This window comes from Halomonas sp. I5-271120, assembly GCF_030553075.1.
Lineage (GTDB): Bacteria > Pseudomonadota > Gammaproteobacteria > Pseudomonadales > Halomonadaceae > Onishia > Onishia taeanensis_A.
Window position 1 is genome coordinate 800,991 of record NZ_CP130701.1, and the last position, 57,306, is coordinate 858,296.

Here is a 57,306-nt window from a genome sequence, read left to right on the forward strand (position 1 = left end):
TCCGCGAAAGCAACGCAACAACAGCAAGGACAACTTTTCGCAGGAGACTAGCATGCACGATGACAAGACGATCGGGATGATCGGCACCGGCATCATGGGCGGGCCAATGGCCATGCGCCTGGCGCGGGCCGGATGGCGGGTAAAGGCCTGGAACCGCAGCCGCGAAAAGGCCGCAGCGCTGTGTGAGGCGGGCAACGTCACGCTAGCCGACAACCCGGTGGCAGCGGCCGAGGACACCGCCGCGGTGATCGTCATGCTGAGCTCCGGGCCGGTGTGCAACGAGGTATTGCTCGGCGAAGCCGGAGCCTTGGCAGCCATGCGCCCCGACAGCACGCTGATCGTGATGAGCTCGATTCCGGTCGAAACCGCCCGCACGCAGGCAGAGGCGGCACGGCAGTGCGGCGTCTCCTACCTGGATGCGCCGGTATCAGGCGGCGAGCGCGGCGCCATCGACGGCACTCTGGCGATCATGGCCGGCGGTGAGGCCGCCGCCTTCGAGCAGGCCGAACCGCTTCTCGCTGAGCTGGGGCGCCCGGTGCATGTAGGCCCCGCTGGCAGCGGCCAGCTAGCCAAGCTCGCCAACCAGATGATCGTCGCCAATAGCATCGCCACGGTCTCCGAGGCCCTGCTACTGGCCGAACGCGGCGGCGCAGACCCGGCCCGCGTCCGCGAGGCACTGCAGGGAGGTTTCGCCGACTCGACGATTCTGCGCGTCCACGGCCAGCGCATGCTCGAGGGTAATCATGTCCCGGGCGGTCCGGCAAAGTGGCAGCTCAAGGATACCCAAACCGCCATGGAGCTGGCCGAACAGCTGTCGCTGGAGCTGCCGGTCAGCCAGTTGGTCAACCGGCTATTCCACGATCTCGTCGCGCATGGAGACGGCGAACTGGACCACAGCGCGCTGATCCGCGAACTGCGACGGCTCAATCGGCTGCCGGTGGAATAGTAGGCAAAACGGCCTAGAGCGTTTCCACCCAGCTTAGATAACGCGGCATCACCACCTCGCCGGCCTCGCGAAAGTCGGCCAGACGTTGTCTCACCTTGGTCTCGGCGTTCGCCAAGTGCTCGTCGAGCGCTTGCCCGGCCTGCTTGGGCAAGCGCGCACTCAGCGCCTCGAAGACCCGGCGATGCTCCGTGAAAAGCGGATCCTCTGCGGGCATCTCCACCGCACCGCCAAGCAGGTGTTTGCTGATCAAGAGGATAGGCCGCGTGCGGCGTAGCATGGTGATGATCTCCGGATTACCGCCGCGCATCAGCGCCTCTTGGTGCAGATCATTCTCGAGCGCATCGAGCCTGGCGCCCTCGAGATTCGGATACTGCCGCGCGGCTTCATTCAGCCGAAAGAGATAGCCGTCGAGTTCATGGTCAGATATAGCGCTGCAAGCACGGGAAATCATGAAAGGTTCCAACTGACGACGAGCGTCGTACAGGTGATGAAGGCGCTCATCGTCAAGCGGGATCACGCTCCAGCTGCTGTACTTGGTCTTGTCGACGACCCCTAGCGACTGCAGCGAGGCCAGGATACGTTGCGTCGTCGTGCGGCTGACATCGTAGGTCTTGGCAAGTTGGAGTTCGTTAAGCTCCAAGCGGCCTTTCATCGAGCAAAGCACCAGGTCGCGTTCGACCTTTTCGGCTAGTTCCTGCCATGCTTGCGTACGCTGGATTGATGCCTGTCCACCCGCCGCACGGAAGTCACCGGCACCCAGGGTGCGCCGGATGACCTCCCCGCCTCCCCGACCGACCAGATAGCCGCGGCCGTCGAAGCGACGGATTTTGCCCTCTTCATGAAGCCGGCTCAGGGTCTGGCGCACCGGAGAGCGGCTCATGTCGAAGATAGCGGCAATATTGCCCTCCAGCAGCACCAGCCCAGGCTCGAGATGTCCCCGGTCAATCCCTTGCACAAGGGCCTGATACAACTGCTCTTTCAATGTATTGCTCATGCACACACTCGACCAGGAAAACGCGCCATATCCTCTCGCTAAAACATCTCTCGTACCAGCCTCAACGCTTAGGTGACAGCACCGACCATCCACGGGACGAATTCGTTGTTGCCATAGCCAAGCGTCTCGCTGGCACTAAGCTGCCCGGAGGCCACCGCTATGATGCGTTCGAAAATCTCGCGACCGACGCTATCGACGCTGGCCGCCCCATCGACGATGGTACCGCAGTTGATGTCCATATCTTCGTGCATGGCCTCGAACATGCGAGTGTTGGTCGCGAGCTTGAGGCAAGGCGCTGGCTTGAAGCCTGATACCGAGCCCCGGCCGGTGGTGAAGCAGACCATGTTGGCCCCCGAGGCGATCTGGCCGGTAACCGATGCCGGGTCGTAACCGGGGCTGTCCATGAAGTTGAATCCGGCCCGCCGGCGCGGCTGGGCATATTCGAGTACGTCATTAAGGCTCGACGAACCACCCTTGGCCACCGCTCCCAGCGACTTCTCGAGGATCGTCGACAGTCCCCCCGCCTTGTTGCCCGGCGATGGATTGTTGTTGAGCTCTGCCCCATTGATGCGGGTGTAATGCTTCCACCAGGCAAGACGCTCAAGCAACTTGATCGCTACCTCTTTATCGATGGCGCGATCAAGCAACAGGTGCTCCGCGCCGTAGATCTCCGGCGTCTCGCTGAGAATCACGTTACCGCCATGTCTCACGATAAGATCCGCGGCATGGCCTAGGGCCGGGTTGGCGGAAATCCCCGAATAGCCGTCAGAGCCACCGCACTGCAGCGCCACGGTCAGATGCTCCAGCGCCGCCGGACGCCGCACCGGGCGCTGCTGCTCGCGAGCCATCTCCAGCACCTTTTCGCTGGCCAGCCGGATGCTCGCCCGCGTCCCCCCCGCCTCCTGGATATTGAAATAATAGAGTCGCGAGCTGTCTGCCAGACCTGACTTCTCGACCAGCTGCTTGACCTGGTTCGTCTCGCAGCCCAGGCCGATGATCAGCACGAAGGCAAAGTTTGGGTGGCGTGCATACCCTGCAATCACCCGCTCGAGGAAGGCGAAGCCGTCGGATTCGGTGTTCATGGCACACCCCGATCCATGAGTGACCGGAACAACGCCATCGAACCCCAGCGCCTCGATCTCTCCGCCGGCATTGAGTGATTCCGCCGCCATCTTGGCCACCGTCGCCGAGCAATTCACCGTCGACAGGATGCCGATGTAGTTGCGTGTCCCCACCTGCCCATTGTCGCGATGGTAGCCGTCGAAGGTCCGCTCGTTTGCCATCACCGGCGTCTGCTCGGCCGGAACGAAATTCGTCAACGAAGAGTCGCGCTCGCGCATCGCCAAATTGTGCGTGTGTACGTGTTCGCCGATGCCGATATCGCGGCTGGCAACACCGATGACCTGGCCGTATTTGATGACCTCCTCGCCGTCTGCGATCGCCGCCAATGCCACCTTGTGACCGGCGTCGATGTTCTGGGCGGCAAGGTGCTGGCTGGCATCGACAGGAAACCCTTGAGGAATAGCCCGGGTGGCGACGCCGACATTGTCGACGGCATTCAGCCTCACCACCGCCAGCGAATCATTGATCAGCTCCATACCTGCACCTCGAGAAAGCGATTGTTGGGGTCTTGTATCGCTCATACTTCCATACAATGACTATTGCACACAATAATCAAAAAATAATGGATCACTCCCCCCTGTCATGCTACGCCGAGCTTGTGATGCCAGCCCTGGACGCGCCCCGCGGGGCAGCACGGCATCGACTCACTGATAACCAAAACGAATCGATGGAACTTATTTTCGATTGGATGGAAATCAAAAAGTCGACGTACGCTGCTAGGACGCTTGGCCCGGCCACGACCGGGAGAACGACCTCACAGGAGCCACAAAGATGACCACCATTACCCACCTCGAAGTGCGCGACACCCGCTTCCCGACCTCACGTGATCTGGATGGTTCGGACGCCATGAATGCGGCGCCGGACTACTCGGCCACTTACGTGATTCTCTCGACGGATGCCGGCGACGGGCACGAAGGCCACGGCCTGACGTTCACCATCGGTCGTGGCAACGAGGTGTGCGTAGCCGCGGTGAACTCCCTGGCCTCACGTATTGTGGATCGCGAACTGGAGACGATAACCGCCGACATGGGCCGCTTCTGGCGCGACCTGACCAGCGGAGATAGTCAGCTGCGCTGGCTGGGGCCAGAGAAAGGCGTCATCCACCTCGCCTGTGCCTCCATCGTCAACGCCGTCTGGGATCTCTGGGCGAAGCGCGAGGGCAAGCCCATCTGGAAGCTGCTGGCCGACATGACACCCGAGGAATTGGTGCGCTGCCTGGACTTCCGTTTCGTCAGCGACGCCCTGACTCCTGGCGAGGCGCTGGCGATCCTTAAGCGCAACGAGTCCGGCAAGGCTCAGCGCGAGGCGCACATGCGGGAGGCCGGCTACCCGGGTTACACCACCTCGGCGGGCTGGCTCGGCTATTCCGAAGACAAGATGCGTCACTTGGCGCGCGAGGCGCTGGCAGAAGGCTGGGAGCATTTCAAGCAGAAGGTCGGTGGCGACCTGACCGAGGACCGGCGGCGCGCACAAATCCTGCGCGAAGAAATCGGCTGGCAGCGCACCCTGATGATGGATGCCAACCAGATGTGGGATGTCGACGAGGCGATCGCCAACATGCGCAGCCTGGCCGAGTACGCGCCGCTATGGATCGAAGAGCCTACCAGCCCAGACGACATCCTCGGCCATGCCGAGATTCGCGCCCGCCTGGCCCCGTCGATCGGCGTCGCCACCGGCGAGCACTGTCACAACCGGGTGATGTTCAAGCAGCTTCTCCAGGCCGAGGCGATCGACTTCTGCCAACTCGACGCAGCACGCCTGGGCGGCCTCAATGAAGTGATCGTGGTGCTGCTGCTCGCCGCCAAGTACGACGTGCCGGTCTGTCCGCACGGGGGCGGTGTCGGGCTGTGCGAATACACCCAGCACATCTCACTGTTCGACTACATCGCCGTATCCGGTTCGCTGGAGGGTCGCCTACTCGAGTACGTGGACCACCTGCACGAGCACTTCGTCGACCCGGTTCGCATCGAGAAGGGCCGCTACCTGGTGCCCGAGGCGCCTGGCTACAGCATCACCATGCACGCCGAGTCGCTGGCACGTTTCCAATTCCCCGATGGCGAGGCCTGGCAGGAATGACCGGATCTTCGCCGTCTGCCACAACACTACGACCAATGGCCAAGTCTCATCGAGCGCCTCTCTCATGTAAGTTCAACATATAAAATCATGTGATGAACATAATCAGAGATGACGTGTTCATCCCGGGCCGATACGCAACACATCGCGTTCGGCCTACACGCCGCGTGTTGCAGACACGCCAGCCACACCAAGGAGCCAAGCATGACAACAACCACAATGACGCGTGTGACCTCTCTGATCGGTGCCACACTGCTGGGCTTGACCACCCTGCAGGCCAGTGCCGCACCTGAAATGCCGCCGATCCCCGCCGTCCAAGGCGACGTCGTCCAGGCCGATGGTGATTTCAAGCTCAAGTTCAGTATTGGCACCACCCAGTCCGGTGCCCAGTACCGCGGCCTGGAGTACTTCGAAAAGATCGTCGAACAGCGTAGCGATGGCCACATCCAGGTCGAACTGTTTCCCGGCGCTCAGCTGGGTGATGACCTGCAGGCGGTGAGCGCATTGCAGTCCGGCACCCTGGAGATGACCGCGCCATCGACCTCGCCGCTGGTCAGCATGTTCCCGAAGTTCGCTCTCTTCGACCTCCCCTTCCTGTTCCCCACTCCGGACGTGGCCGACCAGGTATTGGATGGCGAAATCGGCCAACAGATGCTGGATGAAGCCTCGACCAATGGGCTTGTGGCGATCGGCTGGGCCGAGAACGGCTACCGTCAGCTGACCAACAGCCGCCATGAGGTGACAGCACCGGAGGATCTCGAGGGTCTCAAGATCCGCACCATGCAGAACCCCATCCACCTGGATATCTGGCGCACCCTTGGGGCCAACCCGACGCCGATGTCCTTCGCGGAGCTCTTCACCGCCTTGGAACAGGGCGTGGTCGATGGCCAGGAAAATCCGTGGATCACCATCCAGTCCTCGCGCTTCAACGAGGTTCAGGATTACGCCACTGAAACCAACCACGTCTACACCCCGTTCATTACGCTGGTCTCGGAGCGCTTCTGGTCTCGCCTGCCGGCTGACTACCAGCAGCTGCTGCGCGATGCGGCCAAGCAGATGGGCGAATACGAGCGCCACGTTGGTCGCAGCATGAACGACCAGATCAAGCAGGATCTCGCCGACTCCGGCATGGAGATCACCGAGCTGTCTCCGGAACAGGTAAAAGCCTTCCAAGAGAAGGTCGCACCGGTCTACGACAACTGGCGTGACCAGATCGGCGGCGAGCTGATTGACCAAGTCCGCGCTGCCTCGCAGTAACCATCGCAGCCGTCGGGCGGGAGCCTGCTCTCGCCCGACGTGTCATTTCTGGAGGGCTTCATGAACGTATCTACCCCCTCGACGTCCCGCCGCATGCTCACCTTGCTCAAGACCAGCCTGGAGGTCGCCGTCGGCCTGCTGGTGGTAGGTGTGGTGTTCTGTGTAGTGGCCAACGTCTTCGGCCGCTTCGTGCTCAATTACTCCTACGCATGGGCCGAAGAGCTCTCCCGCGTGCTGTTCATTTGGCTAGTCCTGCTGGGCGCCGGCCTCGGCAGCATCGACCGGGAGCACGTCGCCGTCAGCTTCTTCAAGGACAAGGCTCCGGCCCCGCTCAAGAAGCTGTTCTCGCTGCTGTCGATCGCCATCATCTATGTCGTCTGCGTGTGCATCCTGATGGGTTTCTGGGATCAGGTTTCCGGCTTCACTAGCGCCACGCCGATGCTAAAAATCCCCGGGACCGTGCTCTACAGCGCCATGCCCGTGATGGCAGTGCTCACGCTGATCGCCAATAGCCTGGCGCTCTATCATCTGCTCAGGGGGCAGCCGCAATGATTCTGTGGAGTATCCTCATCGGCTTGGCGATCTGCATCGTCATAGGCCTACCCATTTCGTTCGGGCTGGCAGCGATCAGCCTGTTCATCTTTGTATACGCCGACTACTCGCTGTCACCGATCGTCGCTCAGGCGGTCAACGGCCTGAATTCCTTCCCGCTGCTAGCGATTCCGCTGTTCATCCTGGTAGGCGAAGTGATGAGCCAAGGGGGCATCGCTAAGCGCCTGGTGAGACTGGCCAGCGCCTTGGTCGGCTTCATCTCTGGCGGTTTAGGCCAGGTGGCGGTTCTGACCTCGATGTTCTTCGGCGGCATCAGCGGCTCGGCGGTTGCCGATGCCTCCGCCGTAGGCAGCATGATGATCGAGCCAATGAAGCAGCATCGCTACAGCGCCTCAATGGCCACAGCCATCGTGGTTGCGGCCTCGGTGGTAGGCATCATCATTCCGCCATCGATTCCGATGATTCTATTCGGCGTGGTGACCAATACGTCGATATCGGCCCTGTTCATGGCCGGCATTCTGCCCGGCATCCTGATCACCCTGGGGCTGGCGATCACCACCTTCTTCCAGGCCAAGAAGACCGGCAAGGCACAGCCCTTCGATATCCGCGAGCTTTGGCTGGCGCTCAAGGACGCCCTGCTGGCACTTCTGCTGCCGGTGATCATCGTGGGGGGAATTCTCTCCGGCGTATTCACGCCCACCGAAAGTGCCGCCATCGCGCTGATCTATGCCATAGCCGTGTCGATGTTCGTCTATCGCAGCCTCACCCTGCGACTTTTTTTCACACTGTGCATCGCTACCGGCCGACTGACGGGCGTCGTCATGCTACTTCTGGCCTTCGCCAGTGTGCTGGCCTGGTTGCTGACCGCCAACATGATCCCGCAGCAACTGGTCGTTAGCCTCTCGGCGATCACAGATAACCGGCTGCTGCTGCTCCTGCTCCTGTCGTTTTTCCTCCTTGTGGTGGGCTTTTTCATGGACCTCACGCCGGCCATGGTGATCCTGGCGCCACTGATGACGCCGGTCGTGGTCAAGCTCGGCATCGACCCCGTTTATTTCGGCGTGCTGATGTCGTTCATTCTCGGTCTAGGGCTTATCACCCCACCCGTTGGCACCGTGCTCTACGTCGGCTGTGGTGTCGGTCGGGTCGGCATGGAGGAATTGGTCAAGAGCCTGCTGCCCTTCTATCTGACCCTTCTGCTGCTGTTGGCGGCATTCCTGCTCTTTCCCGGCCTGATCCTCTGGCATCAATGACATCGCATTGCGACAGGAGACCTTGCATGAACATTGGCCAGAAAGCGCTAAGAGCCTTCTTGACCGAGTTACTGGGCGAGAGCGGCGTCATCAGCGAAACAGCAGACACCTCTCGCTACACCACCGATTGGAGCGGCGAGCGTCTCGGCGAGCCACTGCTCGTCTCCCGTCCGCGTAGCCCGGAGGAAGTTGCAGCAATCGTCAGTTTTTGTCATCGCCACCAAGTACCGATGGTCGCCCAGGGCGGCCATACCGGGCTGGTCGGTGGCGCACTACCCGATGCCGAACGCCCGGAACTGGTGATTAGCCTCGAGCGATTAAACCGGATCAGAGACATCGATCCCCTCAACTTCACGCTGAGCGTAGACAGCGGCTGCGTGCTCCAGACCATCAAGGACGCTGCCGCAGAGAGCAACTGCGACTTCCCGCTGAGCCTAGGTGCGCAGGGAAGCTGTCAGATCGGCGGCAATATCGCCACCAATGCAGGCGGACTCAACGTGCTGCGTTTCGGCATGATGCGTCAGCTAGTGCTGGGTCTTGAGGTGGTGTTACCTGACGGGCGAATCTGGAACGGCATGCATGCCCTGCACAAGGACAACCGCGGTTACGACCTCAAACAGCTGTTCATCGGCGCCGAGGGCACACTGGGTATCGTGACCGGCGCGATGCTGAAGCTATTCCCCAAACCCGAGACCACTCGCACTGCGCTGGTCGCCGTCCCCGACGTTCCCGCTGCGCTGGCGCTCTATGCTCAAGCACGTCGCAGTTGCTGCGACCTGCTCTGCGCGTTCGAGCTTATCCCTCGTGCCTGTCTGGAGCTCGCCTTTGAGGCGGCTCCTTCTTTATCCGATCCGCTGGAGAGCGCTTACCCGGTCTATGTGCTGCTCGAAGTCGCCGCCAGCGGCCCGGTCGATCTCGATGCCATGATCGAACACCTCTTCGAGAATGGCATGCAGGACGGTCAGGTGCTCGATGGCGTTCTGGCCGCTAACGACACCCAGGCCAACCGCCTCTGGCAGATTCGTGAATACATGGTCGAGGGCCAGCAGCACCGCGGCGAACACCTTCGTACCGATATCTCACTGCCGATCTCATCGCTCAGCGAATTCTACGACGAGGCCAGCCGAGCCATGATCGCTCGCTCGCCGAACACCGAAATCATCGCCTATGGCCATATCGGTGACGGCAACCTGCACTTCAATTTGCTCCCTCCTCCCGACTTGGACCTCGCCGCCAAGCAGGCCCTGCTTCACGAGCTCGAAGGTGAGTTGTTCGCTATTGTCGAGCGCTACCAGGGCAGCATTAGCGCTGAACACGGCATTGGCCGCGTCAAACAGACACCGTTTCTGGCCGGTCTCAGCGATCTCGAACTCGAGTTAATCAGCGGCCTCAAGACCCTTTTCGATCCCGACGACCTGATGGCCGCCGGACGAATTCTGCCCCGCCGGGCATAAGTCGCCAGGCTCTTTCAGCTACAGGAATGACCATGAATCCAATCGATCCTCATCACTGTCTTCCCCAAGACCTCGACCAGGCCCTGCTGATCGGCCGAGTCTGGAGCGATACGCCGCATCCAGGCCCTGCCATTGTGATCGTACGCCGTGGCGAAGTGCTGGATATCTCAGCGCAGATTGCAACCATCGCCGACCTGCTCGACCTGGCAGATCCCGCCGCCTTCGTCCAAGACGTAGAGGGCGAATCGCTGGGCCAGGTCGATGCGCTGCTCGCCGCATCACTCAACGGTGCTGAAAGCGTCCCTCGCCTGCTTGCACCTTGTGATCTACAGACGGTCAAGGCATGCGGCGTGACCTTCGCCGTGAGCCTGCTCGAGCGAGTCATCGAAGAGCAGGCTGGTGGAGACCCGCAACGGGCAAGTGAGCTGCGCCGCGAGATCCAGTCATTGATCGGTGGCGACCTGTCGCGAATCCAACCGGGTTCGCCTCAGGCCCTCGCCCTGAAGGCAGATCTCCAGGCGCGAGGTGCCTGGTCTCAATATATGGAAGTGGGTATCGGCGAAGACGCCGAAGTATTCTCGAAGGCCCAGCCACTCTCCTCGATGGGCTTCGGCGACACCGTCGGCCTTCATCCCGCGTCGCGCTGGAACAACCCTGAACCTGAAATCGTGCTCGCCGTCGATGCCTTCGGTGCTCCGAAAGGCGCCAGCCTGGGCAATGACGTCAACCTGCGTGACATCGAGGGACGCAGCGCCCTGCTGCTGGGTAAAGCCAAGGACAACAACGCGTCTTGTTCCATCGGTCCCTTCATTCGTCTGTTCGACGAGCGCTTCACGATGGATACGGTTCGCCAGGCTCAGGTCTCGCTGCGCATCGAAGGCAGCGACGACAACTTCGTGCTGGAAGACTCAAGCGATATGCGCGAAATCAGCCGCGACCCCATGGATCTGGTGTCACAGACCCAGGGTGCTCACCATCAGTATCCTGACGGCTTCATGCTGTTCCTCGGCACCATGTTCTCCCCCGTTCAGGACCGCGATGGCCCGGGCCAGGGCTTCACCCACCATCTGAATGACCGCGTGACCATCGCCACCCCAAGCCTTGGCGCGCTAGTCAATCACGTCGGCCGCAGTGATCTTTTGCCGCCCTGGACCTTCGGCCTGCGCGCGCTGTTCGCGCATCTTGCCATCCGTCGCCATCACTAGCGTTTGCACCAATGGGCGGGTAGCAACCGATATCGTTCATTTCATTAATGCGTCAGGAGAAAGCCATGACACCGGAAGGCAAGCAACTGATCGGCCAGCGCGCCGTGACCGCCAATGGCAAGGCCATTCACGCCATCAATCCCGCCACCGGCGAGACCCTGTCGCCGGGCTATCCCGCCGGCAGCAAGGCCGAAGTCGTGCAGGCCTGTGAGCTTGCTTGGGAAGCCTTCGAGACCTACCGCGAGACCGGCCTGGAGGCGCGGGCGCGCTTCCTCGAGACCATCGCCGACGAGATCGAGGCCATCGGCGATGAGCTGATCGAGCGCGGTGTGGCCGAATCCGGCCTGCCCCAGGCCCGTCTTCAGGGCGAGCGCGGCCGTACCTGTGGCCAGCTGCGTCTGTTCGCCTCGGTGGTGCGGGCCGGCGAGTGGCTCGACGTGCGCATCGACCCGGCATTGCCCGAACGCGAACCGATGCCGCGGATCGACCTGCGCCAGCGCCATATCGCTCTGGGCCCGGTGGCCGTCTTCGGCGCCTCGAACTTCCCGCTGGCGTTCTCGGTAGCCGGCGGCGACACCGCCTCGGCACTGGCTGCCGGCTGCCCGGTGGTGGTCAAGGCTCACTCGGCCCACCCCGGCACCTCTGAGCTGGTCGGCCGTGCCGTGCAGCGGGCGGTGGCCAAGTGCGAGCTGCCCGAGGGGGTCTTCTCGCTGATCTACGGCTCTGGCAATGACATCGGTCAGGCCCTGGTCCGCGATGCCCGCATCAAGGCGGTCGGCTTTACTGGTTCGCGCAACGGCGGTACGGCGCTGGCCAAGGCGGCGCAAGAGCGCCCGGAGCCGATCCCGGTCTATGCCGAGATGAGCTCGATCAACCCGGTGTTCCTGCTGCCGGAGGCGCTGAACAATCGTGGCAAGGAACTGGGCGAGGCCTTTATCGGCTCGCTGAACATGGGTGCCGGCCAGTTCTGCACCAACCCCGGCCTGGTGATCGCCGTGAAGGGCGAGTCGCTGGATGCCTTTGTGGCGTCCGCCGGCGAGGCGGTGAAGGGCGCTGCCGCCCAGACCATGCTGACGCCGGGCATCTTCGATGCCTACACCCAGGGCGTGGATGGCCTGGTGGCCAGCAGCCATGCCCGCGAAGTGGCGCGTGGCCCGGCCGGCGACGGCCCCAACGCCTGCCAGGTCGGGCTGTTCGTCGCCAAGGCGGCCGACTTCCTGAAGGACGAAGCCCTGCAGGCCGAGGTTTTCGGTGCCACCTCACTGGTGGTCGAGTGCGCCGATCAGGCCGAAGTGAAGCGCGTGGCCGAGCATCTGGAAGGCCAGCTGACCGCCACCTTGCAGATGGATGATGGTGATCTGGACGCTGCCCGCGGCCTGCTGCCGGTGCTCGAGCGTCGTGCCGGTCGCGTGATGGCCAACGGCTGGCCGACCGGCGTCGAAGTCTGCCATGCCATGGTGCACGGCGGTCCCTATCCGGCGACGTCTGACTCACGCACCACCTCGGTGGGCAGTGCCGCGATCCATCGCTTCCTGCGCCCGGTGTGCTATCAGAACCTGCCCCAGGAGCTACTGCCCGAAGCGCTGCGTGACGACAACCCGGCTGGCGTCAGCCGTCTGGTCGACGGTAAGCGCGAGGTCTGAGGCCTTCGACTGGCGGAGACATGTCGTACCCATAAAAAAACGCAGGCCGGGGAATCCCCGGCCTGCGTTTATGCGGCATTCGCGCCTATGCCCTGAGGCTCGGGAGCCTGAAGATTCAGACTCCCGTTTAAGGCGTGCCTAGCTCACAACTTTGAGCTTAGGCCTGCGAGCGGCGACGAACAGGTGCGTCGTCGTTGTTGCGACGGCGCGGTGCGCGCTCCGGCGCGCCGCTGTCTTCGCTAATCTCCAGCGCACGGCCGCCAACCTTGGCGCGAGCCATCTTGCTGAGGATGCTGGCGGGCAGGCTGCTCGGCAGCTCGACCACGGAGAAGGCATTGCGGATATCGATGCGGCCGATGCGGGCGCCTTCGATACCACCTTCGTTGGCCAGCGCGCCGACCAGTTGGCCCGGCTTGACGCCGTCCTTGTGGCCAACGGCAACGCGGTAGCGCGTCATGCCTTCGCGCGGGGCGCTGTCACGACGCTTCGGCTTGCTATCACGAGCGGCGCGATCGTTGTTGCGATCCTTCGGTGCCTGCAGGCGACCGATCGGCGCTTCGTCGGCGCGAGCCATGGCGGCGAAGGCACAGGCCAGCTCAACCGGATCATGCCCTTCGGCGACCATGCGCTCGACCAGCGCACGCTGCTCGTCGCTGCCGGCGGTCAGGGTGCCAACCACACGCTGATGGAAGATCTCGTCGCGATGAGCGCGGATTGCCGCCTCGTCGGGCAGCGCCATGTCGCTCATGTGCTGGCCGGTGGCCTGCTCGATCCAGCGTACTTTGCGGGTCTCGCGGAAGCCGGCGAAGGTGATCGCCACGCCACTACGCCCGGCACGACCGGTACGACCGATGCGGTGGGTATAGGCTTCGGAGTCCTGCGGCAGGTCATAGTTGATGACGTGGGTGATGCGCGGCACGTCGAGGCCACGGGCGGCCACGTCTGTCGCGATCAGCACGTCGACCTTGCCACGCTTGAGGCGCGTGATGGTGCGCTCGCGCAGGCTCTGGTCCAGATCACCGGACAGGCCAGCGGCGTTGACGCCACGAGCGGTCAGCTGCTCGACCAGAGTGGTACAAGCGGCACGGGTACGCACGAAGACGATGGCGCCATCGACCGGCTCGACCTCGAGGATGCGCGACAGCGCCTCGAGCTTGGCGCCACCTTCGGCGCGCACCAAACGCTGGTCGATGCTGTCGGCAGTGCCCTGGGCCGATTCGATAGCGACCTTGACCGGGTCGACCAGATAGCGATTGACGATGCGCTCGATCTCGGTCGGCAGGGTCGCGGAGAAGAACACCCGCTGGGCGTCTTTAGGGGTATCGGCGACGACGCGCTTGACGTCATCGATGAAGCCCATGCGCAGCATTTCGTCGGCTTCGTCGAGCACCAGCGCGGACAGGCCGTCAAGCTTCAGGCTGCCACGATTCAGGTGATCGATGATGCGGCCCGGGGTGCCGACCACGACTTGTGCGCCACGCTTCAGCGCGCCGAGCTGTTCGCGGTATTCCTGGCCACCGCACAGGGTAGCGACCTGCAGGCCCTGCAGATTCTGGCCGTACTTAGTGAAGGACACGGCGACCTGCTGAGCCAGTTCGCGGGTCGGAGCCATCACCAGCACCTGGGGCTCACGGCGGGCGAGGTCGATGCGAGACAGGATCGGCAGCGCGAAAGCCGCGGTCTTGCCGGTACCGGTCTGAGCCTGGCCGATCATGTCACGGCCTTCGAGCAGGGCAGGAATGGTCTGCGCCTGGATCGGAGAGGGAGTTTCATAGCCCAGAGTTTCGAGGGCAGTCAGCACGGCAGGCAGCAGTGCCAGTTCGCCGAAGCTCGGCGAGGCGACAGAAGTCGAGGTCATCAATCACACCTTGGTAGGCCGGTCAGTACCGGCAACAGAGTTTGGTGGCGTCCCCGACCCGGAAAACGCAATAGCACAGGATCCACAAAGGGCCTGTAGGGTCGAATGCGAGCCGGCCCATGGTTGGGCTGGCTCGGGGCGGAGTCTGGGACGCCGGTCGCACCTGGCATTCGGTTCACGTCGTAACACGGGCATGGCCCGGATCAAACGAGCTTCGAACAAGCGCGGGGGCTTGCCGGAAACTCTCGGCGAACCGCTGTGGCGACCTTACGCACCGTACCGAGAGGCAGTGGGTGCTCCATCTACAAATCCAGACGCACTGGGCGAGGCCTTGGGCCTGCCCCGGGCGAACACTTGGCGAGCCCGGTCACAGCGCTTGGTCGCGGATCATCGCGCCTGGCGTCTTGCGAAAGCTTGCCATCCCAACCTAATGAGGCGGGTGCAATTCGTCATGATGGTGGGGGTCAACACATGCGAGGAGAGCGCATGCTATCATCGAGCCCTTTGCCATGCCAGTCTTTTTCGGGAGCCATGAATGCCTAGCCTGTGGGTCGATGCCGACGCCTGCCCGCGTGTCGCACGTGAGATCATCGTGCGCGCCGCCGAGCGCACCCAGACACCGACCTGGTTCGTCGCTAACCATCAGGTGCCGCTGCCGCCCTCGCCCTGGGTCAAGCCGCTGGCGGTGGCAAGCGGCTTCGACGCTGCCGATGACGAGATCGTTCGTCGCCTGGTCCCGGGGGATCTGCTGGTGACCGCCGACCTGCCGCTGGCTCAGGAGGCCATCGACAAGGGCGCGGCGGTGATGACTAATCGCGGCGAGACGCTGGATCACAGCAACATCCGCGCTCGCGTGCAGATGCGGGACTTTATGGAAACGATGCGCTCCAGCGGCGAACACACCGGCGGCCCCAAAGGCTACTCGGATGTCGACCGCCGGGAATTCGCCAACGCCCTGGACCGCTGGCTGGCCAAGAACGCCTGAGCCGCTTTCGGCTGACGCATGCCACTATCTAAGGTGAGCCGCTATCTAAGGCATGTCGCTATCAAAGAAGCCCCCTGCTAGAGGGGGCTTCTTTATCAACGCACGATCTAAGCTTCTTCTTTCTTATGCCGGCTTGCGGCGCTCACGTAGACTTACGACGGATTGCCTGCCCGGGCAGGCGCTCACGGTCGTGGGGCCGCTCGAGGTCAAGCGCGGGGCCCTTGGGCACGATGCGGGTCGGGTTGATGGTGTCGTGGCTGTAATAGTAGTGGCGCTTGATGTGATCCATGTTCACCGTCTCCTTGATGCCCGGCCACTGATATAGCTCGCGGACATAGTTCGAGAGGTTCGGGTAATCCTCGATGCGCCGAATATTGCACTTGAAGTGGCCGTGATAGACGGCGTCAAAGCGGATCAAAGTGGTGAACAGACGGATGTCTGCCTCGGTCAGCCACTCGCCGGCCAGGTAGCGCTGCTCGTTGAGACGCGCCTCCATCCGGTCGAGGGCGTCAAAGAGCGCGGTGACGTGCTTCTCATAGACCGCCTGATCGGTGGCGAAGCCTGACTTGTAGACGCCGTTGTTGATGTTGTCATAGACATCGGCGTTGACCGCATCGATGGTCTCGCGCAGGTCAGCGGGGTAGAAGTCCAGACGGTTGCCGGTGATGTCGTCGAAGGCATCATTGAACATCCGCAGCAGGTCGGCAGACTCGTTGCTGACGATGGTTTCGCCGCGCTTGTCCCACAGTGCAGGCACCGTGACGCGCCCCGTATAGTGCGGGTCGGTCAGGGTGTACAGCTCCCGGTGGTATCTCACGCCGTTGATCGGATCGCCGCTTGAGCCCTCATCCTCGTGATAGCTCCAGCCCTGATCGAGCATCAGCGGGCTGACATTAGAGGTGCCAATCAGGTCATCGAGCCCCTTGAGGTGGCGCATGATCAGGGCACGATGCGCCCAGGGGCAGGCCAGCGACACATAGAGGTGGTAGCGGCCGGACTCCGCGGGCCGACCCGGCTGGCCTTGGGGGCCTTCGCCGCCATCGGCGGTCACCCAGTCGCGCAGTTGGGCGGATTCGCGGACGAACTCGCCGCCGTGCTTCTTGGTGTCATACCACTGGTCGTGCCACTTGCCGTCGATCAACAGGCCCATAAGCCCTCCTCAAGATAGGGTGTAACGTATGGTTGTGAAGCGTACGCCAATTCTTTCGACGCTCAAGCGAGTCTTTTCCGGCATTCCATTCGATGACTTCGAATCATTCCGCCTGCGCCTGCTCCCATTCGCTCACCGACTGCATCAGCGCCGCGGCCATGGCGCGGGTCGCCGGGCCAGCCCGGTCACGATCGCGATGGATCAACTGAAACGGCACCTGACGCACACCGCCGACGAGCAGCGGAAGCGGCAGGAGCTCACCGCTCTCCAGGGCAGGTTCGATCAAAGTCTTCGGCACCCAGGCGAATCCCAGGCCACGCTTAAGCATGTCCACCGAGGTGGCCAAGTGGCTGACCGTCCAGCGCTGCTCGGCCTTCAGCCAGCCGGCATCCATGGCCTCGCGCTGCGCTGAGTCACGCACCACCAGTTGGCGGTGCTGCTCCAGATCGCGCAGATCCAGCGGCCGCCCAAGCCGATGCAGGGCGTGGTCGGGATGGGCCACGGCCAGAAAGGTAACGGTTGCCAGGGGCTCGCCGAGAAACCCCTGCGCCGCCAGCCCCGAGGCGACCAGGTCGGCCCGGCCGTCGTAGAGCATCTCGACCCCGCCGTTGAGCACCGTCTCATGCAGCTGTATCCGCACATGAGGAAAGGCCGCCGAGAAGCGCTCCAACGCCTGGGCCAGCACGTCCGGCGGGAATATCTGATCGATGGCCAGCACCACCTCCGCCTCCAGCCCCTCGGCGAGACTGTCGGCCACGTCCTCAAGGGCCTCGGCACTTTCAATCAGCTGGCGGGCCCGGCGCAGCAGCATCTCGCCGGCTTCGGTGAGCCGCACATTGCGCCCGACCGGCTCCAGCACCTTGACGCCCAGTTGCTCCTCGAGCTTGTGCACGGCGTGGTTGAGCGTCGAGGGGCTCTTGTGCACGACCAGAGAAGCACGGGCAAAGCCACCGTGGTCGACGACCGCCGCCAGCATCTGCCACTGCGAAAGCGTCACTCGAGACATTTCGATTTCCTCGAACCATTTGAGCAAAACTATGCGCTATCGTTGCGCCGGGTTCATGATCAACAATCTATGTCATCGACACCAGACCCCATGGCGGAGGATTTATCATGAGTGCTACCCCTGACACACACGACATCGACACAAACACCGGCAGCATCGACCGTCGCATCGAACGCCGACTCGCCGCTCAGCCAAGCCAGGACGGCGACGGCGTCAAGATCAAGCGCCTGCACGACTTCGGCGGCGGCCTCGATCCTTTCCTGATGCTCGACGAACTGGGGTCGGATCGCCCTGACGATTACATCGGCGGCTTTCCGCCGCACCCGCATCGCGGCATCCAGACCCTCACCTACGTGATTCACGGCGGCCTGACCCATGAAGACCACCTGGGCCACTCAAGCACCATCGAGGCCGGCGACGCCCAGTGGATGCACACCGGTCGCGGCATCATCCACTCGGAAATGCCGCTTACCGACCATCAGGGCTTGCATGCGTTCCAGCTGTGGCTGAACCTCGCGACTCGCGACAAGCTGAGCCCTGCCACCTACCGCGATGTGAAGGCCGCAGAGATGCCACACCTGACGCAGGACGGCGCGAGTCTCACCGCTCTGGGCGGGCACTGGCAGGCCAGCAACGGCGAAGCCATTGACGGCCCATTGGAGGCACTCGCCGGCCAGGGCGCCGTTGCGCACCTGAGCCTTAATGAAGGAGCATCGCTGGCGCTTACCGCCGATGCGCCCACTCTGCTGGCTTACGTCTTCGATGGCGCACTGGCAATTGCCGGCGAGAACGTCACCGCCGGAGAACTGGTGCGCTTGAGCGAGGGCGACCGCCTGTCACTAACAAGCCCCAACGGCGCTCAGGCCCTGCTGTTAGCGGGCGTTCCGCATCGCGAGCCGATCGCTCATTACGGGCCATTCGTGATGAACTCGGAGGCGGAATTGCAGCAGGCACTGCGCGATTACCGTGACGGAACTCTGACTGGCTGACCCCCGGGCATGACCCCGCTTAAAAGAAGTGTCAGGAAATTAATCAGGATTTCTAGGCGAAACAGCGTTAATTTTCTGGCATTCCATCTAGTTTGTGACGACACTTCCCAAACCCTGGGCAAGTGAGTGTGAATTACTGCTTACTGTATACGCGTACAGACTAGGCAGCTAATACGCCATGGGGTAAGGTTCTGATGCCTTTTTATATCCATTTGATCCTTACTGGCCTTTACTGACTATGTTGCGAATCCTTCATTCGCTACCGCGCACGCACAAGTTTCTTTTGTTACCCGTCGCCACGATGGTGGCCGTGCTGGGCGCGCAGCAACTCTACACCACCGTGTCGGCCTCGGAAGACGAGACCGACAACACCGAATTTACCGTCGTCGAGATGCCCATCGGCAGCTCTGACGCGCCACAGATTGTCGAAGCGACAGCGACACAGAAATCGCCCGAGCATGAGCGCCCATCGCTGCACAGCGACGATGAAGGTTATATCCCCCTTAACAGCCTGAAGGCGCAGGAAATTGTCGACATCAATTTCCTGGCCAAGGCTCATGCCGACACGCTGGATGATCCTGACGCACGGGACGCGGCGTCATTCGAAGACCCTCTCCAGACCAGCGAACCAAGCGACAGCGACACGGTTGGGGATACCGCTGGGCTGGTCGCCGGCGAGCCTCCTGCACTGGATGCCGGCGTGCTGCAACTCGCCAGCCACCTGGCCGAGATCAACGTCGATGATGGTGCCGAAGATGGCACCTCCTACGATGACTTCTCCGCCGATCCGCTATGGCTGGTCGATGATAATCCGTCGCTTGAAGCCGAGATCGTCGCTCACCAGACCTTCGTGCCCCAGTGGGAAACCTATACCGTGCAGCCCGGCGACACCTTCGCGGTGCTCGCAGAGCGCACGCTGGGTCTTGGCTACAGCGAAGTCATGCAGCTGCTCGATGCCCTGCCGGACAAGAACGTGTTGACCCGCTGGCGCGTGGGCCAGAACTTCGACTACAAGGTGGATAAAAACGGCGAGCTGATGGCGCTGCGTATCATGAAGAATGCTCGCAGTGGCTACCTGATCGAACGGGCGGAAAGCGATCAGCAAGCTTTCGAGATCGCCGATATCGAGAAAGCCGGCGAAGCGACTCAGCGGCTGTTCTCCGGCACCGTCAGTGGAAGCTTTGGCCAGTCGGCCCAGGCGACCGGCCTGAACTCGGCCGAGGTGGCCGAGCTGACCAACCTGCTATCCAAGAAACTCGACTTCCGTCGCGATACCCGGCGTGGCGATACCTTTCAGGTGCTGGTCGAGTCCGACATCATCGACGGCAAGAGTCTCGACTCGCGCATTCTCGCCGTGCGTTACCAGGGCGCGCGAATGGATCTGACAGTACTGCGCAATAGCGACAATAACCGCTTCTATACCCCGGACGGCCATAGCCTCGATCCAGCTTTCGACCGCTACCCCTTCGAGGGACATTACCGGTTGAGTTCATCGTTCAACCTGCGCCGCAAACACCCGATCACCGGGCGCATCAGCCCTCACTACGGCACCGACTTCGCCATGCCCAGTGGCTCTACGGTGCGCGCGCCGGCAGATGGTCGAGTGGTCAAGTCCGCCTATCACCGCCTGGCAGGCAACTACCTGGTAGTTCGTCACAATAACGGCTACAAGACCCGCTACTTGCATCTGTCCAAGCGCCTGGTCAGCGAAGGTGATCAAGTCAAGATGGGCGAGCGCATTGCACTTTCCGGTAACACCGGTCGCAGCACCGGCGCCCACCTGCACTACGAGGTGATCGTCAACGGTAACCGAGTCGATGCCATGCGCGTCGACCTGCCGGAAAACCAGAGCCTGTCAGGCCCCGCCCTGGTCGCTTTCAAGCGTGAGGCCGAGCCCATGCTGGCCCGCCTGGAAAACGACAACAACAACGCCGCCATCGCACAGACAAACGCCAGCCAGAGCGGCGACGACAGCTGACCCTGAGCGCTGCTGAAGCGCATCAACGAGTCAGCACCCAGCCAATAACCCCGCCATAGCGACGCTATCGCGGGGTTATTGCTTTGTAGGAGCGGGCCCACTGACACAGCCGTCGACGCTTATTCCCAGACGTTAGACACTAGCGTTATCGCTTAAATACCTTTGCATCAGGATGCCAACACTTTCGTTAGCAGCAAAACCATTGCACACATTAGCTGCCTTCGCCATGATGAAGGCATATAGGTTTTGAGTAGAGGGAGTTCACATGAACGATCGTGTCCTGCTGATTACCGGCGCTTCCAGTGGTATCGGTGCAGCCACTGCCCGTGCCGCAGCCCGAGAAGGCTTTCGACTGGTGCTCGCAGCCCGCTCCCGCGACAAGCTCAAAGCACTGGCCCAGGAGCTGGGTCCCGAGAATGTGCTGACCGTCAGCTGCGACGTAACGTCGATGGACGATCAGCAAAGTATGGTCGAGGAGGCCCTGGAGCGTTTCGGGCGCCTCGATGCGGTGTTCGCCAATGCCGGACGCGGCGGCTCGCCGGGCGGTTTCAAGGGCGCCGACCATGAAGCCTGGAAGGACATGATCCTGACCAACATCTACGGGGTGGGTCTCACTCTGCAGGCCTGCCTGCCAGCGCTTCAGAAGACCCGGGGCCATGTGCTGCTGACCGGCTCGGCGGCTGGACGAGCCACCATCCCAGGTTCGATGTACGGCGCCACCAAGTGGGCTGTTACCGGCATCGGCTATAACCTCCGCGAGGAGCTGCGCGGCAGCGGCATTCGCGTGACCCTGATCGAGCCGGGAATGGTCGACACGCCCTTCTTCGATGAGCCGCCCACTCACGCCCTGGAAGACAAAGACATCGCCAACGCGGTGCTCTACGCCATCAATCAGCCGCCCCACGTCGACGTCAACGAGATCTTGGTGCGCCCCACCCCGCCACTCGAGAGCTAGCGGGCCGGCCCCGCTCTTCTTAGCTGGACCCGCCACCTGAGCAGCTGCCAACTTCAGCCGCCTACTTTAGCCACTACTCCAGTCCCCTGGGCAAGCCCAGCCTTAGCTCAGGATCATCAGCACGCAGGCGGCGGTCAGCAGCCCCATCACCGCATTGAAGACCCGCCAGTGGCGGCGGGTCTTCATCAGCCTGCCGACCGCCACGCCAAAACCCGCCCACAGCGCGATCGACGGCAAGTTGGTCATGCCCATCACCAGAATCACCGCCACCGCCGAGGCCAGAAAGGCATCGCCGGACAGCGTGAAAGACGCTATTCCCGAGATCGCCATCACCCAGGCCTTGGGGTTGGCAAACTGGAAGGCGGCGGCCTGCCAGAAGGTCAGCGGCCGCGCATCCTCGCCGGGCCCGCGCTGATCCGGCGGCGGCGCAGTGGCGATCTTGTAGGCCAGCCACAGTAGATAGACACTGCCGGCGACCTTGAGGCCCTGCTGCAGCGGCGGCCACCGCTCGAACAGCGCTCCCAACCCCAGCGCCACAGCCCCCATCAGCACCATCACTCCGATCGAGATGCCTAGCATGTGCGGCAGGGTGCGCAGGAATCCGTAATTGGCGCCGGACGCGGTCAGCATCATGTTGTTGGGGCCCGGCGTGGCCGACATGCTGATGGAAAACAGCATCATGGGACCGATCAAGGCAAGCAATTCGGGCAGCGGGGCAGACATGACAGGCACCTTTCAGTCGAGGGTTCGGTGTCGAGGGGTTGGAGTCTGAGGGCGGCGCACTGGATAAATTGTGGGGGTACAATTTCTCAATAACGCCTGACAAAGACGGCGATTGTGCGCACAATCTCAGTATGCGCCGCCGTCCGCACCGATCAAGGAATGCTTTGTCACCCCGACATTGCCCGGTCCAAGGCAATTCCCTATCCCGGACGTGGCCCTGTCCACGGCCATCGGTCGCGGCGGCCCACCCGGTTCGCCATTTCGTCTTTCTGCTGGAACATCGCCGCATGGATATTCAGACCAAGGCCCGTGCCCGCTGCCACTGGCTACCCGATCTCGACGCCGCCGCTACCCCGCGCTATCAGGCGCTGGTCGACCGGCTGGCCGCCGACATCGCCGCCGGCACCCTTGCCCCCGGCGAGCGCTTGCCACCGCAGCGCCTGCTGGCCGACGCCCTCAGAGTGACCGTCGGCACCATCACCCGCGCCTACCGAGAGGCCGAGCGCCGTGGTCTGGTCGAAGCCAAGGTCGGCAGCGGCACACGAGTGCGCACCCTGGCGGCGGATGCGCCGCGTTTTCACCACCTGTCTCACGCCGCCGATGGCAGCGTCGACCTGTCGCTGAGCGTGCCGATTCCCCACCCCATGCGGGTGCAGCAGCTCTCCGGCGTGCTGGAACGCCTCGCCCACCGCCCTGGGGCCATCGACGCCGCACTCGCTTACCACCCCGAACAGGGCAGCCAGGCCAGCCGTGAGGGACTGGCCGGATGGCTGACAGAACAGGGGGTGCCCATGACCGCCGACGAGCTGATCCTGACCAGCGGCGGCCAACATGCGGACTACCTGGCCCTGCAAGCGCTGGTGCAGCCCGGCGAGGCCGTGGCCTCGGCGGCCCTGACCTACCCGGGCATGATCGCCGCCACCCGCCAGCTCGGCCTCAAGCACGTGGCGGTGCCAATGGATGCCGAAGGCATCCTGCCCCAGGCGCTGGAGCGGCTGTGCCTGCAACAGAAGATTCGCCTGCTGTACCTGATGCCCGAGCACAACAACCCTACCGGCGCCCAAATGGGGCAGGCGCGACGGGAGGCGATCGTCGAGGTCGCCCGTCGACACGACCTGCTGCTGCTGGAAGACGGGGTCCAGTTCGTGAGCGCCGAAACCCGCGGTACGCCTTTCTACCGGCTGGCGCCGGAGCGCTCGCTGTATATCTTCAGCGTCTCCAAGCTGCTCGCCGGCGGCCTGCGGCTGGGCGCCTTGCGCTCACCCGCCAACCTGATGGCCCGCCTCACCGCAGCGCTGCGCGCCCAGTACTGGGCCGTGCCCGAGCTGATGGCCAGCGCCGCGGCCGCATGGCTGACCAGTCCCGAGGCGAAGACGCTGATCGACTGGCAATGGCAGGAAGTGGCCGCGCGCCAGCGACTGCTTGCCGAGCGCCTCAGCGGCCATGAGATCAGCGCCCACCCTTGCGGCTTTCATGCCTGGCTGACGCTACCGGAGCCCTGGCGGGCGGTGGACTTCGTGGCCCGGGCCGCCGAGCGCGGGGTGACCGTGATCGGCGCCGACCCCTTCTGCGTGGGCAGCCAGCCGGCGCCTCAGGCGGTGCGCATCTGCGTGACACCGCCCGCCGAGCGCGCCCGGCTCGACGAGGGCCTGACGCGGCTGGCTGCACTGCTCGACGAGGAACCCCGACGAGACTCGCCGCTGGTCTGATTCGGCCCGAGCGGGTCAGGCCTCACCCCGGGCCGTATCGACCTCAGACGATGCGCGCGCTGCGCTCGAGCCGGATCGCCACCGCCTTGGAGGTCGGGGTATCGGTCCCCTTGCCGACGCTTTCCAGCGGCACCAGGGGATTGGTTTCCGGGTAGTAGGCCGCGCAGCAGCCTTCGGGAATGTCGTATTCCACCAGCTTGAAGGCCGCAGCGCGACGCGGTTTACCGTCGTGATCGAGACCGATCAGATCGACCCAATCCCCGGCGGAAAACCCTAGCCGCTCCATATCCGCCGGGTTGGCGAACAGCACCCGGCGCTGGCCTTTAATGCCACGATAGCGGTCGTTGTAGCCATAAACGGTGGTGTTGTATTGATCGTGGCTGCGCAGGGTCTGCAGGGTCAGCCAGCCGGCATCGCGCTTAGCGTGCATGCGCTGATGCAAGAGCATCTCGGGCAGCGGTGCGGCGCTGAATTCGGCGCGCCCGCTGGCGGTCGGAAACCGACACTCGCGGACGGGGTTGGCCAGATGGAAGCCTCGCGGCTGATCGAGGCGCGCATTGAAGTCATCAAAGCCCGGAATTACCGCCGCGATATCATCACGAATACGGTCGTAGTCACTGGCCAGGGCCGCCCAGTCGACCACGGCGGGATCGATGCCCCGGCGCGGCAGCACCCGCTTGAGGGTCGTCTCGGCGATGCCGGCGATGATAGCGGGCTCGGAGCGCAGCCAGGGCGAGGCCGGCTCGGTGCGCCCGGCGCTTGCGTGCACCATCGACATCGAGTCCTCGACGCTGATCTTCTGGATGTCCCCGGCCGGCCCCTGTCGGTCACGCTCGCTGCGGCCAAGGCAGGGCAGAATCAGCGCATCGCCGCCCACCACCAGATGGCTGCGGTTGAGTTTGGTGCTGATCTGTACGCTGAGGCGGGTGCGACGGAGCGCCGCCTCGGTCCGCGGCGTATCCGGCGTGGCGCGAGCGAAGTTGCCACCCAGGCCCAGGAACACCTCCGCCTGGCCCGCCTCCAGGGCATGGATGGCACCCACGGTATTGAACCCGGGCTCGCGCGGCATGGCGACACCGTAGCGCGCTTCCAGGGCATCGATCAGAAAGCCGGGCGCCGACTCGTCGATACCCATGGTGCGATCGCCCTGCACGTTGGAGTGGCCGCGCACCGGGCAGGCCCCGGCGCCCGGCCGGCCAACATGCCCGCCCAGCAGCAGCAGATTGATGATCTCGCGCACCATGTCCACCGAGTGCTCGTGCTGGGTGATGCCCATTGCCCAGGTGATGATCAGCCGCTTGGCGCTGGCATAAATCTCGGCGACATGCTCAAGCTCGGCGCGCGCCAGCCCGGACTGATCTTCGAGATCCTGCCAGGCAGTGGCCTCGACCAGGGCGCGCCACTCGGCAAGCCCGTGGGTGTACTGATCAATAAACGCGCTCGCCGGGGTGAAGCGCCCCTCTGCTTCCAGGGCAAACAGCGCCTTGGCGATACCCCGCAGTGCCGCCATGTCGCCGCCCATGCGCGGCTGTAGATAGTCCGAGCTGATCGTCTGGCTGCCACCGCGCAGCATCTCGAGCTTGTCCTGCGGGTCGGCGAAGCGCTCGAGCCCCCGCTCGCGCAAGGGATTGAAGGTGACCACCCGCGCGCCGCGCTTCACCGCCCGGCGCAGATCGCCGAGCATCCGCGGATGGTTGGTGCCGGGGTTCTGACCGAGCACGAAGAGGGTATCGGTCTCTTCGAAATCCTCGAGCAGCACCGTGCCCTTGCCGGTACCGAGACTGGCCATCATGCCCACGCCGCTGGCCTCGTGGCACATGTTCGAGCAATCGGGGAAGTTGTTGGTGCCATAGAGACGCACGAACAGCTGATAAAGATAGGCGGCCTCGTTGCTGGCCCGGCCCGAGGTATAAAACAGCGCCTGGTTGGGATCGTCGAGGGCCGCCAGGTGATCGGCGATCAGCGCGAAGGCCTCGTCCCAGCTGGTCGGCACATAGCGGTCGCTGTCCGCGTCATAGCGCATCGGCTCGGTGAGACGGCCCTGGTCCTCGAGGCGAAAGTCATCCCAGCTTTCGAGCTCGCTCAGGGTATGGCGGGCGAAGAAGTCGCGACTAACTCGCTTGGCCGTGGTCTCCCAGGCCACCGCCTTGACGCCGTTCTCGCAGAATTCGAAGGACGAGCCCTCCAGCGGGTCACCCCAGGCACAGCCCGGGCAATCGAAGCCCGCCGGCTGATTGGTCGACAGCAGCGCACGCACGCCGGTCAGCGGCGCGCGGCTGTGCTGCAAATGCTCACCCACACTCTTCAGGGCGCCCCAGCCCCCGGCGGGGCCGTTGTAGGCTTTCACCTGCGGGTCGCGTGTCAGCGCTGGATCGGCTTGGGGAATATCCAGGGTGTCTTGTGTCTCGGCGGTCATGGGAGTCTCGGCAGTCGGGGCTGAAGCGATAGTATCGGGGTCGAACCTGACGTGTGCATGGGCCTGTTTCCAGGTGGCGTCATGACCGGGGCGACTCGGCGGGCTCATGACCGCTGACCAGCTCCAGGCGCCGGCCGCGGTGACAGCAGATAAGGTTGAGACCGCATGCCCTCGCCACCTCGACGGCCATGGCCGAGGGGTGCGACAGGGTGGCCAGGGTCGAAATGCCGGCACGTACCGTCTTCTGCACCAGTTCCAGGCTGCAGCGACTGGAGAGCAGCACGGCATCTGGCATACGGCCGCGGCGCAGCCCTTCACCGATCACCCGGTCCAGCGCGTTGTGGCGACCGATATCCCAGCCATCCATGATCACCCGGCCACCGCCGCCCAGCCCAAGCGCCCCGTGCTGGCCGCGCCGGGCGCGGGCCTCGAGCTCGCCGAGCCCCTGACGAAGCGCCTCGCTTGGCAACGGCGGCCGAGCCTCGAGCCGCTTGAGCCCGGCCATCAGCTGGGCCTCATCGGCCATGCCGCAGGCCCCACAACTCGATACTGAGGCCGCCGGGCGCCGCGCCTCTTCGGCGCGCGCGGCAACGCCGGGAGCCACCCGGAGCGTCACCGACAGGCCATGGCGCAATCGGGCTAGCTGCACGTCTTGCACCTGATCGAGGCTATCGATCCAACCGGCAGTGAAGGCATGGCCAAGCGCCAGCGGCTCAAGCGACTCGGGCGTGGCGAGCAGGGCGACCATGGCGATGTCATTGAGCAGTAGCGTGATGGGGCGCTCCTGAGGGCCCTGCCAGTCACGCAGAGGCGCCTCACGACGATCGTCATAGCCCGCGGAAGCGGAAGGAATATGACGCGGCGTAAGTGAGAGCGCGGGGGAGGTCATATGGCATGATCCGAATAGCGTCTATGGCATCGACGCTAACCCAAGGTCATGGGCCGGCGCCAATCGAGACGCCTGATGCCATCATAGAGGCTGTCTATCTCTGTCGCCGCCTGATTGACAGGAACGTTTAGCTAAACAGGACCGCCGGCCACGGGGGCTGCCTCTCCGCCAGCGGGAAGGCCTTTGATCGCAGCAACGGCCCATCCATGATCAATGCCGGCTCAGGTTGCCGGCCAGGCCGCCAGCACTGCATCCAGTAGCCGGCTGGTCGGCCGCTGCTGACTCCACAAGAGCCCGACCCGATCCCCGTGGCCCGGCAGGCGATGCGTCACGAGCCCGGGGGCCAATCGCCTCGCCGCGGCCTCTGGCATCACCCCGACGCCGTGGCCCGCGGCCAGCAGCTCACCCAGGGCGTTGATGGAATTGGCCTCGAAGACCGGCTCGATGGTAAGCCCCTGCTCGGCCAGCCGGGACTCGAGCAGCTGGCGGTTGTGCATCTCAGGCGTCAGCAGACATAGCGGATACGCCAACAAATGCGACCAGTCCGCGTGCTCAGGCAGGCTGAAGTGCGCAGGCGATGCCACCAGGGCCGGCGCCTCCTCGATCAGCGGCCGGAAGGCAAAACCCGCCATCGGCGGAGTGTCTAGGTAACCTACCACCAGATCCAGGGCGCCATTGGCGAGCCCCTGCGCCAGATCCGGCGTCGCCTGCTCGCGCAGGCGGATGGAGAGCCCCGGGTGCGCGCGGCGAAGTGCCCCCAGGCGACCGATCACCTCACCCAACGCGGTGGGGATAACGCCCAGGGTCAGTCGCCCCGCCAGCGGTGCCTCGAGGGAAAGCTCGCCGCGCAGGGCGGCATATTCATCGAGGATACGCCGGGCATGCGCCAGCACCCGTTCGCCTTCCGGCGTAAAGCCCTCGAAGCGACGGCTGCGCCGGATCAAGCGGGTATCGAGTTCCTCCTCGAGCTGGCGCAGGCGCGCCGATAGGGTCGGCTGCGTCACATGGCAGGCGGCGGCGGCGCGCCCGAAGTGGCGCTCGCGGGCAAGTGCGGCGAGAAAGGCGAGCTGGCGATGGTCCAAACGTGTCTCCGCAACTCGTTAAGGTCGGTAGGATGTCCTGGTCAGCCTCGTTACACCAGAGGATGCAAGCGGCATCGATGGCGTGAGCAGCAGGTGCTCAACCGGCGCCGCCTGATACACTGGCCCATTGCCACCAAGGATGCTTATCTTGTCACCACCGCCCTCCCCCACGCCAGCCCGCTTCTCGAGCTTCATCGGCGTATTTCGCTACAGCCGCCGTGCCCTGGCGCTGGTCTGGGATACCTCCAAGGGCCTGACACTGGGGCTTGCACTCTGCACCCTGGTCGCCGGCGTACTGCCGGCGGTAGCGGCCTATGTCGGCCAGCTGATCGTCGATGCGGTGGTGGCCGCCATGGACGGCTACAAGGCAGCGGCCGAGCCAGCACTGCTCGACAGCGCCCTGCCGGTGCTCAAATACGTGGCGCTCGAGGGGCTGATTATCGCCCTGATCGACCTGGCCCAGCGCGGACTCTCGGCCCAGCAGTCACTGCTGCGGGCGCTGCTTGGCCAGAAGGTCAACGTGATGATCCTCGAGAAGGCCGGCACCCTGTCGCTTGCCCAGTTCGAGGACTCTGAATTCTACGACAAGCTGACCAGGGCCCGCCGCGAGGCCTCGACCCGGCCACTGGCGCTGGTCAACAAGACCTTCGGGCTCTTGCAGAACGGCATCTCGCTTGCCAGTTTCGCGGTGCTGCTGGTGCAGTTCTCCCCCTGGGCGATCGCCATTTTGGTAGTCGGCGCCCTGCCAGTATTCATCTCCGAGGCGAAGTTCTCCGGCGATGCCTTCCGGCTGTTTCGCTGGCGCTCACCGCAGACGCGCATGCAGATGTATCTGGAGACCGTGCTGGCTCGCGAAGACAGCATCAAGGAGGTCAAGCTATTTGGCCTCGAACCCCTGTTCCTCAAGCGCTATCGGGACATCTTCAAGGGTCTCTACGCCGAGGATCGCCGTCTGACGATTCGCCGCGATACCTGGGGCTTCTTGCTCGGCCTGCTGGGCACCCTGACCTTCTACGGCGCCTATGCCTGGGTGGTGATCGATACCGTGATCGGACGGCTGACCCTTGGCCAGATGACCATGTATCTGATGGTCTTCAAGCAGGGGCAGTCGGCGCTCTCGGCGAGCCTCACCGCCATCAGCGGTATGTACGAGGACAACCTCTACCTCTCGAATCTCTATGAATACCTGGAGCAGCCGGTGGAGAAAGACGCCGGCACCCTGACCCAGGGCGAGCATCCCGGCGACGGTATCCGCTTCGAGCAGGTGGGCTTCACCTACCCCGGCGCCGAGACGCCGGTGCTAGCCGGTATCAGCCTGCACCTGCTCCCGGGCCAGAGCCTGGCGCTGGTCGGTGAAAACGGTTCCGGCAAGACCACCCTGATCAAGCTGCTGACGCGTCTCTATCCGCCCAGCGAAGGCCGCATTCTGCTCGACGGCAGCCCGCTAGAGGACTGGGATGTTCAGGCCCTGCGCCGACGCATCGGCGTGATCTTCCAGGACTTCGTGCGCTATCAGCTGCAGGTAGGCGAAAACCTCGGCGTCGGTAACGTCGACGCCTTCTCCGACGAAGCCCGCTGGCGCTATGCCGCCGAGCATGGGCTGGCCGACGACTTCATCGCCCAGATGCCGGCGGGCTACGAAACCCAGCTGGGGCGCTGGTTCAAGGGCGGCCAGGAACTCTCCGGCGGACAGTGGCAGAAGGTGGCCCTGTCGCGGGCCTACATGCGAGAAGACGCCGATATCCTGGTGCTCGACGAACCCACGGCGGCCATGGACGCCGCCGCCGAGGCCCGGGTCTATGCCCGCTTCCGCGAACACCGCCAGGACAAGATGACCATTCTGATTTCGCACCGCTTTTCGACCGTACGCGCCGCCGACCAGATACTGGTCATCGACCGGGGACGGATCATCGAGCGCGGCGACCACGAGCATCTGCTGGCCGAGAACGGCCGCTATGCCAAGCTGTTCCGGCTACAGGCCGAGGGCTATCGGTGATCGCACAGCAACAGGCGAGCCGGGCGGCCTGGCAGCGGCCGCATGACGTCTGATGCGCAACGAATAATGGCCAAGGTCTACACCAGCACCAAGGGTTATATAAAAAACATCACTTAATCATGATGTTGTCCTGCCACTTTCTTTATCATACGCCTCCTGTCGATGCCCAACACCAGACGAGGAGGCTGCCCGATGCCGACCCAAGACCCTATCGCCGCCAGCCTCGCCCGCGCGCGCTACCTGATCGTCGACGGCGCACTTGCCACCGAACTGCAGACCCGCGGCCATGACCTTAGCGGTGATCTGTGGTCGGCACGCCTGCTGCGCGATGATCCGGCGGCCATCCGCGACGTGCATGCCGCCTACTTTTCAGCAGGCGCCGATATCGCCATCACCGCCAGTTACCAGGCCACCGTGGAAGGCTTTCAGCGTCTGGGGCTCGATGCGGCGAGCGCCGAGGCGCTGATCCAGCGCTCGGTGGCGCTGGCCCAGGAAGCTCGCGACGCCCACTGGGCCACGCACGCAAGCGACGACATCCCCTATCCGCTGGTTGCTGCCTCGGTGGGGCCCTATGGCGCCTACCTGGCCGATGGCAGCGAATATCGCGGCTACTATGGCATTGATCGGGCGGCACTCGCCGACTTCCATCGCCCGCGGCTCGCCACCCTGCTCGCCGCCCGACCGGATCTGTTGGCCATCGAGACCCTGCCGAGCCTCGACGAGGCACTGGCGCTTGCCGATCTGGTCGCGGAGCGGCCCGGCACACAGGCCTGGATCACCTTCTCTGCACGTGACGCTCAGCACATCAGCGACGGCACGCCGATCGCCGAGTGCGCGCGAGCGCTGCGTGACCGCCCCGGCATCTGCGCCATCGGCATCAACTGCACGGCCCTTGAGCACATCGAATCCCTGATCGGCGAGATCCGCGCCGAGTGCACGCTGCCGATCATCGTCTACCCCAACTCCGGGGAGCACTACGACGGCGTGACCAAGCGCTGGCATGCCGGCTGCGCTAGCGACGAGGCGCCCGTCGATCTGGCGGCAGGCGCCCCGCGCTGGCTTGCTGCCGGCGCCACGGCAATCGGTGGCTGCTGCCGCACCGGGCCCGACGACGTGCGGGCGCTAGCCGAGCAACGCCGTGGCACTCATCAGTAAGGGCTCATCAGAAAAGGCTAGGGAGTAAAGGCTAGGCCGTCAGGGCTAGAGAGTCAGGGCTAGCACACTGGCGGCCTTCTCCAAGCACCGGGGACTATCACTCGATGAGAACTCTCACTCGACGAGGGCTATCACCAAGCGAGGGCTATCACGGAGCAAATGCCCGGATAGCCCTCAATAGGTGCGATGGCCTAGAGCCAGCGCCTGGGGTGAGAGACGCCTTAAAACGCTAGGAGCTAGTCTCCTCGCTCCCCGGCATAGGCGTCGGCGTGGGCACCATCATCGGCTTCGTCAGCAGCTGGCTGGCGACATAGTAGACGATCGCCCCCAGCGCCGAGCCGGTGAACCAGCCGAAGTCGTAGAACCAGGTCATGGTGCCGGTCACCAGCGAGATGACCGTCAGCCCCACCGGTATCAGGAAGGCGATGAAGCCGGCCGGATTGTAGGCCGGGTAGGCACCATCATCCCGATACAGGCTCACCACATCCAGCGACTGGCGCTTCACCAGGAAGTAGTCCACCGCCATGATCCCGGCGATCGGCCCCAAGAGGCTCGAATACCCCAGCAGCCAGTTGGAGTAGAGGCTCTCCAGGGTCACGTCGGAGACGATCAGCCCGGCCTTCTGCAAGAGGTCATAGCCCATCAGCAGCACCCCGACCAGGCCGGTCATCAGCACACCGCGGGTCTGGTTGATCAGCTTGGGGGCGATGTTCTGGAAGTCGTTGGTGGGCGAGACGATGTTGGCGGCGGTGTTGGTAGAGAGGGTGGCGATGATGATCAGCACCATGGCGATCCCCACCCACACCGGGCTGTCGATGCGCCCGATCAGGCTGACCGGATCGGAGACCGTCTCGCCGACCAGCGACGCGGAGGCCGCAGTCATCACCACGCCCAGAGCGGCGAAGAAGAACATGGTCAGCGGCAGGCCAATCACCTGACCGACGATCTGGTCCTTCTGGCTCTTGGCGAAGCGGCTGAAGTCGGGAATGTTCAACGACAGCGTCGCCCAGAAGCCGACCATGGCGGTCAGGCCCGCGAAAAAGTAGCCGTATACCGAGGCGCCCTCAGGCCGCGACGGCGGCTGGCTCATCAGCTCACTCACCGACACATGGGGCATCGCCCACACCATCAGCCCTACGCCCACCGCCAGCAGCAGCGGCGCAGCCAGCGTCTCGAGCCACTTGATGGATTCCGCCCCGCGGATCACCACATAGAGGTTCATGGCGCCGAACAGGAAGAAGCCGATCACCTCGCCGACCCCGTCCAGTGCCTTCCAGGCCGGGAAGATCGCCGACAGCAGCAGGTGAATCGCCAGACCACCGAACATGGTCTGGATGCCGAACCAGCCGCAGCCCACCAGTGCCCGGATCAGGCAGGGCACGTTGGAGCCACGGATGCCGAATGACGAGCGCAGCACCACCGGAAAGGGAATGCCGAACTTGGTGCCGGGAAAGGCATTCAGGGTCAGCGGCACCAGCACCACTAGGTTGGCCAGCAGGATGGTCAACAGTGCCTCGCCTACCGACAGGCCGAAGTAAGCCGTCAGCACGCCCCCCAAGGTATAGGTCGGTACGCAGATCGCCATGCCCACCCACAGCGCTGCTACGTTCCAGCGGCTCCAGGTTCGTTCCTCAAGTCGCGTGGGGGCGATGTCCTCATTGAAGCGGGAGCTTTCCCCTACATCGCTGCCGACCTCGAGCTCAATGAGCTCGCCGCGGCGGATGGTGCGTGAAGTGGTTGCCGTCATTGTTGTTGTCTCCTCAGTGGCTCGCCAAACGCCCAGGCGTACCGGGCCGTCATGCTGCATCGCAAGAAACATGCCCGAATCGCGAACGGACATGGCCTGCATCGTCGGTGGAAGGCCATCTAGCAAGACCTTTCGCCGCCAACTTATTGATTTACATAATCATCAAAAACCTGTCTGAACCGTCAATTTTTACTGATGATCCCCGACACCTCTTCTAGATCAAGAAAATCCAGCATCCTGACACCATAGTCAATTTCCAAGATGGTGCATAAAACATCACACGGCGGACTTATAGAGCCAACAAAAAGGCGAGTAAGATGCTGTTTTTAAAAAAATAAAAACCTTTGTCGTCAAGAAGAACCACAAATGTGCGGCCGTAACACCAAAATGGAGAAAGCATTTTATTTCAGATAGTTAGGCATGCCTTGATGCCGATAACCTCATTGCAAAAAGTGCTTGCAAGGTCGACTCATCAGGGTCTAGTTTTTTCTTAACCTGACTCGATAGTCAGTTTTTAAAAACCACAACAACAAGACCAGATGAGGATCATGCGATGGAAAAGGTGAAGATCGGCGTCATCCAGATGGGCCTGAAGACCGGTACCGACCTCGACCCTGCGGCGATTCGCGACGCCATGAACGAGGCGCACCTGCCGCTGATCGAGCAGGCCGCCGAACAGGGCGTTCAGGTGCTGTGTTTCCAAGAGGTGTTCAACCAGCCCTACTTCTGCCCCAGCCAGGACAAGAAGTGGTACGACGCCGCCGAGCGTGTCCCCGAGGGGCCGACCTGCCAGATGATGCAGAAGCTCGCCGCCAAGCATCGCATGGTCATCATCGTGCCGATCTACGAGGAGACGGTGACCGGCATCTACTACAACACCGCTGCGGTCTTCGATGCCGATGGCAGCTACCTGGGCAAGTACCACAAGACCCATATCCCCCAAGTGGCCGGTTTCTGGGAGAAGTTCTACTTCAAGCCGGGCCACTCGAACTGGCCGGTGTTCGACACCGCCTACGGCAAGATCGGCGTCTATATCTGCTACGACCGTCACTTCCCCGAAGGCTGGCGCGCCCTGGCCCTCAACGGCGCCGAAATCATCTTCAATCCCAGCGCCACCGTCGCCGGCCTCTCCCAGTATCTGTGGGAGCTCGAGCAACCCGCCTCCGCTGCCGCCAACGGCTGCTTCATCGCCGCCATCAACCGGGTCGGCACCGAAGCGCCCTGGAACATCGGCGAGTTCTACGGCAGCTCCTACATCGCCAACCCCCGCGGCGAGATCGAGGCCCAGGCCAGCGCCAAGGATGACGAACTGCTCGTCCACGAGGTCGACCTGGCCATGGTCCGCGAGATCCGCAACAACTGGCAGTTCTTCCGCGACCGCCGCCCCGAGACCTACACCCGTCTGACCGACGGCGAGTAAGCCCGACCTGCCGCCCAAGCGGCGGCAGGCCACTGCCTGCGAGCCCCCAACAGCAGGCAAGACTCTTCGGACAACACCTAGGGAGCAGCGACCATGACGCTTTTGATCCGTGGCGGCACCGTCGTCACCCATGACGAAACCTTCCGCGCCGACGTCCTGTGCGTCGACGGCCATATCGCCGCCGTCGGCCTCGACCTCGAGGTTCCGGCCGGTGCCGAGATCATCGACGCCGAAGGCCAGTACGTGATGCCCGGCGGCATCGACCCGCACACCCATATGCAACTGCCCTTCATGGGCACCGTGGCCAGCGAGGACTTCTACACCGGCACTGCGGCGGGACTCGCCGGCGGCACCACCACCATCATCGACTTCGTGATCCCGAGCCCCGGCCAGTCGCTGATGGAGGCCTTCGAGACCTGGCGCGGCTGGGCCGACAAGGCCGCCGCCGACTACGCCTTCCACGTCGCCATCACCTGGTGGGACGACAGCGTGCGCGAGGACATGGGCACCCTGGTCCACGAGCACGGCGTGAACAGCTTCAAGCACTTCATGGCCTACAAGAACGCCATCATGGCCACCGACGACATCCTGGTGGAAAGCTTCACCCGCTGCCTCGAACTCGGCGCCGTGCCCACCGTGCATGCCGAGAACGGCGAACTGGTCTATCACCTGCAGCAGAAGCTGCTCGCTCAGGGCCTCACCGGCCCCGAGGCCCATCCGCTGTCCAGGCCGCCGCAGGTCGAGGGGGAAGCCGCCAGCCGCGCGATCCGCATCGCCGGCACCCTAGGTGCCCCGATCTACGTGGTGCACGTCTCCTGCAAGGACTCACTGGACGAGATCACCTACGCCCGCCAGCAGGGCCAGGCGGTCTACGGCGAGTGCCTGGCCGGCCATCTGGTGATCGATGACAGCGTCTATCGCAACAAGGACTGGGGCACTGCGGCTGCCTACGTGATGAGCCCGCCCTTCCGCAGCAAGGTGCACCAGGATGCTCTATGGAAGGGACTGCAGTCTGGCAACCTGCAGACCACCGCCACCGACCACTGTTGCTTCTGCGCCGAGCAGAAAGCCATGGGCAAGGAGGACTTCACCAAGATTCCCAACGGCACCGCCGGCATCGAAGACCGCATGGCCGTGCTGTGGGACGAGGGCGTCAACTCAGGCCGGCTCTCGCTTCAGGAATTCGTGGCCCTGACCTCCACCAACGCCGCCAAGATCTTCAACCTCTACCCACGCAAGGGTGCGGTGCGGGTCGGTGCCGATGCCGACCTGGTGGTCTGGGATCCCAAGGGCACGCGCACCATCTCGGCCAAGACTCACCACCAGAACATCGACTTCAACATCTTCGAGGGCAAGACGGTCACCGGCATCCCGCGCCACACCGTCAGCCAGGGCAAGTGGGTATGGCGCGACGGCGAGCTGCACGCCGAACGCGGCGCCGGCCGCTACCTCGAGCGTCCGGCCTACCCCGGCGTCTACGACGTGCTCCAGCGTCGCGCCGAGGTGAACGCGCCCACCGCCGTCGAACGCGATTGAGGCTTTACCCGCAAAAGCACACCAATGCCCCTCGCGCCCACCTGACCGGCGCGAGGGGCCCATAACAACAACCAAGGTGATCACCGTGACCCATTCACACCCTCTCAGCCACCTGCCTCACGCCGCAGACAGCCGTGACGCCGGCGCGGCCCTGGAGGCGGGCTTCAGCGACCTGCATCCGCCGCTGACCTCGCGCCAGGCCATCATCGAGAGCCAGCGCTGCCTGTACTGTTATGACGCGCCCTGCATCCAGGCCTGCCCCTCGGACATCGACATCCCGCGCTTCATCCGCGAGATCAGCGAGGACAATATCAACGGCGCCGCCCAAACCATTCTCGAGCAGAATATCCTCGGCGGCAGCTGCGCCCGGGTCTGTCCCACCGAGATCCTCTGTGAGCAGAGCTGCGTGCGCAATCATCACGAGGAGTGCCAACCGGTACTGATCGGCCTACTGCAGCGCCACGCCATCGACCACATGGACTTCGACGGCCATCCCTTTACCCGCGCCGCCGACACCGGCAAGCATATCGCCGTAGTGGGCGCTGGTCCGGCAGGCCTTTCCTGCGCCCATCGCCTGGCGACGCACGGCCATCGGGTGACCATCTTCGAGGCCGAGCCCAAGCCCGGCGGGCTCAACGAATACGGCATCGCCCGCTACAAACTCACCGACGATTACGCCCAGCGGGAGATCGATTTCCTGCTCGAGATCGGCGGCATCGAAATTCGCCATGGCCAGCGCCTGGGCGACAACCTGAGCCTCGAAGCGCTTCAGGCCGAGCATGACGCCGTTTTCCTGGGCCTGGGCCTCGGCGCCAGCCGGCGACTCGGCCTGACCGGTGAAGAGGCGTCGGGCGTAGCGACGCCCGGATTGATGCCAGCCACCGAGTACATCCGGGAGCTGCGCCAGGTCAGCGATCTCGGTGAACTGCCGCTGGCCAAGCGATGCGTAGTGATCGGCGCCGGCAATACCGCCATCGATATGGCAGTGCAAATGGCGCGCCTGGGTGCCGATGACGTCACCCTGGTCTACCGCCGCGGCGTCGAGGCCATGTCGGCCACCGGACACGAGCAGGACATCGCCCGGGCCAACGGGGTTCGCATCGTCACCTGGGCGACGCCCGACGAGATACTGCTGGATGATCAGGGCCGGGTGGCCGGCATGCGCTTCGCGCGCACCCAGGAGCAGGATGGCCGCCTGGTCAACACCGGCGAGACCCTGGAGCTTGCCGCCGATGCGGTCTTCACGGCCATCGGCCAGACCTTCGCCGCGGACAGCCTGAGCGATACCCGCGCCGCGCGGCTGGAGCCCGAGGTCGACAGGATTCACGTCGATGGCCAGTTGCGCACCAGCCTGCCCGGCGTTTATGCCGGCGGTGACTGCGTGGCGCCGGGACAGGACCTCACCGTACAGGCCGTGCAGCACGGCAAGCTGGCCGCCCAGGCCATTCACCAGGACCTCATGGCCCGTCAGGAGGTGGCGTAATGAAGGCGTCAGCGAAGAAACCCCAGGTCGACCTGAGCATCGAATTCGCCGGCATCAAGTCGCCCAACCCCTTCTGGCTGGCCTCAGCGCCGCCCACCGACAAGGCCTACAACGTCGAGCGCGCCTTCGAGGCCGGCTGGGGCGGCGTCGTTTGGAAGACCCTCGGCGAGGACCCGGCACCGGTCAATGTCTCGTCGCGCTATTCCGCGCACTTCGGCCACAACCGTGAGGTGCTGGGCTTCAACAACATCGAACTGATCACCGACCGCAGCCTCGAGATCAACCTGCGCGAGATCACCGAGGTCAAGAAACGCTGGCCGGATCGGGCGATGATCGTCTCGATCATGGTGCCCTGCGTCGAAGAGAGCTGGAGGGCGATCCTGCCCCGAGTCGAGGCCACCGGCGCCGACGGCATCGAGCTCAACCTGGGCTGCCCACACGGCATGCCCGAGCGCGGCATGGGCGCGGCGGTGGGTCAGAACCCCGAGCTGATCGAGCGGGTCACCCGCTGGTGCAAGACCTACTCGAGCCTGCCGGTGATCGTCAAGCTGACCCCCAACATCACCGACATCCGCGAGCCCGCCAAGGCCGCGCTGCGCGGCGGCGCCGATGCGGTGTCGCTGATCAACACCATCAACTCGATCACCTCGATTGATCTCGACCAGATGGTGGCCAAACCCACCGTGGGCCACCAGAGCACCCACGGCGGCTACTGCGGCTCGGCGGTCAAGCCGATCGCCATGAACATGGTCGCCGAGATCGCCCGCGACCCGGCCACCCGGGATCTGCCGATCTGCGGCATTGGTGGCATTTCCAACTGGCGCGACGCCGCCGAGTTCATGGCCCTGGGTGCCGGTGCGGTTCAGGTGTGCACCGCCGCCATGCTGCACGGCTTTCGCATCGTCGAGGAGATGAAGGACGGCCTGGCTCGCTGGATGGAGGAAAAGGGGTACGCGAACCTGGAGGCGTTTTCGGGTAAGGCGGTGGCCAAAACCACCGACTGGAAGTATCTCGACATGAACTTCCAGACCATCGCCCACATCGACCAGGACATGTGTATCCAATGCGGGCGCTGCTATATCGCCTGCGAGGATACCTCCCACCAGTCGATCGCCCAACTGATCGAGAAGAGCGGCGCACGACGCTACGAGGTCATCGAAGACGAGTGCGTGGGCTGCAACCTGTGTCAGATCACCTGCCCGGTGCAAGACTGCATCACCATGGTGCCGCAGCAGAACGATAAGCCCTACCTGAGTTGGAATGAGGACCCGCGTAATCCCTTCCGCGCCGCCGGTTGAGGATGGCACTTCAATAAGGTGGTGTTTGAGTCAATTCCAGATCACTCTCGCGCCACTCTATCTCAACCTCTCTTGTTACACTCTCTTATCATTATATCGCCACCCCGGGTTTGCCCGGGGTGGCGTTTTTCTGGTCAATGGACTCTCAGGACGACAGGCCGATCCCGCGCAAGATGATGCTGGTTACCGACTGCACGGCGCGCTCGAACTGCAGGTCATCCAGCGGCGCATCATCGTTGAGCAGGCAGATCTGATAGTCGAAATCGGCGTAATGCTGGGTAGAGGCCCAGATCATGTACAGCAGGTAAGATGGATCGACCGGCAGAATCTGTTCTGCCTCGATCCAGGTGCGGATCTTGGCCTCCTTGAGCTTGGCCCACTCGTAGAGGTGCTCACGCAGGCAGTCCCCGAGCACCGGCGCGCCCTGCATCACCTCGGCGGCCCATACCTTGGAGCCCGCGGCACGATTACGGGAATGAGCCATCTTGGCGCGAATGTAGGTCGAGAGCACCACTCTCGGGTCATCATAGAGTTCGAAGCACAGCGCATCCTGCTTCCAGACCTCAAGCAGCCCCAGCAATACCTCGCGGTAAAGCTCCTCCTTGGTGGAGAAGTAATAGTGCACGTTGGACTTAGGGATCTCGGCCAGCTCGGCAATCTCGACCACCGACGCTCCCGCATAGCCCTTCTCGGCGAAGACCCGCTCTGCCGCCAGCAGGATGTTCTCGACATTACGGCGTCGAATGCCGCCCTTGCGCTTGTCCATGCCGCCCTCTCGGTCCGATGAAACTCCTTGAAACGAAGGAGTATCCTAGCATTGTACAAGCCTTGTCGACCGGCCAATGCACCACGTCGCGAAACGCCACTAGGCTGGCGATACTTGGTCATGCGGGCGCCACATAAATTGGCAAGAATTGGCGAGAGTAGGCGAGCGGCCAGCATCTCACTTCGCTCTACCCAAGCTGAGATAAGCTGCCGGTAAACCGCTCGCCCTGAACGTTGGGCATGTCTTGTGGTTTTCCCCTCTGCGACGCCCTTGCTAGAGTGAGGGTTCACGGCCTGCCCCCTGCTGGCCGTGCCATTTCCCAAGAGAGGAAGCGCCGCATGAGTATTTCCGTAGGCGACAGGATCCCCGACGTCACTATCAAGACCAACGGCGCCAATGGCCCGGAAGACATCGCCCTGGGCGAGCTCTTTGCCGGCAAGAAGGTGGTGCTGTTCGCCGTTCCCGGTGCCTTCACCCCGGGCTGCTCCAACACCCACATGCCCGGCTTCGTGATCAAGGCCGACGACATCTTCGCTAAGGGCGTGGACACCATCGCCTGCATGGCGGTCAACGACGCCTTCGTGATGGATGCCTGGCAGAAAGACCAGAACGCCCAGCAAATCACGATGCTCGCCGATGGCAACGCCGAGTTCGCCCGTGCCCTGGGCCTCGACATGGATGTAAGCGCTGGCGGCATGGGTACTCGCAGCAAGCGCTTTGCGCTGATTGCCAACGACGGCGTGGTGGAATACCTGGGCGTCGACGCCAAGGGCGTTGACGAGAGCAGCGCCGATACCGTACTGGGGAAGCTCGGCTGACACAGCCCCCTGCCAACGCCACGGGTAGGTGCTCGGCATCGTCCCGTGGCCTCACACTACGCCCTGTTGACGCTCCTGGCGGCCTCTGCGCTCAAGGCGCCACAATCCTCTAGCGCTGAGACTCAAAGCCTGAGATGACATCAAAAAGCTCGGCATCAATCGAGCTCTGACGCAGGCGATGCAGGGTGCCGTGAAGCGTCTCCAGCAGTTCATCGATATTGCGATCGGCGCGCTCCATCGCCGCCAGCCGGCTGGCGTTCTCGCTGGCAAGCGACTCGGCACAGGCCTGGTACAGCGAAATGAACAGGTATTCATGGATCAGCCCACGCAGGGTGACGCTGCCCTGGCAGAGCACCTCGGGCAGGTTGTGGGTCGGCCAGGGAATGCTGGACAGGCGCTGCTGCCAGGCTGCATCGAGGGGCAGCAGGCGTTGGTGGGTCGGCTCATAGAGCGAGCCCCGCTTGGGTCTGTTGTGGAAGACGTAAAAGACGCCGGCATCGCGGTGGGCGTCACTTTCAAGCTGGATCTGCCCGACCAGGGGCGCGATACCCTCCACCGAGCCCGGCACGCCGAACTGTCCGGCCGGCTCGAGCCCCGCATCGGCCAGCCGGGCGTACACCCGCTCGCCCACCGCCCACACCTCCGGCGTACCCGGCAATGCGCCGAGCACACGACACGCCTCGTCGGCCACCAGGTCGTTGAACTGGCCCACCAGGCCCTGATCGGAGCCGAACACCACGGCACTGACCGGCCCCGTTGGCGTGCCAACGCCTGAGCTAGAACCAGCCGCAGTCTCGGGGCTGTCTCTCTCTATCGCCGCGGTTGCCAGGGCCGCCTCGCGAAAGCAGGCCGAAAGTCCCAGCTCCACGGTGCGGGTGTAGTCGGCAAGGGCCGTCACCGCATGCTCATACTGGCCGATACTCGAGGCCGCCAGCGCCTTCATGGTCTGCACCACCGACTGCAGATCGCCGGCACTGTCGATCTTGCGGCGCAGGCTGGCCATGGTCTCGATCATGACGCCCCCTCCTTGGCGACGGCCGCCGCATCGTCGGCGACCGGCTGAAACGGAGACAGCGCCTGGCGGGCCACGTCGAGTATCGCCTGACGGTCTTCATCGCTCAGGGTGTCGGCACTTGTGAAGCGCTCGCATACCGCCTCGGGCAGCGTCGCGGCCGCATCGTGCAGGGCCTGCTCGGCGGCCGGCATCTTCTCGAGGGGCAGCGAGTCGAACAGCCCTTCGCCGAGCGCCAGCAGCAGGGTGATCTGCGCTGGCACCGCAACCGGCGCAAAGGCCGGCTGCTTGAGACAGGCGCGAATGCGTCGGCCATGTTCCAGCACCTGTCGCGTAGCCTCGTCGAGGCGGGCGCCGAAGCGCACGAAGGTCTCGAGCTCCTCGAACTGGGCGTAGGCCAGTTTTAGATCACCGGCCGCCACCCGATAGGCGGCCCGCTGGGCCTTGCCACCGACCCGCGACACCGACTGACCGATGTCCACCGCCGGCAGCACGCCGAGCTCGAACAGCGTCGGTGACAGGTAGATCTGGCCATCTGTGATCGAGATCAGGTTGGTGGGAATGTAGGCGGCAATGTTCTGGGCCTCGGTTTCGATGATCGGCAGGGCGGTGAGCGAGCCGCCGCCCAGTTCCTCGCGTAGATGGGTGGCGCGCTCCAGAAGCCGCGAGTGGATGTAGAAGATATCGCCGGGGAAAGCCTCGCGACCCGGCGGGCGGCGCAGCAACAGCGACAGTTCGCGATAGGCGCGGGCATGCTGGGTAAGATCGTCATAGACGATCAGCACATCGCGGCCGGCCTCCATGAAATGCTCGGCGATGCTGGTCGCCGCATAGGGCGCAATATAAGAAAGCCCTGGCGGCTGATTGCCCTCGGTGACCACCACCACGGTATAGGCAAGCGCTCCCTTTTCGCGCAGCACGGCCACCGCCTTGGCCACCGCCGAAGCCCGCTGGCCGATCGCGCAGTAGACGCAGACCACGTCCTGACCTCGCTGGTTGAGGATGGCGTCCAGCGCGATGGCGGTCTTGCCGGTCTGCCGGTCACCCAGAATCAGCTCGCGCTGGCCGCGGCCGATCGGGATCAGCGCATCGATGACCTTGAGGCCGGTCTGCAGCGGCACGCTGACCCGGGCGCGATCCATGATCGCCGTCGCCGGCCGCTCGATGGGCAGGCGCTCATCGGTGGCAAGCGCACCTTGACCGTCCAGCGCGCGCCCCAGCGGGTCGATGATGCGCCCAAGCAAGCCCTCGCCCACCGCCACATCCACCACCCGGCCGGTGCGCTCGACGTCATCACCGGCCTCCAGTTGCCAGTAGTTGCCCAGCAGCACCACCCCAATGTCGTCTTCGTCGATGTTGAAGGCAATGCCGTAGATCTCGCCGGGAAAGCGCAATAGTTCCTCGAAGCCGACGTTGGGCAGGCCCGCGACCCGGGCGATGCCGGTGGATACGCTGGTGACGATGCCCACCTCGCGGGTCGACAGCGAAAAAGGCGTATTCTCTCGCGTATGGCGCAGGTCGGCGAAAGCCTCGATGAAGACGGCCTCGAGACTCGCCGGCTGCTCGGGCGCGACGTCACCAGGACCAGACGCCTTCCCGGCGTCAGACTCGCTTTGGGTGCCGATACCGGGGCTCTCATCCTTCATGACGCGGCGTCCGGCGTGATCCTGTCCTTGAGGAGCGCGGCGACGGCCTGCTCCTGGGCGTCGAGATAGCCCTCGAGGCTCCAGGCAAGCTGCTGGCCGTTGACGGTGAGCTCGATGCCGCTGATCACCTCCGGCGCCACCTTGAACTCGAGACGACTGCTGGTTGCCAGGTCCTCAGGGGTAAACTCAGCGGGAAAGCGCCGAGTGAGAGCCTCGCGAATCGCCGCCCGCTGGGCGTCGGGCAGGGGAAAGGCGCTACGCACCCTGACTGACGAGGCGTCCTTGGACGGCGCACTCTCGAGCGCCGCAGCGAAGCGCTGCTCGGTGTCCTCGTCCATCTCGTCGAGGCGTTTGAGGAGCACCGCGACCAGGCGCGCTTCCAGGCCCTCATCGGCCATGTCACTCAGCGCCTGGCGCGTCATCGCAAACACCTCGTCCTGGGTCTGGCGTCGCAGCGTCTGGTTAAGCCGCTCGGCCTCGGTGCGCAGCGCATTCTGACGCTGATCGCGCATGTCATCGGCCGCCTGCCGGGCCTCCTCGAGCAGCCGCGTACGTTCGGTCGCCGCCTCTTCGCTTGCCGTAGCCATCAGCGCCGTGCGCTGAGCCTCGAGCTCGGCATTGCTTGCCTTGAAGCGCTCGCGCTCCTCATCGGCCTTGGCCTGCCGGGCATCGGCATCGGCCAGGGTCGCAGCGATCCGGCTCTCCCGGGCGTCAATGGCATTCAGGATCGGCTGATAGAGGAATCGCTTCATCAGCCACACCAGAATGGCAAAATTGAGCAGCTGGGCCAGCACGGTGAACCAGTCGATGATCATGGCTCAGGACCCCGAGCCCAGCGTGATGACGTGATTCCAGAAGGGGTTGGCGAAGATCAGGATCATCGAGACCACGAAGCAGTAGATGGCGGTGGACTCGATCATGGCCAGGCCAACGAACAGGGTGCGGGTAATGGTGGCGGAGGCATCCGGCTGCTGGGCCAGTGACGTCAGGGCCGTCGCGACCGCCCTTCCCTCGCTGAACGCCGGCCCCATGGTGCCAAAGCCGGTGGTGATGCCGGCGGTGAAGATCGAGATCACCGCGATAAGCGTCATGCTGTCCATAGAAGTCTCCAAGAGGCGTATTGATCCGTAGCGAGGCGCATTGCAGAAAAGCGATGAGACGCGAAAAACAGCGAGGCCCGTTTAGGCATAGCCGCGACTATCACGGCGGGATCTCGCCGCCAGCCGGCGCGGCGGCCTTGAGCTCGGGCTTTCGCGTGCGGGTGGCCGCCGCGATGTAGACGGTGGCCAGGATGCTGAAGATATACGCCTGCACCATGCCGGTGAGTAGGCCCAGCAGGTTCATGATGACCGGGAACAGGAAGGGCGTGATGGAGAGCAGAATGGCGATGATCAGGGTGCCGCTCATCATGTTGCCGAACAGGCGCACCGCCAGTGCCAGGGTCCGCGACAGCTCGCTGATGATGTTGAAGGGCAGCATCACCACCGTCGGCTGCGTGTAGGAGCGCAGATAGCCGCCGAGGCCCTGCTCGGCAATACCGAAGAATGGCACCGCCACGAAAACCGTCAGCGCCAGGGCCACGGTGGTCGACAGCGAGCCGGTCGGCGGCTCATAGCCGGGGAGGATCGTGGCGAGGCTCGCCGCGGCCACGAACAGGAAGAGGGTGCCGATGAAGCCAATATAATGACGCGGCTGATCGAGGCCCACGTCGCGGATCTGGGCGATGATGCCGGTGACGATGATTTCCAGCAGGTTCTGCCAGCGCGAACGCTGATGGCCACTCGACAGCCGGCGGGTAATCAGCCAGGCGCCGACCACCAGCACCAGCATCAGCCCCCAGGTGTAGAGGATGGTGGCATTGAGCTTGAGCATGCCGAACTGCCAGAAAATGATCTCATCAGGGCTCAGGCGCATGGCGCACCTCCTGTGCCGGGGTGGCTTCCTCCGGGGCGGCCTCCACTGGGACGACATCCGCTGAGCGAGGCCTGCGGGTGAGCCAGGTGACCGCCACACGAGCGATCAGAAAACCCACCAGGCAGGCCAGCAGCCGCGGCCACTGATCGCCGGCCACCAGATAGAAACCATAGAGCGTCACCGCCAGGCGCACTGCGAGGCTCGCCAGAAACCACCGTGCCGGCCGCGTCGAGACGAGCCCGCGGCGAACGGTCCAGTAGAGCCCACCGAAGAAGAAGGCGCCAAGCGCCAGGCCCGCCAGCCCCGCCGGTGCCCAGGTCAACAACGCCTCGTAAACTATCGGGCCAACCCCGTTGAATCGCTCAGTCACGCCGGTGCTCCTCGTTATTGCCCGATGGGGTCTTGGCCTCTGTCTTGGTCTTGGGCTCGTCCCCATCGCCGTTGCGCTGCGCGTCGTGGATGGCCCGGTCTTCCTTGGACACCCAGTGCCAGGCATTCCAGCAGCCGATCACCAACCCGATCAGCAAAAGCGTCAATGTCCAGGACGGTGGCCCCGGATGACGCTTGTCGAGCCATACTCCGATCATCGCGCCAAGCAGGGTCGGCACCACCACCGACCAGCCGATCAGCCCCATCATGCCGAGCCCGAACCAGACGCCCTGGCCGCTGTGACGGCGCGCCTTGAGCTTACGCGCCGCCTTGGCCCCGACCTGCTCGGAGAGGCTCGGCTTGTCCTTATCGCTCCCCCGCTTCGGTGCGTCAGTCATGTTCGAAGCCTGCGAAGCGCTTGAGAAAGCCGCTTTCCAGCTTGGCCATCACCGAGCGCACCCGTTTTTCCTGCTCGTCCACACTGAGGAAGGCCTGCTCGACCGCCGCATGCAGTTCACCGAGATCGTGGCCCACCAGCGCCCTGCGAACCGATACCAGCACCTGGTACCCGGCCTTGACCAATACCCCTTCGTCCACCGCGACATAGCGCTCACCGTCGGCGGCGGTCTCGTAGATCAGAATGCCCGGCGTGAGCGCGGCCACACAGTCGAGCCGCCGGGGCAGCAGGCCGACATAGCCTTCGACGGTCTCGGCCACGACCCGCGACACTCCTCCGGTTTCGACGAACACCTGAAACGGCAGCAGCACCTTGAGGGTCATCAGCGCATCAGGCGTCGTCGCTTGAGTCGACATGTCCGGCCTCCTGCTGGCTCGCTTTCTCCTTACTCGTGGGCGCGTTACGCGCTTCCTCTTCGCTGGACCTGGTTTCTTCGGTGGCCTTAGTTTTTTCGCTGGCCTTGGCTTTGCCAGCGTTACCTCGGCCCGCGTCGTCAGCCTTGCGCTTGGCTTCATCGTCAGCCTTGAGCTTCACTTCATCGATGGCCCCGATCATGTAGAGGGCGCTTTCCGGCACGTTCTGGAACTCGTCGGCGAGAATCCGTTCACAGCCCTCCAAGGCATCGTCGAGGCTGACCAGGCGACCGCCAAGGCCGGTGAACTGCTCGGTGGTGAAGAACGGCTGGGTGAGGAAGCGCTCCAGGCGGCGGGCCCGGGCCACCACCTTTCGATCCTCCGGGGAGAGCTGTTCGAGGCCGAGCATGGCGATGATGTCCTTGAGCTCTGCGTACTGGGCGAGAGTCCGTCGAATTTCCTGGGCCAGCCGGTAGTGGCGCTCGCCGACGATGCCGGGGGTCGCCATCTTGGAGCTCGACTGCAGCGGGTCGATGGCCGGATACAGGCCTTCGCTGGCCCGCTTGCGCGACAGCACGATGGAAGCCGAGAGGTGCGAAAAGGTGTGTACCGCCGCCGGGTCGGTGAAGTCGTCCGCCGGTACATAGACCGCCTGGATCGAGGTGATGGCGCCGCTGTCGGTATTGGCGATTCGCTCCTCGAGCCCCGAGAGCTCGGTGCCCATGGTCGGCTGGTAGCCGAGCCGCGAGGGCATTTGGCCCATCAGCCCCGACACCTCGGCGCCGGCCTGGATGAAACGAAAGATATTGTCGATCAAGAGCAGCACGTCGCGATGCTCGTCGTCGCGGAAGTACTCGGCCATGGTCAGAGCCGCATGGCCGACCCGAAAACGCGCCCCGGGCGGTTCGTTCATCTGCGCGAACACCATCACCATGTTGGGCAGCACGCCGGCCTCCTTCATCTCCCGGTAGAGCTCTTCGCCCTCGCGACATCGCTCACCGATACCGCAGAACAGGCTGACGCCCTGCTGGGTGCCCACCATGTTGTGAATCATCTCGGTGAGCAGCACCGTCTTGCCGACCCCGGCGCCGCCGAACAGGCCCGCCTTGCCGCCGCGCTCCAGCGGCACCAGCACATCGATCAGCTTGATGCCGGTGGTGAAGATCGCCGACTGGGTCGAGCGGCGCGCCAGCGCAGGCGGCGCCCGGTGTACCGAGCGCCATTCGACCGGTTCCGGGGCAGGCAGGCGGTCGATGGGACGGCCGAATACATCGAACATTCGCGACAGGGTCTGGCGGCCGACCGGCGCCTTGAGCGGGCCGCCGCTGTCGATCACCGGCATGCCGCGGGCCAGCCCCTGGGTGGGCGTCAGGGCGATGCCGCGCAGGTGGTGGGCATCGAGCTGCACCAGCACCTCGATGACAATCTGCTGCTCGCTGCCGGCCCGCACGATGGTATGAATCGGCGGCAGCTGGTCGGCGAAACGCACTTCGACGACGCTACCGCGGACGGCGACCACGACCCCTCGGCTCCTCTCAGGAGAGGGGGCAGAATCACCCTCACCGCCGGGAGACGCCGCCGCGTCAGACGGCGACACCTGGCTCACGCTCTCCCCCTCGCGCGCAGCCGGGTTCGCAGCCGCTCGACCTCCTCGAGCAGGTCGGCGACCAGCGCGGCGAGCTCCGGTTCGGCCTCGAAGTCACGTTCGACCTGGCGCAGGCGCCGGGCCCGAGTCAGGTCTCGGCTGGTGAAACGCTGGCTGGTGAAGCGCTGACTGGTCACATAGCGACTGCCATCGGCCAACAGGCCGCTCTCGACCCGCTCGATGACCCAGTCGGCCTCCACCGCACAGGCACGAGCCAGCTCCTCGAGGGTCAGCGTGGACTCATCAATCAACTCGCCACGCACGGCTTTATCGTCTGCCATGACCAGCCCTCCTCGGATTGAAATCGAGCTCCCGTGCCATGGTGGCGTAGAGCTCGCGCGCCTTGTCGGTATCCGCTGGCGGCAGCACCACCGTAAGCTCCACATAGAGATCGCCCGGCTCCTGCCCGGGAATACCGCGCCCCTTGAGGCGCAGCCGACGCCCGCTTTGCGAGCCGGCAGGCACCTTGAGCCTGACCGGCCCCGCGGGCGTGGGTGTTTCGATGCTGGCTCCCAGCGCCGCCTCCCAGGGCGTCACCGGCACGCTGGCGTAGACATCGCGACCCTCGACGCGAAAGGCTGGATCGGGGTGGAAGTGGATTTCCAGAAACAGATCGCCCGGCGGCCCGCCGCCGATGCCCGGGCTGCCCTGCCCGGTCAGGCGAATGTGTTGGCCTTCCTTGACGCCCTTGGGAATCTTCACACTGAGGCTGTGTTGACGGGTCACCACCCGGCCCTGAGCATCCATTTCGGGCACCTGCAGGGTGATGGTGCGCGTCGCGCCCTGGTAGGCATCGGCGAGATCGATCATCACCTTGGCGTGGCGGTCCTCGCCGCGCATCCGGTAACCCTGGCCGCGCTGTTCGCGGCGCCCGGCCTGGCCAAACAGGTTGGCAAAGAAGTCGCTGAACTCGTCCGCCTCGGCCCCCTCGAAACCGCGGCCGGTGAACTCGAAGCCCGCATCCCAGTCCGGTGGCGGCCTGAAATCCTGACCGGCCCGATAGTCCTGGCCCAGCTGGTCATAGGCAGCGCGCTTCTCAGGGTCGCTGAGGACTTCCTTGGCCTCATTGATCGCCTGCATGCGCGCTTCGGCATCCGGCTCCTTGCTGACATCGGGATGATACTTGCGGGCCAGCTTGCGGTAGGCCTTCTTGACCTCCTCGGCGGTGGCGGTCTTTGCCACCCCGAGCGTCTGGTAGTAATCCTTGAATTCCAACTGGCCGGGCTCCGGGCAAGCGTGGCGGCGTGCCACGAATGAACGCCGATGCTTAAAAGCTAGTTGAAAACGTCACGCTCGGAGAATGATATGGCTCAAGTCTTGGCGACTTATTTCGCCGATGGCGAGGCGAAACGACAAGGCACTCAAGAGGCTGGTCGCCATGACAGCGATGGGGTAGGTTAATGAATAATGCACTGCACAACTGAGCGAAGCGTCAGGCAAATGCTTACGTCGCCACAGCGTGAAAGGGATCGGATTGGCGAATCGCGTGCACTGCGTTCATGCTAAAGCTATCGGGTAACGTCCACCCAGCGACAGGAGGCATCAAGAGACCGCAAGGACAGGAGAAGCGACACCGGCCGAGATCAGGTTTGAACTGTCATGCCCTCGTAAGGGCCCACTGCCAGTGTCGGAACTGCCGTTAACCAAGGAGTGTTCCTGCCGATGGTACGAATCGACAAGAAAGCCACCAGGCTTTACGTGTTAGACACCAACGTCCTGATTCATGATCCTGCCGCCCTTTATCAGTTCGAAGAGCACGATGTGGTCATTCCCATGACCGTGCTGGAGGAACTCGACAAGCACAAGAACGGCATTCGCGAGATCGCCCGTACCGCCCGTCAAGTCAGCCGCACCCTCTCCGATATCACCAGCCAGGTCAGCTTCGATGAGATCCAGGCCGGCATCCCGATTCCCGGCTCCATCGGCGTCACCGGACGCCTGCGCTTCCTCTGCTATAACGACCTGAAACCGTTGGACAACCTGGAAGACAGTCCGGACAACCGTATCCTCGCCGAAACCTGTCGGCTGCGCGATGACCGCCCGGATGCCTCGGTGATTCTGGTCACCAAGGACATCAACCTTCGCGTCAAGGCCGCCGCCCTCAAGGTACCGGTAGAAGACTATCTCAACGACCGCGCTTTCTCTGACCAGGACGTCATGAGCGAGGGCGCAAAGGTATACCCGGACGCCGGCGAGCATGGCGTGGGGCTATGGGAAGCGCTCAATGTCGAGGTCAAGGTCGAGCGAGCCGACCACCACACCTACTACAAGCTGAGCGGCGAAATGCCCAGTGACTGGCACGTCGGCATGCTGGTCTCTGACTGCGAAAACGGCGCCAACTTCGAAGCCATCATCCGCGAGCTGAGCCCGAACAGCGCGCGGCTGCAGCTACTCTCCAACTACCGCCACCACGCCGGCGTGTGGGGCGTGCACGCCCACGACAGCCGTCAGAACTTCACCCTCAACCTGCTGATGGACCCGGATATCGACCTGGTGACCATTGCCGGCAACGCGGGCACCGGCAAGACCTTCATGACGCTGGCGGCAGCGCTCCAGCAGACGCTGGACATGAAGGGCTTCGAGCGCATCGTCTTCACTCGGGCGCCGATCCCCATGGGCGAAGACATCGGCTTTTTGCCCGGCACCGAGGAAGAGAAGATGTCGCCCTGGATGGGCGCCTTCCATGACAACATGGACAACCTGCTGCGCGACGAGAAAGACGGCTCATCGAGCTGGAACAATGACGCCACCCGGTCGCTGATCGGCTCGCGGGTACAGATCCGCTCGCCAGGCTTCATGCGCGGCCGCACCCTCAATGACACCTTCCTGATCATCGACGAGGCGCAGAACTTTACCCCCAAACAGTTGAAAGCCCTGATCACCCGCGCCGGGCGCAACACCAAGATCGTCTGTCTGGGCAACGTCGGCCAGATCGACACTCCCTACCTCACCGCCAACACCTGCGGCATGGCGGCGGTGGTGCAGAACTTCCGCGACTGGCCCCATGCCGGCCATATCACGCTGAGAAGCGTCGAGCGCTCGCGGCTGGCCCTGGCGGGTGAGGAACTGCTGTAGCCCGCCAGATCATCAGCCTCTGCAAGCAAAGACGCCCGCCATCAGGCGGGCGTCTTGCGTAGCGTGTCTTGCACGTCATCCTTGATCGAGCGCGGCTACCGACCGGCTCAGCGCTGGCGGTTGGCGGCTTCCTCGAGCAGCGCTTCACTCTCGCTGCCCGCGCCCTTGCGAATGATCTCCTGGGCCTCGTGGTAGAGGCACACATGAGTATTGCAGGAGGCACAGAACACCTTGTCGTCAGGATTGTGCACCTGAGATACACGCATGCGGTGGCTTGAGCAGTTGGGGCAACCGACCGGCAGGCGGAAGTCTTCGGATAGATCGGGCATGCATGTCTCCTGAGAAGATCTGGTGATGTTCTGGATAAATCATCTGGGCAATCGGCCGAGAGTTCAAGCGGGCCCTGTCTTATCAAACACTGGCGACCCTACGATCTTCCCTGGTGCCAGGCATTGCCTAGCGCTTGCGTAAGACCACGCTCAGGTTATTGGCCGGCATCTCGACCACCTTCTCGAGCGACAATCCCTCGGCCTGTGCGCAGGCCATCACCGCCTCCAGATTGCGAATTCCCCATCGTGGGTCTCGTGCCCGCAGCGAGGCATCGAAGGCTTCGTTGCTGGGAGCGGTGTGCTGGCCGCCGCGACGGAAAGGGCCATAGAGGAAGAGCAGACCACCCGACGGCAGCCGCGCACCGGCCTCGCCCATCAGCGCCTCGGTGACCGCCCAGGGCGAGATGTGAGCGAGATTGATCGCTACCAGCGCATGGATTTCCTCCAGCGGCCAAGGCCGGCGTGTCGCATCCAATGCCACCGGCTCAGCCAGATTGGCGGGGCCCTGCGCTGACCGCCAGGCCCGAATCGAGGCAATCGCCTCCGGGCTCGGGTCGCTCGGCTGCCAGTCGAGCCAGGGCAGCGCCCGGGAGAAGTACAGCGCATGCTCGCCGCTACCGCTGGCCAGTTCCAGCACGCGCAGGCGATCGCCGCCGCACGCGCTCAGGGCCGCGTGGAGCGCAGGCTCCAGCACGTCAAGAATCGGTGCGCGGTTGCGCGCCACTGCCGGACTCGAAAGACGAGGATCAGGGTGCATCGCGGCTCCTTCAGCTCTTGGCCGGCTCATTGACGCCGTCGCCCAGGCGCTCACCTAGCCAGGTACTGATCTGGGCGATCTGCTGCGGGCAGATCGCATGCTGCATCGGATAACTGCGATAGGTCAGCGGGTGCCCCATGGCCTCGGCGCGCTTGGCGCCTTCGCGCCCCAGGGACTCCGGCACCACCGGGTCGAAGGTACCGTGATGCACCTCGATGGGCAGGTCCCGGTTGGCGTCACTGGGCACGATGGAGTCCGCCGTCGCGAAGTAGGTCGACAGCGCCAGCAGGCCACCAAGGGGCTGTGGATAGGTCAGCGCCGCTTCATAGGCCACGGCGCCGCCCTGGGAGAAACCGGCCAGGATGATATGGCGGCTGTCGATGCCACGAGCGATCTCGGCATCGATCAGTTCATGCACACGCTGGGCAGAGACGCGCAGCTGGTTCTCGTCGACCCGGCGGCCAAGATTCATCTCGAGGATGTCGTACCAGGCGGGCATCTGCATGCCGCCGTTGACGGTGACCGGCAGACGGGGCGCATGGGGCAGCACCGTGCGCAGCGATACGCTATCGGGCAGCGTGAAAGCCGGCACGATCGGTGCCAGGTCATTACCGTCGGCGCCCAGGCCGTGTAGGAGGATGAGGCTGGCATTGGCCGGGCGACCGCCGGCGGGTTCGATTACGCGCTCATTGGAAGTGCTCATCAGGCGGCTCCTTGCAGGAAAAACGTTGCCGTTACCCTACCCCAGCCGCCTCGCCACGGCGAGCGCGGACCTTTTCCAAATAGAACCTAGAAGGACCAGATCTGAGGGATCAGCCCCAGCGCCACCGCCGCGGTGATCAGGTTGAGCGGCCCGCCGACCCGCAGATAGTCGCGGAAGCGATAACCGCCGGGCCCATAGACCATCAGGTTGGTCTGATAGCCGATCGGGGTGATGAAACTCGCCGAGGCGGCGAACATCACCGCGATCACATAGGGCATGGGGCTCACGCCCAGGTTCTCGGCGGCCGCAGTGACGATAGGGAAGGTAATCACCGCCGCCGCATTGTTGGTGACCAGCGCGGTAAGCAAGGCCACCAGCACGTAGACGCCAACCAGCAGCAGCCAAGGACTGGCATCCACCACCCCCAGCGCGGAACTGGCCAGCGCCGTCGCAGCGCCGGAGCTCTCAAGAGCCGCGCCGAGGCCAAAGGAGGCCGCGATGGTCAGCAGCACCTGGGTGTCCATGCCACGCTTGGCGGCACCCACCGAGCAGCAGCCGGTGATCACGGCCAGCGCGGCACCCAGCATCGCCGCGTTGAGCATGCTCATCACGCCGAAGGTCGCCAACACCACCACGCCTCCCAAGATGCTCCAGGCGAGCCAGGCCTTCTCGTGCACCGGCCGCGCTTGGCCGTTGACCTGGCTGATCAGCAGGAAATCGCGAGACTGGCGGTGACGCTCGATGAACGGCGGGCGTGCCTCGAGCAGCAGCACGTCGGCGGGTTGCAGGCGAATCTGGCCCAGGTTGCCGGCGACTCGCTCGCCACCGCGACAAACCGCCAAGACGGCCGCGCCATAGAGGGTGCGAAAGTGACCCTCGCGGATGCGCTGACCAACGAACTGGCACTGATCGGAGACCACCACCTCGACCAGCCGGCGCTCCTTGTAATCCTTCTCGAGACTCAGCTCACCCTGCCGCGATGGCATCAGCCCCCGGATCTGCTGCAGCTCCACCGCGCCTGCCGAGGTGCCGGCAAACACCAGCCGGTCGTTGCCCTTGAGCATCTCCCCCGGGCCCACCACGCTGACCACGTTGCCGCCGCGCTCGATCTCGACCAGGAACAGGTCTTCCAGGTGACGCAGCCCCGCCTGCTCGACGCTCTTGTCGACCAGCGGCCCTTCGGGGTCGACCTCCATCTCGATGGTGAACTCTCGCGGATTCTCGAAGGCCTGAGCGGTACCACCGCCCCGCGGCAGCAGGTGCCGCCCCACCAGTGCCAGGTAGAGCACGCCGGTCATCGCCATGGGCACCCCCACCCAGGCGATGTCGAAGAGCCCCAGGCTCAGCTGTGGATAGCGTTCGCCGAGCAAGCCGTTGACCACCAGGTTCGTGCTGGTGCCGAGCAGCGATACGGTACCGCCAAGAATGGAGGCAAAACTCAGCGGCATCAGGAAGCGCGAGGCCGGCTGGCGGATGCGTCGACTCCAGCCCAGCACCGCCGGAATATAGGTCGCGACCACCGGCGTATTGTTGAGAAAGCCGCTCATGGTGGCCACCGGCACCAGCAGCCGCCACTGGGCCGCAGCTTCACTGCGAGGCCGGCCCAGGCCATGGCGGATGATCAGATCAATGCCGCCGGTCTCGCGGATGCTGGCCACCAGCACATACATGAAGGCCACCGTGAACAGGCCACTGCTTGAGAACCCCGCCAGCGCCTGATCGGGGCCGATCACACCGAAGGTCATCAGCACCACGACCGCACCCAAAAGAATCATGTCGGTGCCGATCCGGGTCAGCGCCATCATCGGAAAGACGGCAACCACCACGGCAACGGCAAGCCAGGCATCCAAAGACATCGACCACCCACCAGAAAAACCGAAAGTGGCCTATTGTGACCTGTCGCGAATATAGCGAAAAGTTATTTGTAGAAATTTCGTTATTCCAAAATCCCAGATTGAGAGAGGGACGCGGCAATGCAGAAATGAACGCAAAAAAGTAGGAAAGCGGCGAGGACAGGAGGTAGGAGAGAAGCCGGCGAGGGGTTGCCGGGCGCTGAAACGCACAAGGCCCGCCGGAGGCGGGCCTTGTGGAGGCTACAGGCTAGCGAACCAGCTGTAGCGCATCAGGGTCGACGATTCAGTCGATGACCTTGATGTTGGAAGCCTGGAGGCCTTTCTTGCCCTGAGTGACGTCGAAGGAAACCTTCTGGCCGTCTTGCAGGGTCTTGAAGCCGTCAGCCTGAATCTCGGAGAAGTGCGCGAACAGGTCGTCGCCGTTATCTTCCGGAGAAATGAAGCCGTAGCCCTTGGTGTCGTTGAACCACTTAACTGTGCCAGTTGCCATTGTCGAAGTCCTCGAATAGCTGATAGTGAACCGGGAATTACCCGAAGTGAGTGGGCAAAACAAGTACGATATTCACCAGACTACCGAAGCGCTTACAACGAATTCGGGTGCTACTGACGAAATGCATCTTGCCAACCAACTGATCGAACTATGCATGCGCGGTCAGGGCGCGTCAAACAAATTTTCACCCCCTTTTTCAACCAGTGCAGCGAGCACTGTAGCGTCCCGTTCATAGACATCTGGGCGGAAGATCAAACGCCCATCAGCAGCGGGCTGAACGGTCGAATAAAACAGGAACACAGGCACCGGCACGCGCAGCCTAACGTTGTGGGTGTCCGTCCTCTGGAGCGCACGGCTGAGCCTGGCGGCACCGTCAGGTTCATCCGGTGAGGCGCGATCATCTTCGAACAATAGCTGCACCAGCTCCAGCACGCCCTCGACGCGAATGCAGCCCGAACTGAAGGAGCGCTGGGCACGATCGAAAAGCGAACGCGACGGGGTGTCGTGCAGGTACACCAGATGGCGGTTGGGAAAACGGATCACCACATCGCCAAGGGGATTCGACGGCCCGGCCCGCTGCTGAATCTTGATGGGCCCCGGCCGCCACCAGTCGACCTGCCAGGGGTCGAGTGGCCAGCCTTGGCGATCCAGCACGCGCATGTCATGGCGCACCAGATAAAAGGGGTCGCGCCGAACGGCAGGCAGTACGTCCTCACGCAGGATGGTTGGCGGCACGGTCCAGGTGGGATGGAAGGTCATGTGGGTAATCGCCGAGCGCAGAGTCGGCGTGCGCCGATAAGGCCGCCCGACCACCACTCGGGACTGCCAGGTCGGCTGGCCCGGCCGCACGTAGCTCACCTCATAACCCGCGATATCGACCAGCACATAGCGCTCGGGCAAGGCATGGGAAAGCCAGCGCAGTCGCTCGAGATTGAGACGAATCTGATCGACGCGCTCGGCCACGCTGACGCTCAGCGCCGTCCAGGTCCGCGGGCCGACCACCCCATCCACCTCCAGTAGGTGCTCATGCTGGAAACGCTCCACGGCAGCCACCAGCCGCGCATCATAGATCTGGTCAGCGCTAGAGCCCGATGCGAGGCCAGGCTCGGGAACAGCGTCCTGGGTGGCCCCCAAACCCGACGCCGATGCCGTGGGCGTGAGATCCGGCATCAGCAGCTCAAGATCCCCCAGCGCCGCCAGCCGGCGCCGCAGGGCAATCACCTCCAGCGCACGATCGCCGGGGCGCAGCACGCCTGTGAGCGACGCCAGCGGTATCCAGCCCCCCGCGGCCTGCAACGTGCGATAGCGAGCCAGCCCCTGGCGCAACTGCCGGTAGGCCGTCTGATGCGGGCGTACCTGCTCAAGCGCTGCGGCGGGATCGCCATTCGCCACCGCGCTGGCGATCGCCGCCCAGTCCGGCGCGAAGTCCGGCAGCGGAATTTCCCACTCCGCATCGGTGCGCACAGGATCGACTTTACCCAGATACAGGTGCCTGAGCGCCAGCACCAGCCGCTGAGTGGCGGCGAGCTCGAATCGCCAGCGGGCAACCTCGCTGGTGCTCTCCCCAAGAGATGTCACATCAATGGGGTCACGGTAAGCGGCCAGCAGCGCCGCCGTCGAATAATCCGCGACGACCAGGCCATCGGCGTCGAGTCCTTCAAGCGCCGATGTCAGCGCCTCGACCCGCGCCTGGTCTGCCCAGGCCTGTCGAAAGCCGAAGACCTCGTAGAAGCTCAGCAGATCACTGCCGTGGGTAAGGGGCTGGCTGGCGGCACGCACGTAAGCCTCGAAAGGCGTCGCAAGTGCAGTGGGCGCCGATGAAGAACCGGGCGCCGCTTCTGGAGCGGGCGGTTCCTCCACCTCGACACCCACCTCGGCAGGCGATTCACTGCCTGTCCCCTCGACGGTTGCGGCCTGGCCAGTTCGGGCCTCAGAGGGAACCGTTTCAGAGGGCAAGGTCTCTGAAACCCTGGTGTGTAACAATACGGTCTCGGCGGAAATGGTCTCGGCGGAAACAGCCTCGACCTGAGCCCAGGCGCCAGAAGCGGCGCAGGTCAGCCCCAGTACCAGCAGGCACGGCCCCAGCACCCGCCGAGGAAGCCGGTGGCCGGGCCTGTCGATGACGTTTCCCATGGATCGCTCTCCCACCTTATTGCTGTCTTTGTTGCATGACGACATTCACCGCTTGTCGTCGCTGATATGACGACGGTGGCCATGAGCGCAGCGATCACCCTGGCAGGGCCTT

Annotated in this window: 48 protein-coding genes and 1 pseudogene; 21 read left to right on the forward strand and 28 right to left on the reverse strand. The window is 63.9% G+C overall.

Annotation, left to right across the window (positions count from 1 at the left end; genetic code table 11):
- Positions 1 to 52 precede the first annotated feature (52 nt).
- Positions 53 to 946: an NAD(P)-dependent oxidoreductase gene (locus tag Q2K57_RS03525; protein WP_112054075.1), complete on the forward strand. Its 894-nt coding sequence runs from the start codon at positions 53 to 55 to the stop codon at positions 944 to 946.
- Positions 947 to 959: 13 nt separating this feature from the next.
- Here the strand turns inward: Q2K57_RS03525 and Q2K57_RS03530 are convergent, their stop codons facing one another.
- Complete coding sequence (locus Q2K57_RS03530) at positions 960 to 1,940, reverse strand: GntR family transcriptional regulator (RefSeq protein ID WP_112054074.1); 981 nt, start codon at positions 1,938 to 1,940, stop codon at positions 960 to 962.
- Between the two features lie 68 nt (positions 1,941 to 2,008).
- Complete coding sequence (locus Q2K57_RS03535; protein WP_112054073.1) at positions 2,009 to 3,538, reverse strand: UxaA family hydrolase; 1,530 nt, start codon at positions 3,536 to 3,538, stop codon at positions 2,009 to 2,011.
- Positions 3,539 to 3,833: 295 nt separating this feature from the next.
- Here Q2K57_RS03535 and Q2K57_RS03540 point away from each other — a divergent pair, with 295 nt between their 5' ends.
- The 7 genes from Q2K57_RS03540 to Q2K57_RS03570 all read left to right on the forward strand — a co-directional run bounded on the left by Q2K57_RS03540 (position 3,834) and on the right by Q2K57_RS03570 (position 12,499).
- Entirely contained in the window at positions 3,834 to 5,138 is a 1,305-nt protein-coding gene (locus Q2K57_RS03540; RefSeq protein WP_112054072.1) for an L-fuconate dehydratase, read from the forward strand.
- A 201-nt stretch (positions 5,139 to 5,339) separates the two neighbouring features.
- Positions 5,340 to 6,392, forward strand: coding sequence for a TRAP transporter substrate-binding protein (locus Q2K57_RS03545; protein WP_112054071.1), 1,053 nt, complete (start codon positions 5,340 to 5,342; stop codon positions 6,390 to 6,392).
- A 60-nt stretch (positions 6,393 to 6,452) separates the two neighbouring features.
- Positions 6,453 to 6,944: a TRAP transporter small permease gene (locus tag Q2K57_RS03550; protein WP_258395998.1), complete on the forward strand. Its 492-nt coding sequence runs from the start codon at positions 6,453 to 6,455 to the stop codon at positions 6,942 to 6,944.
- A complete protein-coding gene (locus Q2K57_RS03555; protein ID WP_112054070.1) occupies positions 6,941 to 8,197 on the forward strand; it encodes a TRAP transporter large permease in 1,257 nt (418 codons plus the stop codon). The genes Q2K57_RS03550 and Q2K57_RS03555 overlap by 4 nt, the downstream gene beginning before the upstream one ends.
- A gap of 26 nt (positions 8,198 to 8,223) precedes the next feature.
- Complete coding sequence (locus tag Q2K57_RS03560) at positions 8,224 to 9,651, forward strand: FAD-binding oxidoreductase (RefSeq protein ID WP_112054069.1); 1,428 nt, start codon at positions 8,224 to 8,226, stop codon at positions 9,649 to 9,651.
- 32 nt (positions 9,652 to 9,683) lie between these two features.
- The gene (locus Q2K57_RS03565) at positions 9,684 to 10,856 is read left to right on the forward strand and encodes a fumarylacetoacetate hydrolase family protein (protein ID WP_112054068.1); all 1,173 of its coding nucleotides are present in this window, start codon (positions 9,684 to 9,686) and stop codon (positions 10,854 to 10,856) included.
- A 65-nt stretch (positions 10,857 to 10,921) separates the two neighbouring features.
- Positions 10,922 to 12,499, forward strand: a complete 1,578-nt coding sequence (locus Q2K57_RS03570; protein ID WP_112054067.1) for an aldehyde dehydrogenase (NADP(+)) — start codon at positions 10,922 to 10,924, stop codon at positions 12,497 to 12,499.
- Positions 12,500 to 12,656: 157 nt separating this feature from the next.
- Here the strand turns inward: Q2K57_RS03570 and Q2K57_RS03575 are convergent, their stop codons facing one another.
- Positions 12,657 to 14,357 carry a DEAD/DEAH box helicase gene (locus Q2K57_RS03575; protein ID WP_112054066.1) on the reverse strand — a complete coding sequence of 567 codons (1,701 nt, stop codon included), beginning with the start codon at positions 14,355 to 14,357 and terminating at the stop codon, positions 12,657 to 12,659.
- 535 nt (positions 14,358 to 14,892) lie between these two features.
- Here Q2K57_RS03575 and Q2K57_RS03580 point away from each other — a divergent pair.
- Positions 14,893 to 15,342, forward strand: coding sequence for a YaiI/YqxD family protein (locus Q2K57_RS03580; protein ID WP_112054065.1), 450 nt, complete (start codon positions 14,893 to 14,895; stop codon positions 15,340 to 15,342).
- A gap of 142 nt (positions 15,343 to 15,484) precedes the next feature.
- Here Q2K57_RS03580 and Q2K57_RS03585 read toward each other — a convergent pair whose 3' ends face one another.
- Together Q2K57_RS03585 and Q2K57_RS03590 are read right to left on the reverse strand one after the other, a co-directional pair.
- Complete coding sequence (locus Q2K57_RS03585; RefSeq protein ID WP_112054064.1) at positions 15,485 to 16,492, reverse strand: glutathione S-transferase family protein; 1,008 nt, start codon at positions 16,490 to 16,492, stop codon at positions 15,485 to 15,487.
- Positions 16,493 to 16,595: 103 nt separating this feature from the next.
- Positions 16,596 to 17,498, reverse strand: coding sequence for a LysR family transcriptional regulator (locus Q2K57_RS03590; protein WP_112054063.1), 903 nt, complete (start codon positions 17,496 to 17,498; stop codon positions 16,596 to 16,598).
- A 107-nt stretch (positions 17,499 to 17,605) separates the two neighbouring features.
- Here Q2K57_RS03590 and Q2K57_RS03595 point away from each other — a divergent pair, with 107 nt between their 5' ends.
- The 3 genes from Q2K57_RS03595 (at position 17,606) to Q2K57_RS03605 (ending at position 21,420) form a co-directional block, all read left to right on the forward strand.
- Positions 17,606 to 18,487, forward strand: a complete 882-nt coding sequence (locus tag Q2K57_RS03595; protein WP_112054062.1) for a pirin family protein — start codon at positions 17,606 to 17,608, stop codon at positions 18,485 to 18,487.
- A gap of 301 nt (positions 18,488 to 18,788) precedes the next feature.
- The gene (locus Q2K57_RS03600) at positions 18,789 to 20,465 is read left to right on the forward strand and encodes a peptidoglycan DD-metalloendopeptidase family protein (protein WP_309251218.1); all 1,677 of its coding nucleotides are present in this window, start codon (positions 18,789 to 18,791) and stop codon (positions 20,463 to 20,465) included.
- Positions 20,466 to 20,730: 265 nt separating this feature from the next.
- The gene (locus Q2K57_RS03605) at positions 20,731 to 21,420 is read left to right on the forward strand and encodes an SDR family oxidoreductase (protein WP_112054060.1); all 690 of its coding nucleotides are present in this window, start codon (positions 20,731 to 20,733) and stop codon (positions 21,418 to 21,420) included.
- A 102-nt stretch (positions 21,421 to 21,522) separates the two neighbouring features.
- Here the strand turns inward: Q2K57_RS03605 and Q2K57_RS03610 are convergent, their stop codons facing one another.
- On the reverse strand, positions 21,523 to 22,143 hold the full coding sequence (locus tag Q2K57_RS03610; protein WP_112054059.1) for a LysE family translocator: 621 nt from the start codon (positions 22,141 to 22,143) through the stop codon (positions 21,523 to 21,525).
- Between the two features lie 287 nt (positions 22,144 to 22,430).
- On the opposite strand from Q2K57_RS03610, the gene Q2K57_RS03615 reads away from it, so the two are divergent.
- On the forward strand, positions 22,431 to 23,852 hold the full coding sequence (locus Q2K57_RS03615) for a PLP-dependent aminotransferase family protein (RefSeq protein ID WP_112054058.1): 1,422 nt from the start codon (positions 22,431 to 22,433) through the stop codon (positions 23,850 to 23,852).
- Between the two features lie 43 nt (positions 23,853 to 23,895).
- On the opposite strand, the gene Q2K57_RS03620 is transcribed toward Q2K57_RS03615, so the two are convergent.
- From Q2K57_RS03620 to Q2K57_RS03630, 3 genes are all read right to left on the reverse strand, one after another.
- Positions 23,896 to 26,268 (reverse strand): FdhF/YdeP family oxidoreductase, encoded by a 2,373-nt coding sequence (locus Q2K57_RS03620; RefSeq protein WP_112054342.1) that lies wholly within the window; start codon positions 26,266 to 26,268, stop codon positions 23,896 to 23,898.
- A 79-nt stretch (positions 26,269 to 26,347) separates the two neighbouring features.
- A complete protein-coding gene (locus tag Q2K57_RS03625) occupies positions 26,348 to 27,157 on the reverse strand; it encodes a formate dehydrogenase accessory sulfurtransferase FdhD (protein ID WP_112054057.1) in 810 nt (269 codons plus the stop codon).
- A 221-nt stretch (positions 27,158 to 27,378) separates the two neighbouring features.
- Positions 27,379 to 28,239, reverse strand: coding sequence for a LysR family transcriptional regulator (locus Q2K57_RS03630; RefSeq protein ID WP_112054056.1), 861 nt, complete (start codon positions 28,237 to 28,239; stop codon positions 27,379 to 27,381).
- Positions 28,240 to 28,378: 139 nt separating this feature from the next.
- Between Q2K57_RS03630 and Q2K57_RS03635 the strand changes: the two genes are divergently transcribed.
- Entirely contained in the window at positions 28,379 to 30,235 is a 1,857-nt protein-coding gene (locus tag Q2K57_RS03635; RefSeq protein ID WP_112054055.1) for an ABC transporter ATP-binding protein, read from the forward strand.
- Between the two features lie 192 nt (positions 30,236 to 30,427).
- Entirely contained in the window at positions 30,428 to 31,390 is a 963-nt protein-coding gene (mmuM, locus tag Q2K57_RS03640; protein WP_112054054.1) for a homocysteine S-methyltransferase, read from the forward strand.
- 229 nt (positions 31,391 to 31,619) lie between these two features.
- Here mmuM and Q2K57_RS03645 read toward each other — a convergent pair whose 3' ends face one another.
- Entirely contained in the window at positions 31,620 to 33,137 is a 1,518-nt protein-coding gene (locus Q2K57_RS03645) for an NCS1 family nucleobase:cation symporter-1 (protein ID WP_112054053.1), read from the reverse strand.
- 553 nt (positions 33,138 to 33,690) lie between these two features.
- Here Q2K57_RS03645 and Q2K57_RS03650 point away from each other — a divergent pair.
- The 4 genes from Q2K57_RS03650 to preA all read left to right on the forward strand — a co-directional run bounded on the left by Q2K57_RS03650 (position 33,691) and on the right by preA (position 38,874).
- Positions 33,691 to 34,557: a nitrilase-related carbon-nitrogen hydrolase gene (locus Q2K57_RS03650; RefSeq protein WP_112054052.1), complete on the forward strand. Its 867-nt coding sequence runs from the start codon at positions 33,691 to 33,693 to the stop codon at positions 34,555 to 34,557.
- Between the two features lie 93 nt (positions 34,558 to 34,650).
- Positions 34,651 to 36,093, forward strand: a complete 1,443-nt coding sequence (gene hydA / locus Q2K57_RS03655; RefSeq protein ID WP_112054051.1) for a dihydropyrimidinase — start codon at positions 34,651 to 34,653, stop codon at positions 36,091 to 36,093.
- A gap of 85 nt (positions 36,094 to 36,178) precedes the next feature.
- Positions 36,179 to 37,576: an NAD(P)-dependent oxidoreductase gene (locus tag Q2K57_RS03660; RefSeq protein WP_181463033.1), complete on the forward strand. Its 1,398-nt coding sequence runs from the start codon at positions 36,179 to 36,181 to the stop codon at positions 37,574 to 37,576.
- The gene (gene preA, locus Q2K57_RS03665) at positions 37,576 to 38,874 is read left to right on the forward strand and encodes an NAD-dependent dihydropyrimidine dehydrogenase subunit PreA (RefSeq protein ID WP_112054050.1); all 1,299 of its coding nucleotides are present in this window, start codon (positions 37,576 to 37,578) and stop codon (positions 38,872 to 38,874) included. Before Q2K57_RS03660 ends, preA begins: the two co-directional genes overlap by 1 nt.
- 145 nt (positions 38,875 to 39,019) lie before the next feature.
- Here the strand turns inward: preA and Q2K57_RS03670 are convergent, their stop codons facing one another.
- A complete protein-coding gene (locus Q2K57_RS03670; RefSeq protein ID WP_112054049.1) occupies positions 39,020 to 39,640 on the reverse strand; it encodes a TetR/AcrR family transcriptional regulator in 621 nt (206 codons plus the stop codon).
- Positions 39,641 to 39,978: 338 nt separating this feature from the next.
- Here Q2K57_RS03670 and Q2K57_RS03675 point away from each other — a divergent pair, with 338 nt between their 5' ends.
- Positions 39,979 to 40,458, forward strand: coding sequence for a peroxiredoxin (locus Q2K57_RS03675; protein ID WP_112054048.1), 480 nt, complete (start codon positions 39,979 to 39,981; stop codon positions 40,456 to 40,458).
- A 109-nt stretch (positions 40,459 to 40,567) separates the two neighbouring features.
- On the opposite strand, the gene Q2K57_RS03680 is transcribed toward Q2K57_RS03675, so the two are convergent.
- The 11 genes and pseudogenes from Q2K57_RS03680 to Q2K57_RS03730 all read right to left on the reverse strand — a co-directional run bounded on the left by Q2K57_RS03680 (position 40,568) and on the right by Q2K57_RS03730 (position 49,105).
- Positions 40,568 to 41,473, reverse strand: coding sequence for a F0F1 ATP synthase subunit gamma (locus tag Q2K57_RS03680; RefSeq protein WP_112054047.1), 906 nt, complete (start codon positions 41,471 to 41,473; stop codon positions 40,568 to 40,570).
- On the reverse strand, positions 41,470 to 43,116 hold the full coding sequence (locus Q2K57_RS03685) for an alternate F1F0 ATPase, F1 subunit alpha (RefSeq protein WP_112054046.1): 1,647 nt from the start codon (positions 43,114 to 43,116) through the stop codon (positions 41,470 to 41,472). The genes Q2K57_RS03680 and Q2K57_RS03685 overlap by 4 nt, the downstream gene beginning before the upstream one ends.
- Complete coding sequence (locus Q2K57_RS03690) at positions 43,113 to 43,931, reverse strand: F0F1 ATP synthase subunit delta (protein ID WP_112054045.1); 819 nt, start codon at positions 43,929 to 43,931, stop codon at positions 43,113 to 43,115. Before Q2K57_RS03690 ends, Q2K57_RS03685 begins: the two co-directional genes overlap by 4 nt.
- A 3-nt stretch (positions 43,932 to 43,934) precedes the next feature.
- Positions 43,935 to 44,216 (reverse strand): F0F1 ATP synthase subunit C, encoded by a 282-nt coding sequence (locus Q2K57_RS03695; RefSeq protein ID WP_112054044.1) that lies wholly within the window; start codon positions 44,214 to 44,216, stop codon positions 43,935 to 43,937.
- A 100-nt stretch (positions 44,217 to 44,316) separates the two neighbouring features.
- Positions 44,317 to 45,030 carry a F0F1 ATP synthase subunit A gene (locus tag Q2K57_RS03700; protein ID WP_112054043.1) on the reverse strand — a complete coding sequence of 238 codons (714 nt, stop codon included), beginning with the start codon at positions 45,028 to 45,030 and terminating at the stop codon, positions 44,317 to 44,319.
- On the reverse strand, positions 45,014 to 45,400 hold the full coding sequence (locus Q2K57_RS03705) for an ATP synthase subunit I (RefSeq protein ID WP_220086240.1): 387 nt from the start codon (positions 45,398 to 45,400) through the stop codon (positions 45,014 to 45,016). The genes Q2K57_RS03700 and Q2K57_RS03705 overlap by 17 nt, the downstream gene beginning before the upstream one ends.
- Positions 45,393 to 45,797, reverse strand: a complete 405-nt coding sequence (locus Q2K57_RS03710; RefSeq protein WP_112054042.1) for an AtpZ/AtpI family protein — start codon at positions 45,795 to 45,797, stop codon at positions 45,393 to 45,395. The genes Q2K57_RS03705 and Q2K57_RS03710 overlap by 8 nt, the downstream gene beginning before the upstream one ends.
- Positions 45,790 to 46,212: a F0F1 ATP synthase subunit epsilon gene (locus tag Q2K57_RS03715; protein ID WP_258395994.1), complete on the reverse strand. Its 423-nt coding sequence runs from the start codon at positions 46,210 to 46,212 to the stop codon at positions 45,790 to 45,792. Before Q2K57_RS03715 ends, Q2K57_RS03710 begins: the two co-directional genes overlap by 8 nt.
- Positions 46,213 to 46,372: 160 nt before the next feature.
- Positions 46,373 to 47,728: pseudogene (gene atpD / locus Q2K57_RS03720) on the reverse strand (F0F1 ATP synthase subunit beta); the annotation flags it as partial.
- 83 nt (positions 47,729 to 47,811) lie between these two features.
- A complete protein-coding gene (locus tag Q2K57_RS03725; RefSeq protein ID WP_112054041.1) occupies positions 47,812 to 48,135 on the reverse strand; it encodes a chaperone modulator CbpM in 324 nt (107 codons plus the stop codon).
- A complete protein-coding gene (locus tag Q2K57_RS03730; RefSeq protein WP_258395993.1) occupies positions 48,122 to 49,105 on the reverse strand; it encodes a DnaJ C-terminal domain-containing protein in 984 nt (327 codons plus the stop codon). Before Q2K57_RS03730 ends, Q2K57_RS03725 begins: the two co-directional genes overlap by 14 nt.
- A 411-nt stretch (positions 49,106 to 49,516) precedes the next feature.
- Here Q2K57_RS03730 and Q2K57_RS03735 point away from each other — a divergent pair, with 411 nt between their 5' ends.
- Complete coding sequence (locus Q2K57_RS03735) at positions 49,517 to 50,929, forward strand: PhoH family protein (RefSeq protein WP_112054039.1); 1,413 nt, start codon at positions 49,517 to 49,519, stop codon at positions 50,927 to 50,929.
- Positions 50,930 to 51,036: 107 nt separating this feature from the next.
- Here Q2K57_RS03735 and Q2K57_RS03740 read toward each other — a convergent pair whose 3' ends face one another.
- The 6 genes from Q2K57_RS03740 to Q2K57_RS03765 all read right to left on the reverse strand — a co-directional run bounded on the left by Q2K57_RS03740 (position 51,037) and on the right by Q2K57_RS03765 (position 57,194).
- Entirely contained in the window at positions 51,037 to 51,258 is a 222-nt protein-coding gene (locus tag Q2K57_RS03740; RefSeq protein WP_112054038.1) for a hypothetical protein, read from the reverse strand.
- A 127-nt stretch (positions 51,259 to 51,385) separates the two neighbouring features.
- A complete protein-coding gene (locus Q2K57_RS03745) occupies positions 51,386 to 52,015 on the reverse strand; it encodes a DUF938 domain-containing protein (RefSeq protein ID WP_220086239.1) in 630 nt (209 codons plus the stop codon).
- A gap of 10 nt (positions 52,016 to 52,025) precedes the next feature.
- On the reverse strand, positions 52,026 to 52,718 hold the full coding sequence (locus Q2K57_RS03750; protein ID WP_304526132.1) for an alpha/beta hydrolase: 693 nt from the start codon (positions 52,716 to 52,718) through the stop codon (positions 52,026 to 52,028).
- A gap of 86 nt (positions 52,719 to 52,804) precedes the next feature.
- A complete protein-coding gene (locus Q2K57_RS03755; protein ID WP_112054035.1) occupies positions 52,805 to 54,574 on the reverse strand; it encodes an SLC13 family permease in 1,770 nt (589 codons plus the stop codon).
- A gap of 280 nt (positions 54,575 to 54,854) precedes the next feature.
- Positions 54,855 to 55,061: a cold-shock protein gene (locus tag Q2K57_RS03760; protein WP_092527699.1), complete on the reverse strand. Its 207-nt coding sequence runs from the start codon at positions 55,059 to 55,061 to the stop codon at positions 54,855 to 54,857.
- A gap of 162 nt (positions 55,062 to 55,223) precedes the next feature.
- The gene (locus tag Q2K57_RS03765; RefSeq protein WP_181463031.1) at positions 55,224 to 57,194 is read right to left on the reverse strand and encodes a murein L,D-transpeptidase; all 1,971 of its coding nucleotides are present in this window, start codon (positions 57,192 to 57,194) and stop codon (positions 55,224 to 55,226) included.
- Between the last annotated feature and the right edge of the window lie 112 nt (positions 57,195 to 57,306).

Excerpts from the sequence above, each read along its gene's own strand:
- Q2K57_RS03750 (WP_304526132.1), bottom strand. The coding sequence starts at position 52,718 with ATGAGCACTTCCAATGAGCGCGTAATCGAACCCGCCGGCGGTCGCCCG.
- Q2K57_RS03680 (WP_112054047.1), bottom strand. The coding sequence starts at position 41,473 with ATGATCGAGACCATGGCCAGCCTGCGCCGCAAGATCGACAGTGCCGGC.
- Q2K57_RS03615 (WP_112054058.1), top strand. The coding sequence starts at position 22,431 with ATGGATATTCAGACCAAGGCCCGTGCCCGCTGCCACTGGCTACCCGAT.
- Q2K57_RS03735 (WP_112054039.1), top strand. The coding sequence starts at position 49,517 with ATGGTACGAATCGACAAGAAAGCCACCAGGCTTTACGTGTTAGACACC.
- Q2K57_RS03550 (WP_258395998.1), top strand. The coding sequence starts at position 6,453 with ATGAACGTATCTACCCCCTCGACGTCCCGCCGCATGCTCACCTTGCTC.
- Q2K57_RS03725 (WP_112054041.1), bottom strand. The coding sequence starts at position 48,135 with ATGGCAGACGATAAAGCCGTGCGTGGCGAGTTGATTGATGAGTCCACG.
- Q2K57_RS03635 (WP_112054055.1), top strand. The coding sequence starts at position 28,379 with ATGCTTATCTTGTCACCACCGCCCTCCCCCACGCCAGCCCGCTTCTCG.
- Q2K57_RS03525 (WP_112054075.1), top strand. The coding sequence starts at position 53 with ATGCACGATGACAAGACGATCGGGATGATCGGCACCGGCATCATGGGC.
- Q2K57_RS03565 (WP_112054068.1), top strand. The coding sequence starts at position 9,684 with ATGAATCCAATCGATCCTCATCACTGTCTTCCCCAAGACCTCGACCAG.
- Q2K57_RS03595 (WP_112054062.1), top strand. The coding sequence starts at position 17,606 with ATGAGTGCTACCCCTGACACACACGACATCGACACAAACACCGGCAGC.
- Q2K57_RS03600 (WP_309251218.1), top strand. The coding sequence starts at position 18,789 with ATGGTGGCCGTGCTGGGCGCGCAGCAACTCTACACCACCGTGTCGGCC.
- Q2K57_RS03575 (WP_112054066.1), bottom strand. The coding sequence starts at position 14,357 with ATGACCTCGACTTCTGTCGCCTCGCCGAGCTTCGGCGAACTGGCACTG.
- Q2K57_RS03530 (WP_112054074.1), bottom strand. The coding sequence starts at position 1,940 with ATGAGCAATACATTGAAAGAGCAGTTGTATCAGGCCCTTGTGCAAGGG.
- Q2K57_RS03690 (WP_112054045.1), bottom strand. The coding sequence starts at position 43,931 with ATGATCATCGACTGGTTCACCGTGCTGGCCCAGCTGCTCAATTTTGCC.
- Q2K57_RS03670 (WP_112054049.1), bottom strand. The coding sequence starts at position 39,640 with ATGGACAAGCGCAAGGGCGGCATTCGACGCCGTAATGTCGAGAACATC.
- mmuM (WP_112054054.1), top strand. The coding sequence starts at position 30,428 with ATGCCGACCCAAGACCCTATCGCCGCCAGCCTCGCCCGCGCGCGCTAC.
- Q2K57_RS03685 (WP_112054046.1), bottom strand. The coding sequence starts at position 43,116 with ATGAAGGATGAGAGCCCCGGTATCGGCACCCAAAGCGAGTCTGACGCC.
- Q2K57_RS03765 (WP_181463031.1), bottom strand. The coding sequence starts at position 57,194 with ATGGGAAACGTCATCGACAGGCCCGGCCACCGGCTTCCTCGGCGGGTG.
- Q2K57_RS03535 (WP_112054073.1), bottom strand. The coding sequence starts at position 3,538 with ATGGAGCTGATCAATGATTCGCTGGCGGTGGTGAGGCTGAATGCCGTC.
- Q2K57_RS03625 (WP_112054057.1), bottom strand. The coding sequence starts at position 27,157 with ATGACCTCCCCCGCGCTCTCACTTACGCCGCGTCATATTCCTTCCGCT.
- Q2K57_RS03645 (WP_112054053.1), bottom strand. The coding sequence starts at position 33,137 with ATGACGGCAACCACTTCACGCACCATCCGCCGCGGCGAGCTCATTGAG.
- Q2K57_RS03555 (WP_112054070.1), top strand. The coding sequence starts at position 6,941 with ATGATTCTGTGGAGTATCCTCATCGGCTTGGCGATCTGCATCGTCATA.
- Q2K57_RS03755 (WP_112054035.1), bottom strand. The coding sequence starts at position 54,574 with ATGTCTTTGGATGCCTGGCTTGCCGTTGCCGTGGTGGTTGCCGTCTTT.
- Q2K57_RS03620 (WP_112054342.1), bottom strand. The coding sequence starts at position 26,268 with ATGACCGCCGAGACACAAGACACCCTGGATATTCCCCAAGCCGATCCA.
- preA (WP_112054050.1), top strand. The coding sequence starts at position 37,576 with ATGAAGGCGTCAGCGAAGAAACCCCAGGTCGACCTGAGCATCGAATTC.
- Q2K57_RS03745 (WP_220086239.1), bottom strand. The coding sequence starts at position 52,015 with ATGCACCCTGATCCTCGTCTTTCGAGTCCGGCAGTGGCGCGCAACCGC.
- Q2K57_RS03545 (WP_112054071.1), top strand. The coding sequence starts at position 5,340 with ATGACAACAACCACAATGACGCGTGTGACCTCTCTGATCGGTGCCACA.
- Q2K57_RS03570 (WP_112054067.1), top strand. The coding sequence starts at position 10,922 with ATGACACCGGAAGGCAAGCAACTGATCGGCCAGCGCGCCGTGACCGCC.
- Q2K57_RS03710 (WP_112054042.1), bottom strand. The coding sequence starts at position 45,797 with ATGACTGACGCACCGAAGCGGGGGAGCGATAAGGACAAGCCGAGCCTC.
- Q2K57_RS03605 (WP_112054060.1), top strand. The coding sequence starts at position 20,731 with ATGAACGATCGTGTCCTGCTGATTACCGGCGCTTCCAGTGGTATCGGT.
- Q2K57_RS03700 (WP_112054043.1), bottom strand. The coding sequence starts at position 45,030 with ATGCGCCTGAGCCCTGATGAGATCATTTTCTGGCAGTTCGGCATGCTC.
- Q2K57_RS03610 (WP_112054059.1), bottom strand. The coding sequence starts at position 22,143 with ATGTCTGCCCCGCTGCCCGAATTGCTTGCCTTGATCGGTCCCATGATG.
- Q2K57_RS03760 (WP_092527699.1), bottom strand. The coding sequence starts at position 55,061 with ATGGCAACTGGCACAGTTAAGTGGTTCAACGACACCAAGGGCTACGGC.
- hydA (WP_112054051.1), top strand. The coding sequence starts at position 34,651 with ATGACGCTTTTGATCCGTGGCGGCACCGTCGTCACCCATGACGAAACC.
- Q2K57_RS03715 (WP_258395994.1), bottom strand. The coding sequence starts at position 46,212 with ATGTCGACTCAAGCGACGACGCCTGATGCGCTGATGACCCTCAAGGTG.
- Q2K57_RS03585 (WP_112054064.1), bottom strand. The coding sequence starts at position 16,492 with ATGGGCCTGTTGATCGACGGCAAGTGGCACGACCAGTGGTATGACACC.
- Q2K57_RS03740 (WP_112054038.1), bottom strand. The coding sequence starts at position 51,258 with ATGCCCGATCTATCCGAAGACTTCCGCCTGCCGGTCGGTTGCCCCAAC.
- Q2K57_RS03675 (WP_112054048.1), top strand. The coding sequence starts at position 39,979 with ATGAGTATTTCCGTAGGCGACAGGATCCCCGACGTCACTATCAAGACC.
- Q2K57_RS03580 (WP_112054065.1), top strand. The coding sequence starts at position 14,893 with ATGCCTAGCCTGTGGGTCGATGCCGACGCCTGCCCGCGTGTCGCACGT.
- Q2K57_RS03560 (WP_112054069.1), top strand. The coding sequence starts at position 8,224 with ATGAACATTGGCCAGAAAGCGCTAAGAGCCTTCTTGACCGAGTTACTG.
- Q2K57_RS03650 (WP_112054052.1), top strand. The coding sequence starts at position 33,691 with ATGGAAAAGGTGAAGATCGGCGTCATCCAGATGGGCCTGAAGACCGGT.
- Q2K57_RS03695 (WP_112054044.1), bottom strand. The coding sequence starts at position 44,216 with ATGGACAGCATGACGCTTATCGCGGTGATCTCGATCTTCACCGCCGGC.
- Q2K57_RS03590 (WP_112054063.1), bottom strand. The coding sequence starts at position 17,498 with ATGTCTCGAGTGACGCTTTCGCAGTGGCAGATGCTGGCGGCGGTCGTC.
- Q2K57_RS03540 (WP_112054072.1), top strand. The coding sequence starts at position 3,834 with ATGACCACCATTACCCACCTCGAAGTGCGCGACACCCGCTTCCCGACC.